49 protein-coding genes, 1 tRNA gene and 2 pseudogenes (1 of these 52 running past the window's edge) are annotated in these 57,671 nt (G+C 39.4%); 19 read left to right on the top strand and 33 right to left on the bottom strand.

From position 1 onward, the window contains the following. The first annotated feature begins 262 nt into the window (after positions 1-262). Positions 263-1,117 carry a crotonase/enoyl-CoA hydratase family protein gene (locus BT797_RS23205; protein ID WP_045109416.1) on the top strand — a complete coding sequence of 285 codons (855 nt, stop codon included), beginning with the start codon at positions 263-265 and terminating at the stop codon, positions 1,115-1,117. A 108-nt stretch (positions 1,118-1,225) separates the two neighbouring features. On the opposite strand, the gene BT797_RS23200 is transcribed toward BT797_RS23205, so the two are convergent. After that, positions 1,226-1,768: a hypothetical protein gene (locus BT797_RS23200; RefSeq protein ID WP_075473675.1), complete on the bottom strand. Its 543-nt coding sequence runs from the start codon at positions 1,766-1,768 to the stop codon at positions 1,226-1,228. A gap of 594 nt (positions 1,769-2,362) precedes the next feature. Between BT797_RS23200 and BT797_RS23195 the strand changes: the two genes are divergently transcribed. Both BT797_RS23195 and BT797_RS23190 read left to right on the top strand, forming a co-directional pair. Further along, positions 2,363-2,710, top strand: a complete 348-nt coding sequence (locus BT797_RS23195) for a 50S ribosome-binding protein YggL (protein WP_075473656.1) — start codon at positions 2,363-2,365, stop codon at positions 2,708-2,710. Between the two features lie 273 nt (positions 2,711-2,983). After that, entirely contained in the window at positions 2,984-3,817 is an 834-nt protein-coding gene (locus BT797_RS23190) for a hypothetical protein (protein WP_075473655.1), read from the top strand. A gap of 109 nt (positions 3,818-3,926) precedes the next feature. Here BT797_RS23190 and BT797_RS23185 read toward each other — a convergent pair whose 3' ends face one another. The 6 genes from BT797_RS23185 to BT797_RS23160 form a co-directional block, all read right to left on the bottom strand. Then, the gene (locus BT797_RS23185) at positions 3,927-4,583 is read right to left on the bottom strand and encodes a hypothetical protein (protein WP_075473654.1); all 657 of its coding nucleotides are present in this window, start codon (positions 4,581-4,583) and stop codon (positions 3,927-3,929) included. Between the two features lie 83 nt (positions 4,584-4,666). Then, positions 4,667-6,043, bottom strand: coding sequence for a hypothetical protein (locus tag BT797_RS23180; protein WP_075473653.1), 1,377 nt, complete (start codon positions 6,041-6,043; stop codon positions 4,667-4,669). Between the two features lie 51 nt (positions 6,044-6,094). Then, positions 6,095-6,814, bottom strand: a complete 720-nt coding sequence (locus tag BT797_RS23175; protein ID WP_075473674.1) for a M48 family metallopeptidase — start codon at positions 6,812-6,814, stop codon at positions 6,095-6,097. Positions 6,815-6,831: 17 nt separating this feature from the next. Next, positions 6,832-10,038 carry a type I restriction endonuclease subunit R gene (locus BT797_RS23170; protein ID WP_075473652.1) on the bottom strand — a complete coding sequence of 1,069 codons (3,207 nt, stop codon included), beginning with the start codon at positions 10,036-10,038 and terminating at the stop codon, positions 6,832-6,834. Beyond that, positions 10,039-10,668 (bottom strand): hypothetical protein, encoded by a 630-nt coding sequence (locus tag BT797_RS23165; protein ID WP_075473651.1) that lies wholly within the window; start codon positions 10,666-10,668, stop codon positions 10,039-10,041. Positions 10,669-10,673: 5 nt separating this feature from the next. After that, positions 10,674-11,498, bottom strand: a complete 825-nt coding sequence (locus tag BT797_RS23160) for a hypothetical protein (RefSeq protein ID WP_075473650.1) — start codon at positions 11,496-11,498, stop codon at positions 10,674-10,676. Between the two features lie 246 nt (positions 11,499-11,744). Here BT797_RS23160 and BT797_RS24030 point away from each other — a divergent pair, with 246 nt between their 5' ends. Beyond that, complete coding sequence (locus tag BT797_RS24030) at positions 11,745-11,909, top strand: hypothetical protein (protein ID WP_170860708.1); 165 nt, start codon at positions 11,745-11,747, stop codon at positions 11,907-11,909. Positions 11,910-12,063: 154 nt separating this feature from the next. On the opposite strand, the gene BT797_RS23155 is transcribed toward BT797_RS24030, so the two are convergent. Further along, the gene (locus tag BT797_RS23155; protein WP_075473649.1) at positions 12,064-13,305 is read right to left on the bottom strand and encodes a hypothetical protein; all 1,242 of its coding nucleotides are present in this window, start codon (positions 13,303-13,305) and stop codon (positions 12,064-12,066) included. Positions 13,306-13,532: 227 nt separating this feature from the next. On the opposite strand from BT797_RS23155, the gene BT797_RS23150 reads away from it, so the two are divergent. Then, positions 13,533-14,327 (top strand): tRNA(His) guanylyltransferase Thg1 family protein, encoded by a 795-nt coding sequence (locus BT797_RS23150; RefSeq protein ID WP_170860709.1) that lies wholly within the window; start codon positions 13,533-13,535, stop codon positions 14,325-14,327. A 34-nt stretch (positions 14,328-14,361) separates the two neighbouring features. Here the strand turns inward: BT797_RS23150 and BT797_RS23145 are convergent, their stop codons facing one another. From BT797_RS23145 to BT797_RS23110, 8 genes are all read right to left on the bottom strand, one after another. After that, a complete protein-coding gene (locus BT797_RS23145; RefSeq protein ID WP_075473647.1) occupies positions 14,362-15,717 on the bottom strand; it encodes a hypothetical protein in 1,356 nt (451 codons plus the stop codon). 77 nt (positions 15,718-15,794) lie between these two features. Then, on the bottom strand, positions 15,795-17,051 hold the full coding sequence (locus BT797_RS23140) for a restriction endonuclease subunit S (RefSeq protein ID WP_075473646.1): 1,257 nt from the start codon (positions 17,049-17,051) through the stop codon (positions 15,795-15,797). Beyond that, on the bottom strand, positions 17,044-18,852 hold the full coding sequence (locus BT797_RS23135) for a type I restriction-modification system subunit M (protein ID WP_244893734.1): 1,809 nt from the start codon (positions 18,850-18,852) through the stop codon (positions 17,044-17,046). The genes BT797_RS23140 and BT797_RS23135 overlap by 8 nt, the downstream gene beginning before the upstream one ends. Before the next feature lie 445 nt (positions 18,853-19,297). After that, on the bottom strand, positions 19,298-19,891 hold the full coding sequence (locus tag BT797_RS23130; RefSeq protein WP_075473644.1) for a YagK/YfjJ domain-containing protein: 594 nt from the start codon (positions 19,889-19,891) through the stop codon (positions 19,298-19,300). A gap of 172 nt (positions 19,892-20,063) precedes the next feature. After that, the gene (locus BT797_RS23125) at positions 20,064-20,297 is read right to left on the bottom strand and encodes a helix-turn-helix transcriptional regulator (RefSeq protein ID WP_075473643.1); all 234 of its coding nucleotides are present in this window, start codon (positions 20,295-20,297) and stop codon (positions 20,064-20,066) included. Positions 20,298-20,386: 89 nt separating this feature from the next. Then, on the bottom strand, positions 20,387-20,593 hold the full coding sequence (locus BT797_RS23120) for a helix-turn-helix transcriptional regulator (protein WP_075473642.1): 207 nt from the start codon (positions 20,591-20,593) through the stop codon (positions 20,387-20,389). Between the two features lie 96 nt (positions 20,594-20,689). Next, a complete protein-coding gene (locus BT797_RS23115; RefSeq protein ID WP_075473641.1) occupies positions 20,690-21,568 on the bottom strand; it encodes a hypothetical protein in 879 nt (292 codons plus the stop codon). A gap of 52 nt (positions 21,569-21,620) precedes the next feature. Continuing rightward, complete coding sequence (locus tag BT797_RS23110) at positions 21,621-22,559, bottom strand: HNH endonuclease (RefSeq protein ID WP_075473640.1); 939 nt, start codon at positions 22,557-22,559, stop codon at positions 21,621-21,623. A gap of 204 nt (positions 22,560-22,763) precedes the next feature. On the opposite strand from BT797_RS23110, the gene BT797_RS23105 reads away from it, so the two are divergent. The 3 genes from BT797_RS23105 to BT797_RS24025 are packed head-to-tail and all read left to right on the top strand — an operon-like array spanning position 22,764 to position 25,248. Continuing rightward, positions 22,764-23,153 (top strand): (deoxy)nucleoside triphosphate pyrophosphohydrolase, encoded by a 390-nt coding sequence (locus tag BT797_RS23105; RefSeq protein WP_075473639.1) that lies wholly within the window; start codon positions 22,764-22,766, stop codon positions 23,151-23,153. A gap of 11 nt (positions 23,154-23,164) precedes the next feature. Next, complete coding sequence (locus tag BT797_RS23100; RefSeq protein WP_075473638.1) at positions 23,165-25,066, top strand: DNA/RNA helicase domain-containing protein; 1,902 nt, start codon at positions 23,165-23,167, stop codon at positions 25,064-25,066. An 8-nt stretch (positions 25,067-25,074) separates the two neighbouring features. After that, positions 25,075-25,248, top strand: coding sequence for a hypothetical protein (locus BT797_RS24025; protein WP_175545666.1), 174 nt, complete (start codon positions 25,075-25,077; stop codon positions 25,246-25,248). Positions 25,249-25,450: 202 nt separating this feature from the next. Here the strand turns inward: BT797_RS24025 and BT797_RS23095 are convergent, their stop codons facing one another. From BT797_RS23095 to BT797_RS23080, 4 genes and pseudogenes are all read right to left on the bottom strand, one after another. Next, the gene (locus tag BT797_RS23095) at positions 25,451-26,704 is read right to left on the bottom strand and encodes a hypothetical protein (protein WP_075473637.1); all 1,254 of its coding nucleotides are present in this window, start codon (positions 26,702-26,704) and stop codon (positions 25,451-25,453) included. A 386-nt stretch (positions 26,705-27,090) separates the two neighbouring features. Then, on the bottom strand, positions 27,091-27,327 hold the full coding sequence (locus BT797_RS23090) for a hypothetical protein (protein ID WP_211705613.1): 237 nt from the start codon (positions 27,325-27,327) through the stop codon (positions 27,091-27,093). A gap of 109 nt (positions 27,328-27,436) precedes the next feature. Then, a pseudogene (locus tag BT797_RS23085) lies at positions 27,437-28,681 on the bottom strand (integrase domain-containing protein). A gap of 210 nt (positions 28,682-28,891) precedes the next feature. Next, positions 28,892-28,979: transfer RNA gene (locus tag BT797_RS23080), tRNA-Ser, on the bottom strand. A gap of 290 nt (positions 28,980-29,269) precedes the next feature. Here BT797_RS23080 and traF point away from each other — a divergent pair. The 5 genes from traF (at position 29,270) to BT797_RS23055 (ending at position 35,542) form a co-directional block, all read left to right on the top strand. Then, positions 29,270-30,433, top strand: coding sequence for a conjugal transfer protein TraF (traF, locus tag BT797_RS23075; RefSeq protein ID WP_075473636.1), 1,164 nt, complete (start codon positions 29,270-29,272; stop codon positions 30,431-30,433). 217 nt (positions 30,434-30,650) lie between these two features. Next, complete coding sequence (locus BT797_RS23070; RefSeq protein ID WP_045109421.1) at positions 30,651-31,472, top strand: crotonase/enoyl-CoA hydratase family protein; 822 nt, start codon at positions 30,651-30,653, stop codon at positions 31,470-31,472. Between the two features lie 17 nt (positions 31,473-31,489). After that, a complete protein-coding gene (locus BT797_RS23065; RefSeq protein ID WP_045109422.1) occupies positions 31,490-33,943 on the top strand; it encodes a bifunctional acetate--CoA ligase family protein/GNAT family N-acetyltransferase in 2,454 nt (817 codons plus the stop codon). Further along, positions 33,936-34,862, top strand: coding sequence for a LysR family transcriptional regulator (locus BT797_RS23060; RefSeq protein ID WP_075473635.1), 927 nt, complete (start codon positions 33,936-33,938; stop codon positions 34,860-34,862). The genes BT797_RS23065 and BT797_RS23060 overlap by 8 nt, the downstream gene beginning before the upstream one ends. Before the next feature lie 68 nt (positions 34,863-34,930). Then, complete coding sequence (locus BT797_RS23055; RefSeq protein ID WP_045109424.1) at positions 34,931-35,542, top strand: LysE family translocator; 612 nt, start codon at positions 34,931-34,933, stop codon at positions 35,540-35,542. Between the two features lie 73 nt (positions 35,543-35,615). Here BT797_RS23055 and BT797_RS23050 read toward each other — a convergent pair whose 3' ends face one another. After that, positions 35,616-38,414, bottom strand: a complete 2,799-nt coding sequence (locus BT797_RS23050) for an insulinase family protein (protein WP_075473634.1) — start codon at positions 38,412-38,414, stop codon at positions 35,616-35,618. Between the two features lie 325 nt (positions 38,415-38,739). Between BT797_RS23050 and sixA the strand changes: the two genes are divergently transcribed. Continuing rightward, positions 38,740-39,207, top strand: a complete 468-nt coding sequence (sixA, locus tag BT797_RS23045; protein WP_045109426.1) for a phosphohistidine phosphatase SixA — start codon at positions 38,740-38,742, stop codon at positions 39,205-39,207. A 160-nt stretch (positions 39,208-39,367) separates the two neighbouring features. Continuing rightward, on the top strand, positions 39,368-39,565 hold the full coding sequence (locus BT797_RS23040) for a DUF1107 family protein (protein ID WP_045109427.1): 198 nt from the start codon (positions 39,368-39,370) through the stop codon (positions 39,563-39,565). An 83-nt stretch (positions 39,566-39,648) separates the two neighbouring features. Here the strand turns inward: BT797_RS23040 and BT797_RS23035 are convergent, their stop codons facing one another. Together BT797_RS23035 and smrB are read right to left on the bottom strand one after the other, a co-directional pair. Next, entirely contained in the window at positions 39,649-39,915 is a 267-nt protein-coding gene (locus tag BT797_RS23035) for a hypothetical protein (RefSeq protein WP_045109428.1), read from the bottom strand. A 55-nt stretch (positions 39,916-39,970) separates the two neighbouring features. Next, positions 39,971-40,597, bottom strand: a complete 627-nt coding sequence (smrB, locus tag BT797_RS23030; RefSeq protein ID WP_139291756.1) for an endonuclease SmrB — start codon at positions 40,595-40,597, stop codon at positions 39,971-39,973. 77 nt (positions 40,598-40,674) lie between these two features. On the opposite strand from smrB, the gene prmB reads away from it, so the two are divergent. The 3 genes from prmB to BT797_RS23015 all read left to right on the top strand — a co-directional run bounded on the left by prmB (position 40,675) and on the right by BT797_RS23015 (position 43,711). Further along, the gene (gene prmB, locus BT797_RS23025) at positions 40,675-41,604 is read left to right on the top strand and encodes a 50S ribosomal protein L3 N(5)-glutamine methyltransferase (RefSeq protein ID WP_075473633.1); all 930 of its coding nucleotides are present in this window, start codon (positions 40,675-40,677) and stop codon (positions 41,602-41,604) included. Between the two features lie 194 nt (positions 41,605-41,798). After that, the gene (gene aroC, locus BT797_RS23020; RefSeq protein ID WP_045109430.1) at positions 41,799-42,887 is read left to right on the top strand and encodes a chorismate synthase; all 1,089 of its coding nucleotides are present in this window, start codon (positions 41,799-41,801) and stop codon (positions 42,885-42,887) included. A gap of 611 nt (positions 42,888-43,498) precedes the next feature. Next, positions 43,499-43,711: a DUF2933 domain-containing protein gene (locus tag BT797_RS23015; RefSeq protein WP_052678410.1), complete on the top strand. Its 213-nt coding sequence runs from the start codon at positions 43,499-43,501 to the stop codon at positions 43,709-43,711. 131 nt (positions 43,712-43,842) lie between these two features. On the opposite strand, the gene BT797_RS23010 is transcribed toward BT797_RS23015, so the two are convergent. Next, complete coding sequence (locus tag BT797_RS23010; RefSeq protein WP_045109432.1) at positions 43,843-45,183, bottom strand: SLC5/6 family protein; 1,341 nt, start codon at positions 45,181-45,183, stop codon at positions 43,843-43,845. A 550-nt stretch (positions 45,184-45,733) separates the two neighbouring features. After that, on the bottom strand, positions 45,734-47,023 hold the full coding sequence (locus BT797_RS23005) for a sphingomyelin phosphodiesterase (RefSeq protein ID WP_045109433.1): 1,290 nt from the start codon (positions 47,021-47,023) through the stop codon (positions 45,734-45,736). 364 nt (positions 47,024-47,387) lie between these two features. Here BT797_RS23005 and BT797_RS23000 point away from each other — a divergent pair, with 364 nt between their 5' ends. Then, entirely contained in the window at positions 47,388-48,755 is a 1,368-nt protein-coding gene (locus BT797_RS23000; RefSeq protein ID WP_075473632.1) for a sodium-dependent transporter, read from the top strand. A gap of 117 nt (positions 48,756-48,872) precedes the next feature. Here the strand turns inward: BT797_RS23000 and ybaK are convergent, their stop codons facing one another. The 8 genes and pseudogenes from ybaK to BT797_RS22960 all read right to left on the bottom strand — a co-directional run. Further along, the gene (gene ybaK / locus BT797_RS22995) at positions 48,873-49,343 is read right to left on the bottom strand and encodes a Cys-tRNA(Pro) deacylase (protein ID WP_045109434.1); all 471 of its coding nucleotides are present in this window, start codon (positions 49,341-49,343) and stop codon (positions 48,873-48,875) included. A gap of 5 nt (positions 49,344-49,348) precedes the next feature. Beyond that, positions 49,349-51,230: pseudogene (locus tag BT797_RS22990) on the bottom strand (monovalent cation:proton antiporter-2 (CPA2) family protein). Positions 51,231-51,372: 142 nt separating this feature from the next. Then, positions 51,373-52,179, bottom strand: coding sequence for a tryptophan synthase subunit alpha (gene trpA, locus BT797_RS22985; RefSeq protein WP_045109436.1), 807 nt, complete (start codon positions 52,177-52,179; stop codon positions 51,373-51,375). Continuing rightward, a complete protein-coding gene (gene trpB / locus BT797_RS22980) occupies positions 52,179-53,369 on the bottom strand; it encodes a tryptophan synthase subunit beta (RefSeq protein WP_045109437.1) in 1,191 nt (396 codons plus the stop codon). The genes trpA and trpB overlap by 1 nt, the downstream gene beginning before the upstream one ends. Before the next feature lie 11 nt (positions 53,370-53,380). Beyond that, positions 53,381-54,769, bottom strand: a complete 1,389-nt coding sequence (gene trpCF, locus BT797_RS22975) for a bifunctional indole-3-glycerol-phosphate synthase TrpC/phosphoribosylanthranilate isomerase TrpF (protein WP_045109438.1) — start codon at positions 54,767-54,769, stop codon at positions 53,381-53,383. A gap of 20 nt (positions 54,770-54,789) precedes the next feature. After that, a complete protein-coding gene (gene trpD, locus BT797_RS22970; RefSeq protein ID WP_082276001.1) occupies positions 54,790-55,860 on the bottom strand; it encodes an anthranilate phosphoribosyltransferase in 1,071 nt (356 codons plus the stop codon). Between the two features lie 3 nt (positions 55,861-55,863). After that, positions 55,864-56,469: an aminodeoxychorismate/anthranilate synthase component II gene (locus tag BT797_RS22965; RefSeq protein WP_045109439.1), complete on the bottom strand. Its 606-nt coding sequence runs from the start codon at positions 56,467-56,469 to the stop codon at positions 55,864-55,866. 10 nt (positions 56,470-56,479) lie between these two features. Next, positions 56,480-57,671, bottom strand: partial view of an anthranilate synthase component 1 gene (locus BT797_RS22960; protein WP_075473631.1) — the 3' portion only. 452 nt of this gene lie beyond the right edge of the window; the window shows 1,192 of its 1,644 coding nt (coding positions 453-1,644); its start codon lies beyond the right edge, outside the window — the gene reads right to left on this strand; its stop codon occupies positions 56,480-56,482.

The raw sequence follows: 57,671 nt of genomic DNA, 5'->3' as shown, positions 1-57,671 counted from the left end.
ATTTAGAGGCGTGGATAACGCGATTTTGATCACGGATTACGATTTAAGTAACCCTAAATGGATATACTTGGTCGCTATGTGCTTTATATCTAATTTATGCTATTTTTTTGCGACAGGGCGCAATGATCTCTCTCTTATGTAGGTAAATCATTGGTGAATTTACGGTGTGTGATATACAGATAATAATATGTAATGTAAAGATAATGCTGGTAGGGGCTCATTTTGCTAGCATAACGTAATCATTATCAAGGAACGGATGAAAATGGAAATAGAATCGAGTTACAACACCTTCACGTTAACAGTCGAGAGCAGCGTTGCGCATTTACAATTTAGTCGACCTGATAAATTGAATTCAATGAATTTGGACTTTTGGCGTGAATTCCCTGCGGCCATCGCAGCGCTTTCTATGACAGACGATTTACGTGTGTTGGTCATTTCAGCGCAAGGCCCACACTTTTGTGCTGGTATGGATTTAGAAGTATTCCAAAGCCCTGACAATTTCCCTATGGGTAAAGAGAAAGCCAGAGTCAGTGAAGCGATGCGTCGTTTTATCATGCAGTTGCAGCAAGTATTTACTGATATTGAACAATTACGTATACCTGTATTAACGGCTATTCAAGGTGGCTGTATTGGTGGTGCTCTGGATCTTATTGCGGCATCAGATATGCGTTATTGCACGCAAGATGCGTTCTTCACGATTAAAGAAGTGGAGTTAGGCATTACCGCTGATCTGGGTACATTACAGCGTTTACCGAGTATATTACCGCAAGGTATCGTGCGTGAACTCGCGTATACAGGGCGTAATTTTAGTGCCGCAGAAGCGGATAAATTTGGTTTGGTTAATCAGGTATTTGAAACGCAAGAAGCCATGTTAGATGGTGTGTTACAGATCGCCAGTCAAATAGCTGCACATTCACCATTGGCAGTAACAGGCAGTAAAGAGATGCTTAATTACAGCCGTGATCACGGTGTTGACGATAGCTTGAAATACATGGCAACTTGGCAAGCTGGTATGTTGTGTTTAGAAGAAACGATGACGATCTTACAGGCTAAAAAACAGCGTAAAGCCCCCGAATTAAAACCATTACGTAAAGTGACTGGGTTGTTTGATAGTTAAGGGGCAGAGACGCCATAAGAATTTAATCGGTGGTATTTAAATAGCCTCAAAAACTATAATCCATAGGTGATTGGTCTAGAGGCTATGTTGTAGGGGTCTGCTTATTCTTTAATTCTCGATGCTTGGAATTATCGCTGTATTTTGTGCTAATGAAAACTCAATCAGTTCCAGCATCTGGTCCTGGATCATCGGCAAACTTCTTGCTTCTACGGCTGCCGCTAAAGGTTCGTTAAGCGCAGTGCTATAACTACGATAGCCTTTTCGAATAGGAATCGACATTGACATTGGAATGCCTTGGGCAACACCACCACCAATTAACTCGATTGCTTGTGCTGTAATTAATACGGTTTTAGGATCGTGAATCGGTTGGAAAATAATACCATTCTCATCTGAACGAACCATTATCCCTGATAGATCCGGTCTCCAACTCTCATCTAGCTGTGGCATGAAACGCCATGCACAATGCCAGTCTTGGCATACAGAAGGTCTTTTGGTGTAGATCTTACAGCCACCTTTTTCCATCAAATTTTTACAGACTTGATCCGCAGGTTTTTTAAAATTGTCATCATCGATCTGAAGGACAACACAGCAGGCTGTACATTCTCCACATTCCCGACTAGGAACTAAATGTGACTCATTATTTTTACTCAATTCTTCCACCTGCATACGACAATTTAAAAATGATTGATATTTCTAGCAGCTCTTATAACTTAACATTCACTGTATTACTACTGTTCTTTGTTATGTATAGCCCGTCAGTCGCTAACATATTGAAATAGGATAGCCTAATATTGAACAGGGGGCAGAATAGGACTGTAAAAGTTTATTGCTTACTGAATTTTAGATACAAAAAAAGATGCGCTAAGCATCTTAATATAAATCTTTTAACAAAGAGAATGGCGGGACGGAGGCAGTCTCCAATCGCTCATAAACTATTGATAGCTAAAGACTGATGCGTTTGTCATTACTATCAATGGTACATCTAGTGGTACAAAGCGAATTTGTCATGAAATAAAAATAATTTTATTTACAACCTTGATAGTCGACTTATCGCTTAGATACAGTTTATTCTACCATATTACTTCAATATGCCATATCCGTTTAAACAATGCAGGTTGTAACGCTTTTTTTAGCATCGTTTCGAACATTATTTGCATATCATAATTATTGTTAGGCTATTCTTGTATGCTTACGAATTATGCCTTAAAGAGCTCATTGAGGTGTTAGTTAAATATACAGGAGTTTATGTTGAAAACATTAGAGATCCATAATAAGAAAAAAAGATTGAGAAAAAAGCTATATCTAGGCGAGTTTGCGATCTACGGATTTGAATTTAATTGTAAGGTAAATACGAATACTGAAGAGGAACTTGATAAGTTTCTTGATGACATCATTGATTTAGTTGAGCGCAGAGCTCTCGTAGTTGCCGGTGGTGGGGAACCTGAAAATTTTGATATGTTTGTCTGCTCTAGTTATCGCTATGGTTCTGTGACGGAAGAAGATCGTAATGCTTTTGCTAAATGGTTATCAAATCACTCTCTGGTGTCTGAAATGACTATTAGTGAGCTTGTTGATGTAAATTACGGTATTTAATTCAACTTGCTACTTTATATTTAACGATTAATAGGGGCGTTTGTAGAGGCTTCTGGGAAATATCTTTTTTGAAATATGTTTTAAAACGCTATAGAATTAACACAGAGCACCTGGCGCTCAGTGTTATAAGTCTCCTGTATAGCAGACACTAGCCGTGACCTGACCCGTTTAAAGGGGGGCGAGCCAGCATTTTATATTTCAGATTATATGACTTTCTTGACAATACGTTTGGAGATATTCAGGTCACTATTTCTAACATAATCGAGAAATATTATGCTCAATCAACAATATTGTAGCCCTCTCCACCAGCCTAATTTACGATTCAAAAACTTCATATTTAGTTTTTTCGGTGTAATTAAAAGAGCGAAACAACCTCCCAGCCATCAAGTACTATGCCGTGCCGTTAGAATTGCTCTGGGAATGGGCCCTGATTCAAATAATTATCCAACAGAGTTTTGCTTTGACACTAGTGCACCTAAAACAGCTGTCTTCATTGAAAAGTTAAAGGCGTCACTTAAAGAGTTAAAAGGGTATAATTATAGCTTTAATTTCTTAGCTTTTTCTTTAGCGAAGGCATTAGGTTACTTAGATTATCCAACCCTATTGTTAACACTGCATTGCTATCAGAATTTTAAAGCTGGAATATGGGTATTTGATGATGACAAAGTAAGTTATCCATCTAACTTCGATCCCCAAACATTCTTAAATAAACGTTCATTTACGTTCTATATGCCAGATAGCCTTAATTATGGATCTTCTAGTCAAGTTTACAGTGTGGGCTACACATATTGTGTATTTAAAGATGAATCAGCTGGTGGTTACTATCCCCTTCATTTTACTTCTAGGTTAATTCGAAAGTCCGCAAAACGCTGCTGGGGAAATACTCCCGTTGAGGCTGTACTTTGGCTTATTGCGAACCGAGTTGTTGAGTATGGATCTAAAGCATGGAATCAATATGTGAGCGCTGCCTGTACTAGGCTTTACATGGAACAGTCTAGAGATAAATATTATAAGGCTGTATTTATGGCTGAAAAGTGGAAGAATTCAGATTCATTATCAGAGCTAAAACGACAAACGCTTAAGACTTATCTCTGTAATGAATCATAGTACTTAGACGGCTACCTGAATTACACTCTGAAAATATCCATTTCGAGTGTAATTTAACTTTATAAGTAGTTCAATTATTTGGCTACTGCTCTCAGTTTATTATCAATCACTACTCCGTCTCAAAAATAACTTTATGCTCTAATGTTTCAATGAGGCTAGCTTCTCTTTCCATATCATGAAGGCTGATAATCCTAGAACGGCTTTTAAGGTAGTTAGATGTCATGTGGTAGCTGTAATTTACTTTATAATAAAAGTCAGGGAAGTTAACGCCGTTTTCTTCTGCTAACTCAATCAATTCATTATGCTTAGTTCTGTATTCAGCTAAATTCTTTACTTTCAGTTGAACCACTATGTTCAAGTCGCCTAGAAACTCTTTAGTGCCGAGGTAACTACCAAAGATAATCACTTTAGATACACAGTGTAAGTAGTCTTCGTTTTTATTTACGCGTTTAACTCGTAGCATGAATTTATTTAATGTATTTTCTACTGATTTTCGTTTATATGGTTTTGATGTTGAGGCCATTGCTAATAATGAACCTTTTTCAGTGACAGAATAACTTGAATCTTTCTCGTCGTTATTTGTCTCCTGTATATAACAACTCTGTACTAAATCACTTAGTACAATGAGCGAATTTTCTGAACTACACTTTAAAAAATCATTTATATTAATAACATAAAATTGTTTTTTTTGGCGTAACAATAACATTAGTTTTTTTGCATCTAAGGCTGGAATACCACATATCATTGATTTAGGATCAATATTCATATTATCTATTCTCTCTCATTATTTTAAACTTCCAGACTATGTCCATTAACCATTCTTTATAGTTAAGTGTTGATAACTATCGATTAAAAATCATATGCCAATGTTTTTCCTTTTAGATTCGATGCCGAGTCACCAGTTGATTGGTGGCTATCATGATCTTCATCATCCCAATAATCTTCGAGTGAACCGTTAACATTTATAATCTCATGTTCTTTAAGCCCGAATTTACCGATTACAGGTGAACATTGAGCTTTAATATTTATATCTAAAGTTCGACCGGGGACATCATGCTCACTATGGTGAGAACCGCTTGCGTTAGCACTTAATTCGATAATAAAATCAGTGTCAAAATCATATGAACTAAGAGATACATCTTCAACACCATCACCATTGCCATAGTTTGTCATTGAATCTGCTATTGGGCCTGATAGGTCGTCTCCATTGAGTAAATCGTAACTATCTTCACTCACTAATTCACAAACTTTTTCTGCAAGTGAATCCCCATTAATAAAGTCGTAAGGAAGTTCGTCGAAAGTCATGCTTATGTGGTCAAAAAGCATATCGCTACTTAAATCTTCATTTTCAGAATTTTCAGTTTCTACAATATCTTCCAGTCTTTTTGAAAGTAATTCATCATCATAGTAAACATAAGCCATACCCTGAAGTCCACTATTAGTAAAGTGGGGATCATTTAGTAACGCATTAAAATCATCATAACCAAAAATAGCGGCGCAGGTTTCAGATAGTCCTTTTAATGATAATGTGATGCCATCTTGGGCGAGGCTCTCACTCAATAGGTTTAAAAATAAATATGAGGAAGGAAAGCGAAGAGAGGCCATAGTCGACCTATTTTCTGCTGATGCCTGCTTGAATTTCCAACTTGATTGTTCTTCTTCTTGTCGTTTTTTATCAGTAACAAGTTTGTGTTCATCGGCAAATGATTTTGCTTTCTCTGCATGTGAGCTTAAAAGGATATTCTTCTGCTTTAGGTGCAGTAGTTTTTCTTGTTCAACATTGATATCAATTTGTACTGAATCTTTTAAAAAATCATTGTCTGGGTTTGCTTTGAGCTTAATTTTATTCAACTCAAGTTGTTTTTTAGCTTTACTTATATCTAAATCAACAACTTGATTGTGCTGCTTTATTTCAATGGGGTTGAGCTTTCCTTTTACCCAATGAGAAAATTTAGGTAATAAGTAAAGATAAACCCATGTCATAATAAAGGGAGCTAATAAAATTCTTGGATTTGAAAATAGTAATAATGGATGACTTAAAATATCAAATTCGATTGAAATTGTTTTTATTTTATCTTCAATCGTAGCTGTACTGAAAAATAAAATAGCTAATTTATTCCAATTACAAAGACACCACGAAAGAACAAGAGCACCTATGATTGGTTCATTGATCCGTGTTTTAGCATTACCTTTAATTGATGCCCAAATATCGTCAAAAATTTTCATTTATATCTCTATTATAATTATGGTTATTTTATTTTTGGTGGTTAATCCTTTTCAAACCACCAGCCCATGCCCATTAACCTTGAGCCATTCTTTACACTCTTGGTAATCAGGCATTACTCGTTCTACTTCTTTCCAGAATTGCGGAGAGTGGTCGTGGTGGAGTAGGTGGCACAATTCATGTATTACGACATAATCAACAATGCGGTTAGGAGCCATGATGATAACCCAGTTGAATTCAATATCACCATAGGGTGTGCAACTTCCCCAGCGGCTTTTAAATTCCTTAATACGTACGACCGAGGTTTCAACACCAACTAGCGGCTCATAACGCTGTACCTTTTCCGTTATCTTTTTCAAAGCATTGCGTTTATACCAGTTAACTAAGAATCGGCGAATATAGTGATGTTGCTGTGTAATGTCAGGGATGGATATCGTAATACGGCCATTGATTAGTTTTGTTGCTCCTAACTCACCTTTAAGCACTTTTAAGCGATAGTTTCGCCCTAGGTAGGGGAAGGCCTCACCTGATACATATTGTTTATTACTGGCAGGTGTTGCTGTGCTATGTAAGGCGATCTTACTCATTATCCATACATGTTTATCTGCAACTAGCTTTTCAATCTTGGCAATGTCGAGCTTTTTAGGGACGACAACCATTACCACACCGTCTTCAACTTTTAACGACGCGGTCTTAGTGCGAGATGTTCTTGTTATCTCCACGAGGTAGCCCTTTCCTTGGATCACCTCGGGTTCATTTTTTTGTATCTTCATCGACTTACTGATTACCACTATTTATTGCCAAATTTGGTTTTAGCTAAGTCCATAAAGCGTTCTTGCAAGATACTGACTAACGCTTTATCACCAAAAGGTTGGTCGAGTACAGCTCGTTTTATTTCTCTCTTCATGCGCTTCACTTCATTCTGTTTATTGAAGAAGTCGATGATCTCTGTTGCTTCATCCAGAATGGTAACCAATGCTTGTATGGTTGCTTTAATCGCATCATGTATTGATTCATCAATCACATCACCGTCACTGGCTTGGGTGACTTCGGTGATCAGGATATTGTAGAAGGCGAATTCAGTTTCAGATAAACCCACGTCTTGTGCTGCTTGCTGGTGGGCATTACCTATATCACCTGTTAACTCTAGTAGTAGGTCGAGTTGCTGTGACCATTCACCTGCGGTTTTCTCGATAATATCGCGTAGACGTAAGCTTAATGAACGGTAGTACTCAGGGTCTTCATCTAAGTTAATGGTAATGTGATGCTTGATAGCACTCTCTATCTCTGAGGCTTTAGATTCATCTGATTTAGTGGGTTTGATGCTTTCTTTGAAGTTGGCAGACAATAAATCTACGGGTGGGATCTTAGGGTCTACGCCTGTACTTAGGATGTGTTCATCCACTAGCTGACGAACCTTTTCACCAATTTCTTTCATGTCTAAACCCGCATCACGATATAAGGTTTTTGCGGCGTTATGGATCTTACCTAATAACTTCATATCTGCGGTGAAAGGCGCTGCGGCGTTGTCGGGTAAGATGACATTTAATTGTTTAGCAAATTTCTTAAAGGCTAAATCAAATTGAGCACGAACAGCCTCGTCTTTTAATATTAATACGTAATCATCAATATCAGTGCTCTTTACATTTTTAAAGAACGACATTGCACGAATATGCGCAACTTGTAACTTAGGTATCTCGTCTTTCAAGCTTTGATATGAACCATCAACATCGTCACTACTGAATAATTCCAGCGCATCGGTAAGGTGAGTCGCTAAACCATGATAATCGACTACATAACCGCATGTTTTGTTTTTATAGGTACGGTTCACACGGGCAATAGCTTGCATCAAGGTATGGTCTTGTAACTTACGGTCGATATACATAACCTGCGCAATCGGAGCATCAAAGCCCGTTAATAGCATGTCTTTAACGATTAAGAACGCGGTATTATCGAATTTCTTGTTTTTCTCTTCAGTGCCTTGCTTGTCGAGTCCAAATGGCTTTTTGAAATTTTTAATAACCTTTTTCTGATGTACTTTATCTGTGTGTTTAGCAATATAAGCTTTATCGTTATGATCGCCTGATATGATCACTTCAGAGGGCGGCGCACCCAGTTCATCTAAGGTTGATTTGAAGATGGTTGCTGCGTGACGACTACCGACAACGATCATAGCTTTGAAACCGTCAGGACGAATACTTTCTTTGTAATGTTTAAGCAGATCGATACATACCCAACGAATACGGGCTGGGGCTTCGCGAACCGCTTTTACTACACCGTACTTCTTTTTAATCTCGCGCTGTTCGTCTTCAGTGTAATCACCAAAGTATTCTTCAAACAGTTTATCCAGTGATTCGCCTGCTACTTCAGACTTAACCTCACGGCCTTCATACAACAAGCTCACTGTTGCCCCGTCTTCTACTGCTTGGTTGATCTTGTATTCGTCGATGTAACCACCAAATGCTTGCCCCATCTTTTGGGTTTTAAGCAGTGGTGTACCTGTAAAGCCAATTTTAGGTGCATTGGGTAAAGCGGCATTAATGGTCATGGCTAAGCCACCGAATTGGGTACGGTGGGCTTCATCGGCGAGTACAATAATTTTGTCACTTGGGTTTAAGTCTGCGAACCCTTCGGTAATCGTTTTTTGTTTTTCTTGCTCTTTTTCTAGATCAGAGAACTTCTGCACCATGGCGGTTACTATATCTGAACTGTCTTTCTTCAGTAATTCTTTCAGTTGTGAAACTGAACCTGCGTTATAAATTGTATCACCTTGAGCATCACGGAAAGTATTAGAAAGCTGCTCGTCTAATTGTGTTCGGTCGGTAATAAACACTAGTTTATATTTATGTAGGTCTGTGTCCCTACGCATTTTTACTGCCAGCATGACCATGGTTAATGATTTACCACTGCCTTGGGTATGCCATACAACCCCTGATTTCTCTTTGCGGTCTTTACCCGTTCTTAGGCGTTCGATAACTTTGTTTACTGCGCGGAATTGCTGATAACGTGCAACCTTTTTAATGATTCGTCCGTCAGTGGTTTCAAAGATGATGAAGTTTTGTAGCAGGTCTAAAAAGTTACCTTTGCTAAACATACCAGCAAGTAAACGTTGTTGTGCTGTTACCTTGGTTAAGTCTTCATAACTTGGAGTCGGGCTATAACCAGCAGAAGGTTCGGCAACTCTATCAAGCTGTGACAACTTTTCATTATTGTCTAAAGCATTTACTGGCATCTCGATATCCACTGTAGCGCGGAAGTCGATGACGTTATTGGTTAATGATTGCTTAGCGAGTACTTGGTCTGTAAATGGGTAAGCGTCTTTCCAGTCGCCATAGTGAGCTGCACTAGAGCTAATAGTACCTACCTTGGCTTGGTCACGGCAGGTCGAGATCATCAGTTGGTTATACCAGAATAGCTTTTCAGCACCTTCATGGTCTTCAGGGTTACGGATATTGGCATAACGACGTAATTGGTCAATACCTTCACTCATTGGTGCCGAGATGTAAGGGGATTTACATTCGATGACTGCAAGCGGAATACCATTCACAAAGCATACAATATCGGGAATGATATTTTGATTACCTTCAACCTTAAATTGGTTGGTACAAATGAATTCGTTGTTTTCTGATTGGTCGAAGTCGATAAGTTTAACGGTTTGCCCTTTTCGACCTTTGCCTAAGTCTTGCTCTACGGATAGGTATTTAACCAACGTTTGATAAAAGGCGTGGTTGTATTCCATCAAGGCGGCAAAGTTAGGGTGGGTAACCTCTCGGGATACTTTGCGAAGATGCTCGTCACTGATCCAAGGGTTAATACGCTTGATTGCCGCTTCTAGGCGTTTAACTAAGATAACATCACGTAGTGAAGCACGTTCAGGTTTACCGTCAGCACAGACATGTTCTGGTGATAGGTGCTTACCGCGAATATATGACCAGCCTAGTTTAACTAGTTGGCTAATAGCAGGGACTTCTACTTTATCGAATTCGTTATTTTTCATTTATCTTTCAGACTCACTTTGCTGAGATAATACTGCTTGTTCGGTTTTGGTAAGATAATGCTCGATTGTCTCTTTTATTGAAGCAACACCACTTTCAGTCATTAGCGATTCAAGTGGTGTTTCAAAGCCGAATTTAACAAATCCATTGTCTAACTCAAGATCAACTGATGTACTGTAATCAGGATAACGTCCAGATTCCCATCGATCATAGAAGCCAGTATCAACGCTTGTTATAGCGCGATAAATCGAAATTCGTAATATGCTCTGGGCTTCATCAACACTTACTTTTAGGTTCAATGGATCTGGTTGCCCTTTACACTGTTCATCATTAATACCAGAGTCATTAATAACAATGAACTCAACAATATAATCACTGATGGTAACTTTAGCTTCGTCATTAATATGTTTAAATACATAACGAGTTGACTCTGCTGGTAATAAGTCCCACTGCCATTTTTTGAATGGGTTTCTACCTGGCTTATTGAAGCGTACTGGTGCCCAAAAATAGAACTCAGTATTAGCATCATGAGCAATCTGCTCGATGGTCGGCAATAAACGCTGGTAATAAGCAGCGAGTAAACGATGTGCAGTACGGACTTGAACAAATAGGTCGTCAGTTTTATTATTCATGTTTATTATGCCTTTAAGCTCGATTGGAATTGTTGCAGATTTAGAGGTTGAAATGAATGATTCAATAATTCATTCATATTCTCAGAATTGGAAAATACCTGCTTTTTAAGATAGGAAGTAATATATGTTTCAGTTAATGATAAAGGGAGGAAACCATTGTATTGAACAAGGTCTGGCCATTTGAATTGTGATGTTTGCAAACCATATAAGCTAAGACCCTCTAATATATCATTCAAAATACGGTCATCTTGCTTAGTTAGCTCAGTATCTGTGATTAACGTTAATATATGCTCTGTTACTGCTGCCCATTCTAATGCCGCTATACCATTTAATTCTACGTACTGTTTCAATAAACCAGCTGCCCATTGTTTTACATCGAATACTGAAATTCGACCAATCGCTAAGAAGTAGAGAGGTTTGCCTTGGTATTCTTCAGATTGCAGAAACGAGGCTATCTCTTTTTGCCATTGATTGAAATATTGATCTCCACCAGCTGGTGGTTTCACTTCAACAATTATATTGCACTCTGAGAAATTCAGAATTAAGTCAGGCTCAACTTGGTTTGAGCCTTTATCATGTTCATGGATAAAGCGAGGCCAGTAGCTAATATCTTCTAATTCCCCAAAGTCAGTTGGAATACTGCCATTATATGCTTTAAACCAATGTTGCAGCATATTCCGTTGTACTTCATCAGAGAGATAATAAAATCGCTCAAAGACTGTCGATGTCAGCAAATCTTCACGGGCCTTGAATAAGCTAGACCAACTAACGGAATCATCTTGATTATGTTCAATACGTCCTGCTTTTCCGTGGAGAATTGCTTTTAGCATTTTATTTTACCTTATCGAATTTGTTGTTTTACATTATGGCTAAAACCAATAGCTATAAATAATACGCTTATATTACCTATATTTACTTATAAATTCTGTTAGTAAACTCAGTGTTAACAAAAATAAATTCAGTGACTTGCAATTTGGACGGTTTACCCCCCATCCCAAGACATTTTTAATCTGTCATTATCTCTCTTGTTGGCGGGAGCTTCTGCCAATATTAAATTAAATTGATGGAGAAATTATATGAGTAAGAACAAAACACCAATGACATCAGATGCAGCTGCTCGAGTTCAAAGTTCAACGGCTAAACAGAATGGTGGTTCAGTTGATAAAGGTAGTTTTGCAGCCCGAGCTACGAGCGCAGGTGCTAAGAACTCAGGTGGTTCATCAAAGCAAGGGCGTAAATAATATGGAGCAACATGATTGGGATAATTATTCGCGCCAAATGGATCCAGAACATGATGCTTATTGGCTGAGCCGTGGTGAAGATGGCTGCCCTGATGAATAGAAATAAAAAATTGGTTAATCATTTTTAATCATAACTAAAACAGCGGCTATATAATCAAGTCGCTGTTTGCTGTTTTAATATTAACAGCTTTTTGTAGTGAGATAAGTACTCAGGATATCTAGCGAGCACGCCTTGGAGTGCTAACAATGTATGTTCACTTTTTAATTCCTCACTTACCAGTGAAACTAATCTATCTATGCCTCTGGAAATACGTGCATAAATTAATATATGCTCAATATTGTAATGACCTAGAGGTTCTACAGCAGATTCAACAAATGCTCTAAATTTTTTATCAGATGGCATGTTTTTATTATTTCGCCAATCTTTTAATTGCTTGTATTGTTTATCCTCTCGTAATACCCCATTTTCTCCTTCTCCAGATTCTTTGATGTCAATATACGCAGCAAGTTCTCTCCACTTTAATTCAAGCCCATTTGCAGATAGGGTATTTTTAAATTGTTTCAACATTGCACCAAAGCAGTAACAAGGTTCTTCAGATACTGCGCATGTAGCTATAACTGATGGCATAAACCCTTCAAAAGTATCCCACTCAATGTTTTCACCATTGTGTTGCTGGTATAGCGCTAGCCCTATTTCATAGTTAGCTATAGCGGATAAATAAAAATCAAAGCGCATTGCTATAACAGCGGGAAAACATTTATTAATCTGTTTTTTAGCTTCACTCTGGTCTGAGCTATATAAATGAAACCACTCACTGTAATCTATAAAATATTGAGTAGGTATTAAGCTAGATTGAGACCATGTCGGTAACTGATGAGCCCAGATATCAATAGGGGTGTCTTTATTAATAATACCTTGTTTTACTTTCTTTTTATAACTAGAGAGCATGAGGTAATCATCATCGGCTCTTTTTTCTAAAAAATCGAATAACTCTCCCAATTCATATTCGTTGTTACTTGCCTTTGTACCATGTAGAACTGAATGCCATATACCTGAGTTAGAGCTGACTCGCGCGGCTTTGAATGATTTTCGAAGTAACGACGGAGAAGCTATTTTTGTAAATGGTATCGGAAGTTGGTTAAGCCAATCGATTAACTTGCTGAATGAAGGTTTACCGATACCTCCATTTAACACTTTGGCGCGAGAACTTGATTTTATTGTTAATTCTTTACCATAAAGAGATTCCATCAACGGTATCATTTTCCTGAAGTTATCAGGAAGACCAAGCAATTGGCTTACATCTTGAGGGGGTGGTAAATAAAAGCTAGGAAATGAAACTTGGCGAGTTGCATATTTACCATCATCACTTGGTTGAGCGGCATTTTTATCTAGCATTAAGGTTAGCTCCAGATTTTACTTGGCAATGATATTACTTATGTTCTCACCATATTTCTGTTAATTGACTAGCTTTAATAAAAAAAATTGCAATTTGGATAGTTTCCCCCCCTTTGTAAGCTCATAATCTTTTGGCATTATCTATATCAAGGAACGAGACAATGGATCCAAATATACGAGAGGAGTTCATTGTTAATCAGAATTATTAGGAAATGGAAAATAAAACAATGCAAGAATTACAACTGGTTAAACAACTTTGTGATTTAAATAGCCAATTTAAAGATATTGAAGCAAAATCGGAGTCTTTTACTTCAACACCAAAGCAGCACTTCTTAGTTGTACGGCTTGATGGTATTGGGCTTAGTAAAAAGTATTTAAAAGATAAAGTTATAAATAAGCAATTTCAGAAAGTAATGATTAAGGCTATTGAGCAGACATATTATGTCTTGCGTCGAAAGTCACCGAGTAATGCCCAGCAGTTATTTCTAGGTGTGGTAATGGCTTCAGATGAAGTCTCATTTATCTTAAATACTTATGACAATTACTTTGACGATAGATTATTTAAAATCGTAACGACTATCGCCTCCACATTTACTAATTTCTTTACTCAGGAGGGGGTTCACAAAAATAGAAACCTTAGTATCACAGGGTCGTTTGACGGGAAGCCACTCATACTGCCAAACCTTGAAGAAGTGAATCAATATATCGCTTATCGTGCGGCAGTATACACTCGCAATTCAATGGCTAAATTGTTACGTCTTAAAGGGGTTGATTGTAATGAGCTTTACAACCCTAAAAACAATAATAATTTGGATTACTATCAAATGAAACTTAGCCAGTTAAATTTAAAGGCTGATGATCTTAGTGAAGGCTGTATTGTATTTGTTCCTAGCCGTGGTGATAATGAAGAGCTAAAAAAATTCAAGAATAAGTCGTTGGATAAACTCATTACCTTGTACTCAACAAGTATTGAAGGGCTAGATAATTGGTTACATGAAAAGAATACTTTAACTGCAAGTTGAGTTGCAGTTAAAGGTATACTCATTTTGTACTTGTTTAGATTTTTTCTATCTGCGTCTTTCTTGCAACATGCTGGTTTAGATAGTGTAAGTAATAGTCTTCATAGTAATGACTGAGTACATCTTTCCATATTGCATTGACTTGGCTCTCTGAGCCGATACCTTTGCCCCACTCTTTGACTAAGTTAGTTAATGCCTTATCCAGCCCTATGGTAATGCGACAAAGAATAAATAAGCGGTCACATTCAGGCTCAGCCCCTATTGATGCTGCAATATTGGTGATGAATTGCTCTAATAATTTATTGGAAGGTAGGTTCTTTCCTTTGCGCCAATCTTTAAGGCGGGAGTATTGCTTATCTATGTGAGTCACTCCAGACTTGCATGTAGGGTCAGTATTTTCAATCGGTATGCAACTGGCTATGTCTCTCCAGCTAATGCTTGATTTTGTTTCAGACCACCAATCCTTGAGTGTTTGTAAGGTCCAGTCAAAACAAGTGCGACTTTCATTGCTGGTGGCGTATTTTTTTATGGCGTGGCAAGCTAAAGGCGCTACGGTTTGTGGTTGTTGGTCATCAGGACACGAGGCTAGAACATAGCCAACTTCATAATGGGCGATAGCTGACAGGATAAAATCATACTTAACTCGCAGTAAGTCGATATAGAAAGCATGCTTTTCAGTTTCAACTAATTCACTAGGAGTAAAGCGACCGCTTACAACATTATTAACAGTATCTAATTCTTTAGATGTAAGTACTGTGTGTTCATCGAAAAAAGGTTTTATAAATTGTGGCCACCAAATGGCTACATCCGCATGTTTTAATGTATCGAAGTCATCCCTATTACGTATTGATTGTTGCAATGCTAATTCGGTGTCGCAACGGTATTCGATAAATTCTATAAGAGGCACGAACTCTGGCATGAGGGATGCGAAATCCACCCCTTTAATTGAACTTGTAGTACCTAACCAAAATAGCTTCCAGTCAGAGGCATTTGAAGGCACTGTATCGATGCTGTGAAGCAAGGAAGGCGTATCTGAAAATGATTTTGTGAAATAGGGCGTAAAATTGTCAAAAGCCCAATTTAAATATTTTCTATATATATTTTTTCCAACCCCTTTGCCTTGCAAGTCATACATACTAGAACGGGATATCTGAAGCGGCTTTATCCCTTCTATTTCACATTTTTCAATTATAGACACCAAATCCAGCTTAATGCCTAAAAAGTCGAATGCGGTTTTGATAGAGGGAAGGTAATAGGCTTTATGATCACCGGAATTAATTGATATTTTTTCACCGACGTTCATCTCATCAAATTCGGTATCAATTTTATCTTTGATGGATTTAATGGCTTCATCGGGAGTGAATGATTTTTTAATAAATGATAAGTCTAACAATGTATTGTCCATAATATGATTGTTGTCTGTGTGTTTAATTCGGAGCGCACTGCGCCCCGAATTACTGCTGGTGGATATTAGCTATCAATCTTAACCCGTACTTTGCCTGTTAGCAGGTCTTGCATAAGGGATTTTTTGGTATCACGAAGTGAAGAATATTTTTTCCGTAATACAAAAATTTTGTTATCAACACTTTTTAATGCACTGGAAATAATCTTTTGTTCTTCAATTGGAGGCACTGGTATTTGTAATTTTTTAAAATAAGGTAAACCAATGGTTTTGATTGTACTTCCCATTGCGATAGCTTCAAATTTTGGTTTCCACAGTTGAAGCAAGTAATAAAGAAAATAATTATCTAAATTATCACTACACACCCAGGCCATGAGATGCTGACTTACAGCCATTGGGCTTGTTATTATTGCACTTTTACCAATACCTGCATCTCTAACCATCACCACAGTACCTTTAGGGTGCAATGTCGCGGATGAATTTTCAATTCCTAGTTGGCTTATTTTTTTCGATGTATCATGAATGTATAAATTGTCTAGTTTTGACGAATCGGTAAGGGATACCCATTTTATACCTTCGTTCCAGTACTCTGATTTTTGTTTGTCAGGAGTATGACCACTCCCTCTCTTAGCCATGTTATCAAGCAAGGTACAATCCCACTCCTTCGGAATCCTACCCACTGGCGAATTTTTGAATTCGGTATGCGGTTTTCCATCCACACCAACACCGCGCGTTAATAGCTCTTGCATCATGCCTGTTTTAAGGTCTTTGAGCTTGTCTATTTGCGCTTGTGTTCTTTCAATCACATCATCAACTGAGGTGAGAATCGCTGCGATTTTTTGTTGTTCAGGGAGTGGCGGGGTTGGAAGTTCTAACTGTTTAATATCTTTTAGAACAACACGTCGTATTGCAGAGCCTGATGTAGCATTCTCCAATTGCTTATAAAATAAAGATGATTGTAAGTATTGAGTGCAATAGTCAGGGTTAAGCAAGTGCTGCTTTAATCTGATGATAGCTATCGATGAAAGTAAAACTATTGGTTGTTTTTGTTTATAAACAAAGGTTTTACCTATTGTCCCATCTTTTGAAAACAATACATCACCGTATTCTGGTAAACAGTTACCTTTAACTAGATCATCAAATTTATCTGGAGAAATTAATCGACATGATGATATGTCAATATGGCGTTCTCTCATATTTTGAACTGTTGCGATTGGCTTTCCTAACTCAAAGGTTTGAGGTGAAAAGTGTGAGCCATCTGTAATCAATGAAGCATTACTCTCAAGAGTTGTTATGCTCCAATTATTAGGAATTAAGCTACTCATAACCCAACTCCTTCAAGTAACCTTGCATCACTAGCTCTGCATCAGCTACTTGTGTATCCAGTGTATGTAATGACACTTGGTATTTATCCCACCAGCGTTCTAGTTGTGCAATGACCACTGAACTAACATCAGCATCGGCAGCCGTTACCACATCTCGTATCTGTTCTTTACTGGTAATGCTTGTTTTGAATTCAAAGTAGTCATCATCTTTACGGTCACTTTTTATATCAAATACGACACTCACATCAAAGCCGTCTAATATCGCTTCTTGGATGTAGTCATCTTCAACTTCACGAACAGGTACACCGCCATGCAAAATTGCGCGTACATCAAAGATTTCTGCTGGTGGTGAAGTATCAGCATAACGACGAATATTCAGGTTGAAGTCATTCTCGGCAATCTCTGCATAAGGCACAACCTTAGAATAACGCTTGATCTCAGTGTAATTCACGAAGGTATCAACAATCTGAGCTATGTCTTGTTCACGCAGTTTGTTTTGGTTCTTGCCTTCTTGATATTCTAATTCACCATTGATAAATAATACTTTGCCTTTACGCTCGGCAGCTTTGTTCTTATTGATGATAAGCAAGCAAGCTGGAATACCCGTACCATAGAACAAACCAGACGGTAAACCGACAACGGCTTCTAGCAAATCATCATCGAGAATACCTTTACGAATAAGTTTTTCACTTGAACCTCGGAATAGCACACCATGCGGCATAACCACACCCGCCATACCTTCGGCGTTGATACTGGCAATCATGTGCTGAACAAAAGCTAAATCACCCGCATCTTTTGGTGGCGTACCGTAAGGGAAACGACCAAAACCGTCATTGTCACACTCGTCTTTACCCCATTTCTTTAATGAGAAAGGCGGGTTAGCAATAACACGGTCAAAACTCATTAACTCTCCGCCCTTGGTATGCTGCGGATCACGTAGCGTATCACCTTTACGAATATCAGCACTTTGCACACCGTGTAAGAACATATTCATCTTACAGATAGCCCACGTGTTTAGATTCATCTCTTGACCGTACAGCGACAAGTTCGATGAGTTCTCGCCATTAGCTGCAAGGTGGTTACGGGTTTGTACCAACATACCGCCAGAGCCAGTGGTTGGATCATAGATACGCATACCTGCATGGGGTTTTAAGAGTGCTACTAGCAATGAAACAACTTCAGACGGTGTATAGAATTCACCGCCTTTTTTACCTGCACTGTCGGCAAACATCTTAATCAGATATTCGTAAGCCGTACCAAGTAGGTCGGGACGTTCAAAGTCTTCATTACGCAGACGGTGCTGGCTAAAGTGTGATAACAAGTCCTGTAGTTTTTTATCTGATAACTTGTTCTTGATGTTGAAGTCGATAGTAACCAACACGCCTTCAAGGGCTTTGTTGTGTTCTTCAATTGATTCCATTGCTTTATTAAGCGCTTCACCAATATTGTGCTTCAAGTCTTTTAGGGCTGGCCAACGGGCATTGTCAGGCATGAAGAAAGTATCATCGTACTCATCTTCATCTTCCGCTAGTTCTTCAGCTTGGGCTTGGGTCTTACCTTTGCCTAGGTAGTATTGCATAACCTTTTCACGTTCTTCTTCGAAAGCATCAGACAAACGCTTTAGGAACATCATGCCAAAGATGTAATCTTTAAATTCAGAGGCATCCATGTTGCCACGCAGAATATCTGCTGTTTCCCATAAAAAGCTTTCTAGCTGTTGAAGCGTTAGTTTGTTGGTCATTTGAATGCCTAAAATTGCAATGAAAGGTAAGATGGGTAGCCTAACTGTCTTGAGAAACATAGCGACTCATCTTTAATTGTTTGTAGTTTACTGATTGGTGTACTGAGATACAACGAAACGAACTCGTATTTGAAATTAAAATCAGCGATATACTTTGGTCTATTTTATCGCATATTGTAAACGCGCGCGCGTCATCTTAGCTATGGGGACATTATGGACTGAATAATTCCAGTTTAATTTGTCTCTCTATCCGCTGGATATTTATAATCAACTGAATTTTGTACTGTTTATTTTTTAGTTATGTTTGAGCTGATAGCTATATAGCTGCAAATGACAGTTCAGTGTTATTTTGGCATTGATCGTGAAAATTGGCATTGAAGCTGTTTTTTATTTCTGACTCAATGTCTTATCGTTAATAGTTGTGCCAAGCGGAAAATGTCATACGATCAAAAAAAGTATTCATTTCAAAGCAATGGTCAATAAGGCCCACTAATCACGCGACGAGTTATGTTGTTTTCGATTTCAATCGACTTACGCCAAAGCTGTTTGTGTTTTTACTAAAATGTTTGGTTTCATTTTTTGCCATGTAGCTCATCCTCATTCTGGCAGCACGTAGTTCATTACGGTTATTCTTATATTGCTCGATACGGTATAAGCGGTTCCTAATACGGAATGCAAAGTTGGTATCTGTTGGTCCCTCCCATGCTTCGTCACATAACTGACTCACTGTATAAGCGTTATTACATTTATGACCATTAATCATGATTACTAAATGGTAATGCTGTGCTTCAGCTTTATTCTGCTCTCTTACCCATAAGTAACCTATCTTGCTGTTATATTTCTTTATCAGTTTCTTTTTTAACTGCACTAAGAATTGAGTGATAGTCGCGTTATCTTCAGTGAATCTATCCGGATGTAGCTGCAATAAGATCACACTGACTTTTGAGTATTCGGTCATCATAATATCGAGTTGTTTAAATCCTTGTTCGAGGATCTCTTTTCTAATACCGGTCCTCTTGTGAAAGATGAGTTGCTGTTCATTTTTATATTGATAATAAGCAAGAAACTTCTTTGACTGATGAAGAGAAATCTGGCACATACATTATAAATAACCTGCGATTATGTATTCTGTTCTTTAACCCGAAGCTATAGAGGCTAAGGGACAAGTAATAAAAATAACTGAACATAAAGATGGGTTGTTGTTCCAATAGCGCTCAATTGTGTTCAACTATAAGTATGAAAAAGGGCTGTTGAGCCCTTCGTCATATTTATTAGTAGTACTGATTTTGTTCAGCTTTCCATTGGTCAATTGAGCCACTTAGCCAACCTCTAACATACCCTTTTGGACTACGTAGGGGTGGTGGTAACAGTTTGCTTTGGATCATTCGATATATTGTTGATGGACTAACTCCTAGCATGTCTGCTAGTTGTTTTTTAGTAATTATCTTGATGTCACTGTTTTGTGTCATTGCTCGGCAGTAATCAAAGTATTGACGTTTAGCCATAAATCCCCGCTGAAATTACTAATAAAAGACAACCTTCTAGCGGTATACATTGAATAAACGGCATAAAGTTATATAACATCAGATTGAGATTATGCATGGCTGCCACTCGCATTTTTACTTGCTGTTATTTTGTCTTCGAGCCATTGGTTAATATCAGCTTCAAGCCAGCCAATAGCACGAGCACCTAATGAGATACTTTTCGGAAATTCACCTTGTGACATACGCAGATAAATACTGCTACGGGATAGGCCTGTTTGACTCTTAACGTGGGGTAATCTAACTATTTTATTAGACATAAAAAACCTCTTAGTTGTTTGTTGGAAAACTAAGAGATTATTGATTTTGAAGGTTTGGAATCCCAATTGGGGAAAAAAAATACCAATTGGAATTTATTATCTTTGCTTTAATTCAACCGTATCTCGTATTTGAGGCAAAAGGTTACGAATTGTTTCCTCAGAAACTGGGGTATTGTTTGATTCCGTTGCTCTTCGTATCTTACCTGCGATACCTCGTTCGTTAAGATTTAGTTTATTTTTATGTAATAATGAAGCAATTATAAGCTGATATGTAATGTGTTCTTTTGACGTTAATGTTTTTGGTTCTTGTTGTGCTTTTAATGGTTCATCATGTAACGATTGAACAAACCGTGTTAGTTCTTCAGTTCTTATTACTAATTGATGGCCATATTCTTTAAGGCTTAAACAATTATGGAAATGTTCATCCTTAGCTTCATTCATTCTAATTTGTTTTTCATATTCATCTATATCAGCTGGTAGCTCCAATCCTTTGAGTAAGCAGTAGCTATCATGATTTTTTAAAACAACGCCTTTAATCGCAGAGATGAATCCACCAGCATTTTCACCTATAGATTCTTGATGAAGGTTTTGGATATCAACGTATTCACTCCCCAACATTGATAGATCCCAAAGGCTATTTGAATAAGACAGTCTAGTATCAAATAAAAGCCAACTGTTATGTGTCATCAGATGACCGTTTGATTTATTCATTAAATATGGTTTATCTAACTTTTGTTCTAGGGAGAAAGATTGATCAATTTCAATTAAAGGCGTTGTTTTATCCGTATTATCAAAAAAGATACGCCCGAATGCGGCAGTAACCATACTGTGGAATGTAACTGATATTCTTAAGTTGTCATCAAGTGCTAAACGGTAGATATCAGCCATTGATACCTTTTCTTCAAGCATATTCGTTAGATATGTTTTCGCTTCATCTAACGACAAATATTCTTTTAATTTAAATAGCTTACTCATTTTTATTGTTTTTCTCCTTTCACATTTAGTATCAACGGCGGATTTAAATACCCTAGTTAGGTCGCGACTGTTTAAATACTTCCTCTCTATGGTAGGCAAGATATTTTTTTTGGTTATCTGTAAATGAGTTAACATTTAATGGATATGAAACAGCCCATGACTTGAGTACTTCGATAATTGAATGTTCCGCGATTATAAGTTCACCATTATCTTCAAAAGAGATCCAACCTCGATCAAAAAGGCGGTCTATATGTGGCGATAGTAAAAAACCATTATTACCATCTAACTTTTCAAAATTAGATGATACGCGCCAAGGTTTACTGTGGCTCGCAACTAAAAATTGTTTATTGGCTAAGCCTGTGACACGGCAACATGACTCTATTTTCTCTAAGTTGCGACGATACTTACCTTGCCCACGTCGCGCTTTTACGAGTTGCTCTTTTTCTGTTTCTGTAAGAGAAGTATCTTGCTCTAACTGTTGAAGTACTACATTTTCTTTCTTGTCCAGTTCTTCATCAAAACCAATAGTGAGATGAGGCTTTATTTCTTGTCCAGCTAAAGTAAATAAAACGCTTGCCAATTCCGCAGTAATACTGGCTAAGTAACAGCCTTGGTTACCATTACCGTTTTGTTGAATCGGAGAGTATTTCTCTGGAAGTAAATGCTTAATTTGAGCAATATTGTCTTTGACTCGATATGGCTTATCAAGCATTGTCCATTTGATTTTAACCAACCAGCCATCGTCATCCCAATATTCACCTTTATGACCAAACTCACTCGGTTTTGGTACAGAGCAGCAAGCCTCTATGACTTGACCAATCCCCTTAATTTCCGCATATGCAAATGAGAAAACTGTATCGCCAACCGAGGTCCGAGGCATATTGTCATAGCTATGATTTTTTGCTCCGTTAGTGTTCTTTTTCGGCGACCAGATATAACCACCACTGATTTCCTCAGTATGTGTTTGTTTATGATTAACCCACCAGTACATTGCGAGCCTCCTCGAATAGGATTTATATGGACTAATCCTCACACATCAAAGTTATATATACAATTGATATCAGCACTATGAGTTTGCCAGCTTTGATACCAGCCTGCACAAATTGTCATTAAAATATGCATGTCATTGATTCACCAAACGATGTAGCATTGTTAACCAAACGAATTAAGGCCCTTTTGGGAGCATTGAAGTAATATGAAAAAACACATCGAAGTTGTAGCTGCGATTATTCAACGTAACGGGAAATATCTTGCGGTTCAGCGCGGGCCTGCAAAGCTTGATTACATCAGCGATAAATGGGAGTTCCCTGGTGGTAAAGTGGAAGAGGGTGAATTACTAGAAACTGCAATTGAACGAGAACTGCAAGAAGAGCTTAAAGTCGCTGTAAGTGGACTTAAATTACTGACTACCGTTAATCATGAGTACCCAGACTTTCATATCACTATGCATTGCTTTCTTTGTCACTTAGAAACAAAGGATATCACTCTTACTGAACATATTGATTCTCGTTGGCTCAGTGGTAGTGAACTTTGGGATGTTGATTGGGCTGCCGCAGATATTCCAGCTGTAAAGGCGTTAACTTAAAAGGGGGTCAAATGGATTTGAGTAAAACTGGTTGGGCTGGAACATGGACTGACTTTTTAGATATATCTAAAGACTGTTTTGTTAATGCGCTAGAAAGCTTCTACGCCGAACTTCCTTGGACAAAAGAGCTATCACCAAGCCAAGGTCATGCCTGGACCATTGAGTACGATGTAATGCAGGCAACGTTAGCTAAGGTCATTGTAAATACAGGAATCAACCCAAGTTTATGCTGGGTCGCTTTCGAACAAGAATTAGTCGGTGAAGGGGGAAAGCGGGCGGCAGATGTGAATATTGTATTGCCTACCGGGGACCTTTTCGTCGTTGAGTTCAAACATAAAGTGGTAGCTAGTCAACAAGAAGTAACGCGTGCACTGTTTGATTTACAAACCATGATCAACTTTCATAGCGAGTCCCATCAATTAACGGGACACTGCTATCTTGCGCTAACCAAGATTGATGCAAATATCTTTGAGCATGATTCTGTAATTTGCGATATTGCGAGCAATTGTATCCTCCCTAAATTAGTCGATGGTTTAGGTACTGCTTTGCAGTCGGAGCATCATTTCGATGTGAGTAAATGGCAGCACGGTACCTTTAATCGCCAGCCTAGTATTATTCATGGCACCGTTCGCGTGTTTTACGACAATGACATCCCTAACCTGAAAACAGAAGCTGGCGAAAATATTGAGCAGGCTAGAGAGAACCTAGTTAAGCTATACCAACACGCAAAGGAAAATCAGTTGCGCTATGTTGTTGTCATTAATGGACGACCAGGTGCCGGTAAAACACTGTTAGGCATTAGTGCCGTTGCTGACTTAGTGACAACGTACGGATCTAAAAACTGTAAACCCTTATTTTTATCAGGCAATAAACCTCTGGTACAAGTACTCCAACACACCTTAGATTACTATGGTGCACTTTCTGGAAAGGAATTACAGATAGATGGTCGCAGTATTATTCAGCACTTAATTGACTTTAAAAGAGATATTAAGAAAAAAGATATTAAGAAAAAGAGTCGAGAAGAAAATTTTGTTGTTTTTGATGAGGCTCAGCGGGCTTGGGGAAAAGTGAGCGGGGGAGGCGAGGACTCTGAATTAGATGTTTTTTGCCGTTGGTTAGCTCATAAAGAATTTGGCGTTTTAGTGCTGCTGGTGGGTGATGGGCAAGCTATACATAAAAATGAAATGTCTCTTGAAAACATGATGATATCTTTAGGCGATGCTATTCGACCTTTTAGGGATAAGCTCACCCCGATTATGCCTGCAATACATGCTCACTTTGTTAAAGATATAAATCCAAATAAAAGAGACATGTTCTATCTAAAAACACCAATTAGGCAAAACTACACTGATGAGCTTGATCATTGGATTGAAGCTGTACTCAATAATAACGACCAAAAAGCCTATGAAATAGCAAAACGAATACACAGCCACTATCCGCTTTATATAACCACCAGCAAAGGAGCTGCTGATGAATATGTTCGAACGCTGCAATTAGCGTTGCATGAAGATAACAAAAAAGTCGATGCGTTTAGAGTAGGTTGGTTGAAATCGAGCAAATCTAATAAAAATGATAGTGAGCTCACCGAGCTGAAAGATAACTTTGGTGCTTGGTACGTAGATGCACCCAATTCCCCGCTATCTTGTTGTCAGCTGCAAACTGCATGTACTGAGTTTTCTTGCCAGGGTTTGGAGCTATCCATTGCTCTTTTGGAGTGGGGGCCGGATCTGCAGTTTCGAAACGGAGCATTAAATTTATCGGAAAACAGATACTATCGTAGAGATATTGATGATTATACTTATGGCAGCTATCGAGTCTTGTTAAGCCGTGGACGTACAGGACTGGTGGTGAAATGCGGTGACCAAGAGACTTATCAGTACTTACTTCGTTGTGGGATGGCTGAGTTACGCTAGTGTTTTGAGTGAACGTTAGAGATTCGGTATTGCAGCTAACTCATCTGGGGATAGAAATAAAGCGTCAAGTGGTGCAATGGTCTTCCCGTCTTGCAATATCTATCATGCTATTTGTATCGAGGCGTATTGCCGATAAAGACATCATCGACACAGGCTATTATACAGTTATCTCTAAATACTAAGACGGGAAAACTGAAGCAACGAAAAGCAGAACCTTACCGACATTACAATTTCGCTAGTCTTAGGTTTAGCCCCAAGACGAAGTTCCCACCAAGAGCAAACACGTTATTTACTATATAAAGAAAGGCTCGGATTTGTTCAACATCCGAATAAGGTGTCGGTTGCGCGACACCTATTCTTATATGTTATGTGTAAAATTGGCAACTAAACAGAAACATTAGCAATATCACTTAAGTCTGCTTCTAATTGACTGACTAAATTTGAGAGGTCTTCCCGAGCACTTTCTCGTTTATCAGCTCGATTGTTAGAACTTGATTCAGTAAAAAATTTGTCATAGATTTCATCTTTTTCTGCATCTATTTGAGCCAAGGCTTCTAGTATATCGCCATCAAAAAATGGCATAGGTTCATAAATCCCTTCAATGTATGCTAAGCATTTTAAAGGGTACAAATCTAAAATTTCGATTAATCGCTTGTCGCATGTTAAGAACGAAGGAAAAAAATACCTTGCACGTTCATCTGGTTTTAATGTTGCTACGCGCTCCATCTGTCGAACATGGTATAGGTCCCAAGCCATTCCCTTAATTATTTTAAAAAGATCTTTTTTATTCTTCTGTATTTTACTGAAGAAACCCAACTTTTGCCCTTTATCAAAGAATGTACATGCTATAAATACTTCCCTGAATCCAATAGCTGAGATCTTAACGTGACAGAAGTCCAGGAACTCTTTAACTTTCATAAATCTGTCTTTTTTCGGGTTATGAAGCTGAATAATTATCATTTTAAGCAAATGCGCATATTGATAGTTAAAGTTGATATCCAACTCTTTCATAAAAATAGCATCATTCAAAGTTGCATACATTCGTGACATCTGCTGCTGTGTTTTCATTATTAACTCAGAGTCAGATATGCAAGCCTTAACTATCGATTCATGCTTGATAGCCTCAGTATCCAAATTTCTCAACAGTTCATAAGCTTTTAGTTTATTGAAAATCTTATCCGCTGCTTTTTCATCACCCAAGTTGTAGTAGTTTTCGTGAATGTATGGCATAGGGTCAACAAACACGTTATTTTGTGAAATAAATTGAAATATATCTCTAAAATCATGGGGTAATTTATTAACGTTTCCGCTTATGTATGGTTCAAGATAACTGAGGGCCTGAGTATCAAGTGAAATTGAATAATCTATTTGAAATTCTGCAGTCCCTAATGACATATCTCTCAAAGTTTCGTTATCTAAAACTAACACTTTTTCTGTGCTGAATAAGCTGCGAATAGCTGAACCATCCTTGAAGTCCTGCCCCACAGAAAGACCCGGTGAAGGGCCACTATCTGAAGCGAAGATGAATTTACATCCATCCAATAACTCTTTAGTTAAACTGAAAATTGCAATTGATTCACCAAGAGAATCCGCTGTAGCAATCTCTTGAATTAAAGCTCTCTGTTCATCACTAACCACAAAATTTCTCCATATATACGTGTGCTATGCAGTATTTACACATAAAATTTTACTATACAGAACCCTGTATAAGACGAATAGTTATGCTCTATGTTTTATTGATTAACGTGTTATGTTAGTTCTTCCAAGCGATCCTGTACTTCACTTCGCGCATGCTCACATGATGGTTTGAAATGAGGGGGAATTTAGCGTCAAGTAACATTGAAATCGTATCTCAATGAGAGCACATAAAGCTATCAATAGTTGTAAATACACGTGCTTTCTGTGATTTGTAGCTATCCATACGTAATGATAGGTCAAGCTCTGGTAATGTATGAAGGTGTGAATTTATAGCAACCAATGAAGCAAATAATCCCTAGTAATAGATTAAAAAATAAAACTATATCCTACCAATTAGCAACGTAAACACAAAATTGGTCACCACTTAACCTACCTGTCGAATGGCTATGAAGTCGGGTAATTAGTCCATATTTTTTCTTATGTAAATTATTCTCTATCTCTCTACCTGACATACCACAGTAAAATAACTCATCACCATTCCAGATAGCATAAATACCAGCTGAGACCTTCGGTATTTCTTTGTTTGGCCAATCAGAAAACTTAAATCGTTCAGAAAATTGCATAAATGTCTCAGTAAGTAGTAGATATCGTGACTCCCACTCAATATTAGCGGGAGTTGTTATAGGTACTTATAGTTGGCAAGAAGAACAGGCTGCTATTAATGATAAAGTCCTAAACTGCTTTACGAAAATGAACTTCAGCGGTAACACTTAAGCTTCCCTTCGCACTGTTCTCAATATGATCTGACCACCAGCACATTAACTCAATGCGATGTTTTAAATACTCAGCGCGGTTATAGGCTTTACGTACGGCATTTTTATCAACATGAGCAAGTGCAGCTTCAATCACATCAGGGTTGAATTCCTGTTCATTAAGCGTTGTACTGGCTAATGCCCTGAAACCATGCGCTACTAAACGGTTTTGATAACCAATACGGCGTAATACTTTGTTTACCGTTTCCGTATTAATATGCTTTTTAGGCGCATTGTGTGAGGGAAATAGGTAAGGGCAGTGAGGGCGCTTAAAGTTTTCTAACAGCGTTAATATGTCTAACATCTGGTTAGTTAGCGGTATGGTATGTTCGCGTTTCATTTTCATTCGTGAAGCAGGTATAACCCAAAGTTTGTTTTCTATATCTATCTCTGACCATTCAGCCTTTGCTGCTTCATTTGAACGAGTCATTGTATGTAATTGCCATTCGATTAATGCGCGCGTGATCATCTGCAAATTAGCACGGTTTAGCGTCAGCATTAGTTCGGGTAGTTCTTCTGGCTTGATCGTCGGCATGTGTTCACGTTTAGGTTTTTCAAACGCTGATTTTATACCACTTAATGGATTCGCATGGACTAAGCCTGTATTGACGGCAAAGGTCATTATTTCATTTAATCGTTGCGCTAAACGTCTAACCGTTTCTAAATTACCAGCTTCGGCTACTTTTTTTAATACTGCTATAACCACGGGCGCAGTTAAGCTTGCTACGGGATATTTACCTAATGTAGGGAATAGGTGTAATTCAAGCGAACGCCATATATCTTTTGCATAGTCGGTCGTGATTGCTGTTTCTTTTATACCAAACCAATTTTCTGCGACTACTTGTAAGCTATTGTTGTGCTTTTCCTGTTCTTTTAAATGCTCTTGGTCTTTGTAACCTTTAGGGTCAATATCTTGCGCTAACAGTTCACGGTATGTTTTACGCTTATCTCTGGCTTGTGCTAATGATACTTCAGGATAGATACCTAGCCCTAGATTGGTTCTTTTTTTAGTAAAGGGTTTCGAGTATTTAAATACCCATGTTTTAGAGCCTGAGGGTTTAACTTTAAGCTGTAGCCCATCGCCATCGGCAAGGATGAATTCTTTCTAGCAAGCCTTGGCCTGCTTGACTTGAGTATTAGTGAGCGGAGTAACTTTTTTAGCCATGATGTACCACCTTGAAAAACGAAGTTCTAAAAAGTCAATGTGCCACCAGCTAGATAGAAGTACATAAGAAAAGGATGCTGGTACAAAGGATGGTACTAAAACTTTAAGATTCTGTAAAACAACTTAGGAAGCTAAAGAACGCTAAACCTTTTGTAGACAGTAGCTTGCAGGGGTGTTTTGAACGATTTGATACTTTGAAAAACAAGAGAATGGCGGTGACGGAGAGATTCGAACTCTCGAAAGGTTACCCTTTACACGCTTTCCAGGCGTGCTCCTTCAGCCACTCGGACACGTCACCTAATCAGATTGTTATATAGTATATAACGATGCGTACTTTAGGTAATCCGCTTGTAAAGGTCAATGAAAAATTCTTATTGGAGGTTTGATTGCTGCATTACTGAGCATCAGTATTCATAATTACGCATTGTGAGCACGATCAAAAAATAATCCATAAGTCGTGTATTTCTCCATTTTTTCGTGCGACTACACGAAATTAACTAAAGTTGTTAGCAGGAATGACGATATAAACCTTATAATTTTGGTGATGGAACATATCGCTATTCAAATATCATAAGGATTCATGGTCTGATGAAAATTCAATTTTCAAAATCATTGCTGTTGCCTTTTATACTTGGCATCGCAGTCACAAGTTGTCAGCTATCTGCGACGGAGTTTGATGCTCGCTCATATGCTATGGGTGGCGTTGGTGTCACTACTGCAGACTACGTTACAGCTTCGTTTCATAACCCTGCAATGGCGGCGAAACATGATGTGCGTGATGACTTTGGTTTGTTAGCACCTGTGATTGGCCTTCAAGTCGATGATCCAGATGATTTATATCATGATGCTTCAAATATTTATGATGTTGTTTCTAAGGCTAACCTCCCTGGTGATGCCGCAGCAGTTGAGGCCGCGTTAGCGAAAATTGTGGGAGATAAAGCCTATTCTGAAGCTGGTTTTGGTTTAGTTGCGTCTGTGCCTACTCGTTATTACTCCACAAATGTGTTTCTTAAAGGCTATGCCGATTCTTTCATTTTCTCAGATGTAATTGCGGATGATATTAACAATGGCGTTATCGATTCTAAAATGAGTGTGTATGCCATCTCTGTGGTTGAACTTGGTATGACCTTTGCGCATAAATTCGATACTCGTTATGGTGGTATACATATTGGCATGTCACCGAAATACAATGTCATTTCTACTTATAACTACTCACAAACCGTTGATGAATTTGATCCAGACAAATACAAAGATGGTGCGAGCAGTGACAAGAAAGGCTTCAACCTTGATTTAGGGATGGAAGTTGGTTTGCAGTATGGACTAAGCGCGGGTGCTGCGATTAAAAACTTGATATCACAAAAGGTCGATTTAAAAACGATGAATGGTTCAAGTGCTAGTTATAATTTAAACCCAGTTGTTACTACAGGCTTAAGTTGGAGTAATGACTATGCAACGTTAGCTATTGATGTTGACCTTAATGCGACGCAACGCTACGAAAATATAAAAAGCCTATCGGGTGTTAGCGATGGTTTTGATGATACCCAAATGCTAAGAATTGGTGGTGAAATTGGCCTGCCGTCGGCAATGCAATTGCGTGCTGGTTATGTGAAGGATTTGCAAGGTAATAAAAAACAAGTATTTACTGCCGGTATCGGTTTTTCACCCTTTAATATTTTCCATCTTGATGTCGGCGCAAGCTATGCTGGTTCAAACAAATTCGGTATTGTTGTACAAACGATGGTGTGGTTCTAAGGTGTAATTTCAGAAACTCTTTAAAAAGTAATAGTACCATTTTAAGTAAAACTTGTAATAGTCTCTATATTTGAATCTAAGTATTGTATTTCAAGATAATTTGGGTGTTTACTCTAAGCATATAAAAGCTTGAGATATGTCATAAACTAAAGTGACTCTTTATTTTACTATCTTGTTATACGATTTATTATTGAATCTAATACAAGGAGTGTTAAAAGTGCCAAATAATCAAGCCGCCATACAAGCACCACGCGTAACTGTAGATATTAACGATGATGTCGCCATTGTTACGTTAAATCGAGGCCGAAAGTACAATGCATTAGACATGGATATGTTTTATGCATTAGATAACACAGCAACAGAACTTGCTAATAATAAAGCCATCCGAGCAGTCATTGTACGTGGCGATGGTAAGGTGTTCTGTGCTGGTCTTGATGTTAAAAGTATTATCAAAAATCCCCTCAATCCCGGCAAACTATTAAAACGCGAAGAAGGCGAACTCGCCAATCTGGCGCAAAAGGTCGGTTATCTTTGGCGTCAAATCCCTGTTCCTGTTATTGCTGTCACGCATGGCGTGTGCTTTGGTGGTGGGTTGCAAATTGCGCTAGGGGCTGACTTCCGTTATAGCACGGCCGATTGTGAATTTTCAGTGATGGAAATTAAATGGGGACTCATTCCTGATATGAGCGGCATGGTCACCATGCGTGAACTCACCCGTATTGATATAGCGAAAGAGCTCACTATGACAGGACGTAAATTTAGCGGTATCGAAGCGGAAAAATATGGCTTGGTGACGCATGTCTGTGATGATCCAATGGCGGCGGCGATGACCTTTATTGATAGCCTTAAAACGCGCTCTCCAGATGCGATTGTAGCGGCTAAATCATTACTTAATGATTCGTGGGTAGCATCAGAACAAGCGGTATTAGTACTGGAAACTCAAACCCAAAGAAAAGTCATGGGAAAGTGGAATCAAATTGTCGCTGTTACTCGTAATTTTATCAAAAAATCATTACCCTATAGAAAACGTAGTATTTAACAGGCGGTCTTATAACTATGTCCCAATTGAATATCAAAGCATTATTAGAACCTTCATCTATTGCCGTTATTGGTGCTAAAAATAGCCCCGAAAGTATTGGTTATTGGGTTGTTAAAAATCTTATTGCCAGCCAGTATGACGGTCCAATTATGCCGGTATCATTAAAATCGAATAATGTGTGTGGGATTTTAGCTTATGAGAAACCAAGTGAGCTACCCATAGCACCTGATCTTGGTGCTATTTGTACACCGATTCGTTTTGTTGCAAAAATAGTTAAAGAGCTCGGTGAAGTCGGCTGTAAAGCGGTTATCTTATTTAGTGATGAGCCTTATGAAGGTAACGCTGAGATTTGGGAAAAGATTGGCTTAATCGCGGCCAAATATAATATTCGCGTATTGGGTCCAAGTAGTTTAGGGGTATTAAATCCGCGTCTTAAACTAAATGTCAGCTTAGCTCATGTCGCACCACCTGCGGGTGATGTGGCGGTTATTTCACAATCTGCGGCGTTTGCTACATCTATGATCGACTGGGCTGAAACACGCGGAGTGGGCTTCTCTTGTTTCATTTCGATTGGTACCCGCATTGATGTTAATTTTGCTGATTTAATCGATTATCTAAGCCGCGACCGTTTTACTAAATCAATCGCTTTGTATGTTGATAATATTATTGATACACGCCGTTTTATGTCAGCAGCAAGAGCCGCTGCATTTAAAAAACCAATTGTGGTGGTACGTTCAAGTTCAAACGTGAGCGGACCAACGGCATTATTACAAGACCGACGTAATAAGATCTCTTATAACACGGCTTATACCGCCGCATTCCAACGCTCTGGTATGCTAAGGGTTAATGATACCTTTGAACTACTGTCGGCAATCAAAACCATTGCTACGATCAAGCGCTCTGTGCGTGGAGATAAAATGTTGATCATCTCGAATGGTGGTTCTCCGGCGTATATGGCGATTGACGTATTGATTAAATCGGGTTGTAAACTGGCTGAATTAAGTTATGAAACCGAGCAGAAACTATTAAAAGCATTGCCTAATAAAATTAGCTCTATGAACCCGATTAACATATTAGGCGGTGTTGATGCTGAGGCGTACAGTAAAGTAATTGATATTGTATTAGAAGATGCACAATATGATGCTTTACTGATTATCCATGCACCGCAGGTGACGGAATCATGCCATGTCACTGCTGAAAAACTGATCCCACAACTGGTTAAAAATAACAAAAAAGGCCCGATTATATTCACTTCGTGGATGGGCGAAACCAGTGGTCGTATAGCCCGGCAGACCTTGATTAAAGCGGGCATTCCGTCGTACGGTACCCCTGAAGTGGCGGTTAATGCTTTCAATTATATTGTTAAATTTAGGCGTCACCAAAAGCAACTTATCCAAACCCCTGAAACATTAGCTGATTTGAATCCTGGTTTGATTGCTGACGCTAAGATGATGGTCGAAAAAGTGATGCGCAAAGGCGTCAAAGAGGTCAACGAAAAAGGCGTTAATTTGTTACTCGCTGCTTACGGTATTATGTCGGACACGACGTTAACCAAAGATGAGGTGAATAAATTCCGCATCGAAGTGGTCGATGATGCGGCGTTTGGTCCGATTATCTGCTTAGGTGAAGCTGGTGGTGATTGGGACATAGATCAAGATGCGGGTGTTGCGTTACCGCCGTTGAATATGGCGTTATCCCGTTATCTTGTGGTAGGTTCTATCAAGCAGGGCATTATTCGTGAGCGTAGCTTATCTGTGCGTTTAAACATGGAAGGTTTGTGTGAAATATTAACCCGAATTTCACAGATGATTATTGATTTCCCGATGATCAAATCTATTTCGATAGATCCATTAGAATTGGGCCGTAGTGGTTATAACATCAAAGTTGATAAGGTTAATATTGGTTTACGTGGTCGACGTTCACTGCAAAAGTTAGCTATTTTACCGTACCCGAAAGAGCTGGAAAGTATCTACACCATGAAAAATGGGAAAGCGGTGTTATTAAGACCGATCCGTCACGAAGATGAGCCACAACATCAGGCATTTGATTTATCGCTAACGGCTGATGATCGTTATCTACGTTATTTTGGTTCGCGTTCTAAATTCAGTCATTTCGAAATGGCGATGTTAACGCAAATTGATTATGAACGTGAGATGGCATTTATTGCCAGTGCTAAGAATCCAATGGGTCAGCCTGAAACTTTAGGGGTGGTGCAAGCTATCTTTGATTGGGATAGTGGCGAAGCTGAATTTGCCATTTCGGTACGCTCAGATTTGAAAGGACAGGGCTTAGGTAAAGCACTTATGCTGAAAATTATTGCGTTTTGTCGCCAATTAGGTTTAAAAAATATGGTTGGTTTCACCATGCCAACCAATTCGGGCATGATTAAACTAGCGAAATATTGTGGCTTTAAGGTGACAATGGATTATCGTGAAGGTAACGCAGATTTAAAATTAAAACTAAATGATTAATTTACAACGTATCAACCTCAATTTATTAGTCAGCTTGCAGTACTTGTTACAAGAACAGCAAGTCACTGCCGCTGCACAACGTCAATACATTACTCAATCGGCAATGAGTAAAAACCTGGCAAAATTACGTGAGATATTTGCCGATCCGTTATTAATCAAACTGGATAATAAAAGTCAGTTAACCGAAAAAGCCAAGCAATTAAAACCAGTATTGGCGCAGATCTTAAATAATATTGATGGCTTGTTGGTGACTGGAGGGTTTGATCCGCTGCAATCTCAGCGTGAGTTTACCATCGCGTCAACCGATTACGTGACCGACTATATTCTACCTGCCGCTCTTGCACATTTATATCAACAGGCTCCGAACATTAAACTTAATCTCACCTATTGGGATAAGTTTACGTTAGCGGCGATGGAGCGTGGCGAGATTGATTTAGGGGCAACCATTATTCGACCCGAGCATAAACATCTTTCTTATTTACCGTTAGAAAAAGATAATTACGTGTGTATTATGCGCCAAGGACATCCATTAGAAAATGAAGTGTTAACATTAGCGAATTATACCCAATATCCACATGGCATTATTACCTCGGGCTCAGACAAAGCGGGTGATATTGATGTCGCCTTATCTGCTCAAGGGCTGTTTAGAGATGTGGCATTGCGTATTCCTTCTTATTCTTCCGCCTTTAGTATTATCGCTAAAACTGACCATTTATTGACCATACCTAACTCCATTGCAGATAAATTAATCATTGGTGAGCAATTTACGCGAAAAGAATTACCGATCAAATTACCTATTTTACAGGCTGCAATCATCTGGCATCCTCGTTTTGACCATGATTTGGCACATAAATGGCTGCGTGACGAACTACATGCGCAATTAAGCTGCAATATTCCAAATGGGACTGCGGTAGAGTAGAAGAAGTCATTATATTCATTTAGATTAACGTTCTATGATTACCCTAACGCAATGGAGTGGTAATCATTATGTACGAAATTATAGTGTCTTTATTAGTAGTTAATTTTTTTGGCATGCTCAGCCCAGGCCCTGACATGATGTTAGTGCTAAAATACGGTAGCCTAAACGCTAAACGTGCCGCGTGGTATTGTGTTGGTGGTATTATTTCGGGTTTGGCTGTACACATGATGTTAGGTTTGTTTGGTATTTCATTACTGATTTCGAGTCACCCAATGCTGTTCAATGTTGTGCGCTGGTTAGGTGCTGCTTATCTTATTTATATTGGTATTAAATCACTGCGTGCAGGTAAAAGTGAAATTGCAGTGGATGCCGGTACATTGAATTATCGTCCAACGAAAGCGTATTTAGACGGTTTATTGTGTAATTTATTAAATCCGAAGATCTTGATGTTTATGGTAGCAGCATTCAGTCAGGTTATTGCACCTGAAACACCAACATCAGACAAGTTATTAATCAGCTTATCTATCTTTTTAGAAACGGCAGTACTGTGGTCGTGTTTTATCATATTGCTGAACCGTGGCACACTTAAACAAATGCTCAATCGTTATCAAGATAAGATCAATAAAGCCACGGGTGGCCTTTTGATTACCTTGGGTGGTTTCATTGGTTTAAGTAGCTAACAAAAAATTGCTTTTAAAAAAGGCGCTGTGGGTTAATACCGACAGCGCCTTTTTGCATTAATGGCTATATAAGCTAGAGTTCAAACACATTACTTTGTTGCTGGAAGGCTTCTACATCTGCAATATAGGTGCCTTCAAGTTTTTTTACATTAGCCTCTTCGTATTCATCATCATGTTTATTTACTTGGCTGATCGTAGACATGATCAAGCGGTCAGAAGTGCGAGATTTTAATTCCACCATAAATCGAATAAGGTCGATGCGTTCTATTTTTTCTAATTCTTCTGCGATCCTCTCGGATTTATTAAAGGCTTTATCTTTAATACCAATGGCGTGCCACAGACGTTTACTTTTGCTGTTTATGTTGGCATCAGGCTCATGTAATTTAGAGATTAGGCCTTGTTTACTTGATTGCCATTGCTGCTCGGTAAATGAGATCATCCCGAACGGGAAGAAATCAATAAAGTCATTGATCGCATCCAACAGTTTCACTGGTTGAGTATGTGGTGATTGTACATAGAACATCAAACCGGCATGACGATTAAGCGGGATATTACCTGTACCTACGACATAACCCAATTGTTGTTGAGTGCGTAACTCATAGAAGAATTTAGACGACATCACATGATTAGCTAAACTGTAATAAGCGAGCTCTTTTGGTGATATCTTTGATGCTTGGTAATAAACAATCAGCGCTGCATCATTATGTTCAGCAGCAACTTCATGCACCAACGAACCTGTATCGCGAATGTCCACTAATTTACGTATTGTCTCTTTACCGGGTGAGCTAAATGGATGCAATTTATTTTTCACGTACTTGCCTATCTCTAACGCTTGAGATTGATGCCAGTCACCGTGCACTAACACTTCAACACTGATGTTCTGATATACTTTTTCCAAATACTCAGGCAGCTGTTCCTGCTTAATACTCATCAGCGCCTTAGCTAATCGTTCGTTTGATGGATTGTTTGGCTGCAGTACAGAAGTCAGTTCTGAAAATAAGCGATTGATTGGTTTCGCTTGTTTCTGATTTTCCCACGAGATAAGCAGTTGATTACGAATACTTGAGAAGGTTTCACTATCAACCATTTGTAAGTGACGATGGCCGATGATCAGTTTTAATAATTCGAACTGTTTTTGGGCAAATCCGGCAAGGTGTAAGGTAAAACCACCTTGGTGCGCATAAATGTGGTAATTAATCCCTGCAATTTCGGCTTGATAAGTCAGGCTGTTTAATTGTTCCATCAATAGCTCAACCGCTAGTCGGGTCATCGCAATATTATGGGTATTGGCAATGGCATATTCACTGTCTATCGAAATGAAGATATTACCCTTAGGTAAATGGAACTCATGTTCTTGCATAAACCAAGTTTTAAAACCTTCACTCTGATCAATTAGCCTTGGTTGCTCAGTCAAGTTGGCTTCATCAAGCGCAAGGGCTTCTAAAGACGAGCTCATGAAGCGGTTTTTTATCGGCAGTGCTAGGCTTTCATCAATCTCTACATTCGCCCAGCGTTGTTGCTGGTTAGGTGTAAAATCATCGACACGATAAGGGGTATCATACCAAGCGGCTGTTTTATTGGTGTCCAAGTTTGGTGCCGATACCATTAACCGCATATTCGTAGCATTAAACTGCTGTAAAAAGAAACGACAAGCCTCGATATCAAAGCCCGTCATCATGTAATCACCATAAATGACATGTTCAGGTGGATAAATATGTAAGTTTTGCGATAGGTGAGAGACATTCTTTATTGCCGGTATTTTTTCTTGGTAGCGAAATGCTTGCTCTAAAAAATTTTTCTTCTCGTCATAACGCCACGCCTGTAAACCTTGTTCTGCGATGAGCTTGATATATTGCAAACAGAATTCGACAATCTCGGTAATGTGCTTAAAGCCATTGCTCGTTAAGCCCACAATAATATTGTAATCTTTAAAATTAGCGCCACTTTGACCACTACCTGCTGATAATGCGGTTACCCAACCTTTGCGTTTTAACAGCGACAGTAAACTCCCTTCAGTTTCATCACCGATTAGCTGGCTGATATAACTTAATGGCTTGATTTGGTAGTAGGGCAGAATATCGCTAAGTGGAAAGCAGATGTATAATTTTTTATGACCACTGATCGATTCAACCCAAATGGCTTGTTGTAATTGCGCGTCGGTATATAAAGGGATCGCTAAAGGGACTGCGTTAATGCCTCGGTTAGGAACCGCTGAAAACATCTCGTTAAGCATGTGTTCTTGTTTATCAAGTGAAAGATTAGATTGGATCACTAACTTCATTAAAGAGGCACAGTAATGTTGTTCGTAAAATCGTAGTAGTTCGTCACGCAGGGTGTAGGTTTTTGTGTCTGCGAGCGTAGTGAGGTTACCTACTGAAAATTTACTAAATGGATGGGGTGGATTTACTGTTTCTTTATGAACTTGATAAAAACGGCGAACATCATCTTTTAGCTTTAGCTTAAATTCTGAATCAACAGCATGGCGTTCTCGGTCTAATAAGTCGGCATTGAAACTTGGTGCGATAAAAAATTGGGCGAAATGATCGAGTGCGTTATGGAAATAACTGTTGTTAATATCAAAGTAATAGTTGGTATATTCAGTGCCTGTCCAAGCGTTATTTCTGCCACCATGCATGGAAATGAATGATTGGTATTCACCGGGTTTAGGGTATTTATCTGTACCGAGAAAAAGCATGTGTTCGAGTAAATGTGCAAGTCCCTCATGTTGTTGTGGATCATCAAAGTGACCCACTGCTACGGACATTGAGGCGGCGGACTTTTTACATTGATCATCTTGGATCAATAATACAGCTAAACCATTGGGGAGCGTGATGTGACGATATTGTTTGTAATCATTTGGGCTAGTTATCAAGGCGAATGCTCCATGTAATGGCTGCATAGAAAATAAATTAGATCGGCTTCAAAGAATGGCGATTCTAAAATGCAGTAATGAATGCTGGGGTATAATCTTATTAACGATATATAAATCGTGCGAAGACGATACTATTTGCTAATAATATAAGTTCAGTATGGCGTTAAAACAGCGGTAAGTAATTATTTTTTGAAAAGAATGTTTAAAAACATAATCTAAACGTGGTTTTTAATATTTTTGTCATCAACGCGCGTTACAATGCAATCGTTTTTTGGTGCTGTGTTAATATCTATAAGATATTCAATAGATAATGTAGCGTGGTGGTATGAAGATTTATATTATGCGACACGGTCAAGCAGGCTTGTATGCTAACAGCGATGCGGAACGTGAATTAACCGGTACTGGGCGACAACAGTCTGTTGATATGGCCAGTTGGTTAAGTGCGATTGAACCAACTTTAGATTGTGTATTACACAGTCCTTATGTACGAGCTGCACAAACTTGGCAAGTTATCGGGAACTTATTTACCGTAAACAGTGTCGAAGTCTGTGATGATATAACCCCTTACGGGGATGCTGAATTTATCGCGGATTATGTTCGCGCACTGGTTGAGCAACATAATTACCAAACAATCTTACTGGTTTCACATTTACCTGTAGTGAGCTATCTCACTTCAGCATTAACAACCGGTAAGTATATGCCAGCTTTCGCAACATCTGCGATTGCTTGCTTAGAATTAGATGAAAAAAGTTGTAATTTAAAGTGGTTAGAAACACCCGCGAGTATAAAGTAATACACTGGTTTATTAATGCGTTTTATAATTAGTGCTTACACTTTATACAAGGGTTAATACAGTGCTAAATATCTTTGCATTACCCTATTGTTAGTATATTATGCCGCCATCTGTTTGAGTTCTTGGATGGTACTTATATAAGCGTATAAAGGAGTACTAAATGCGTAGTTTTAAACAGTTTAATTCATTGCGTATCGCAAGATATGTAAAGAGTTTTTTTCGTGGAACCCTCTATGTCACTGGTTTGGGATTATTAGAGTTCCAGCAAGGTTTGTTAATCATACCGAATAACGCTGGTAACAATGTTAAAATGCGTATCTCGGAAGTGAATCGTGAAATTAAACGATTTGCAGTTTAGCAAAACGAGTTTGAGAGGTTAGTGTTATACACTAACCTTTTTTTGTGCCTGCTGTTTGGGACTCGTTGATAAAAAACTTGGTACTAACGTATAAACATATAAATATTGAATGCCACGGTAATGAACAGAAAAAGTATCATGATGATGATGACATTGTAACGTTTCATAAAACTAAGTTTGGGGTGTTTCGCTTTGAATTCGGCTGCTGATTTCGCCTTTTTTCTTATCTTTACCGCATTGATTTCGTGCAATTTGTCCTTTGCCTGCATTGCTTCTTCAAGTTGTGCCAGACGCTCATTGTTTTCTTCTTCGAGCGCTGCAAACCACAGGTCTTGTTTATCCGTTACCATGACTCAATTACCTTAAAACTATCATCAATAAATACTGTTATCAGGTGACTGACAACTAAAACAAGTCTTCTTTACTTGTCAGCTCAATCAAGATAGATAAGGCTGCACTGCCTCCCCAGGTTTTGGTTGCTTGATGAAATGCTTCAACATCAGGGTGCTGTGCTAACCACATTGGCAATTGACGCTTAAGGATGTTTTTGCCATGACCGTGCATGACATTACAACAGCGGATATGCTGCTTACGACACTCTGCAATTAATGCAGATATTTCTACCTTTGCTGTCTCTTGGCTTAAACCATGCAAGTCTAACAGTAATTCAGGTTCGTAATCACCACGACGTAGTTTCTTCAATTCATAAGGGGAAACACCTTCACGTATATAACGTGTAGGGCCTTCGTCGGCAATATGTGGTTCAAATTGATCGGAGAAAAAATGTTCACGTTGCGCTGATTCTTGACGTATTGAATCATTTGCTTGAATTTTTGGTTTATTAGCCCTGATTTTTGTTTTGCGTATGGTATCCTGTGCCAAAGGTTTTATACCTTTCATACTATCAGAGAAAAGAGCGTGTTCATCTGGTTTCAGCGCTGCTTGCGATACTTTCACTTGTGCAGCCTGTGCCTGTTCTTTTGCTACATCTATTTGCAGCAGCATCTTTTTTTTCATTTGTTTATTAAACATAATGTAAGTTACCTAAATTCAACTGCTAAGCTCAGTTGATTAAACATTTTGTTATTTTACCAAAATTGGAGTCAATTGTGGACAGGATTTTTATTGACGAAGCAGTCAAAGAGTTAATTACAATACAAGACCTTATTCGTTGGGCTGTTAGCCGTTTTAACGATGCGGGTATTTTTTATGGTCACGGTACTGATAATGCGTGGGATGAAGCTGTACAGTTAATCTTACCTACTTTACACCTGCCATTAGATATTGACCCTCAAATTCGTCATGCCAAACTGCTTACTTCTGAACGACTAAAATTGGTAGAACTGATCGTTCGTCGCGTAAATGAGCGTATTCCAGCTGCATACTTGACTAACAAAGCTTGGTTTGCAGGTTTAGAGTTCTTTGTTGATGAACGTGTATTAGTGCCACGCTCTCCGTTTGCAGAACTGATCATGAACGGTTTCCAGCCATGGTTAACACACGAACCAATGCGTGTACTTGATATGTGTACTGGCAGTGGTTGTATTGCCATTGCATTGTCACATGCATTCCCAGATTCAGACATTGATGCAGTTGATATTGAACATGGCGCGATTGAAGTTGCTGAGATCAACATCCAAGATCACGGTGTAGAGCATCAAGTAACGCCAATCCAATCTGATTTATTTTCGAACCTAACTGGTTTACGTTACGACATGATCGTATCGAATCCTCCTTATGTTGATCAAGAAGACATTGATAACTTACCAGACGAGTTCAAACACGAACCTGAAATCGGTCTACAGTCTGGTTTTGATGGACTAGAGCTAACGCTTAAAATGCTAGCACAAGCACCTGATATGCTAAACGACGGCGGTTTACTGTTTGTTGAGATTGGTAACAGCATGGTTCACATGCAAGAGAAATTCCCAGAAGTACCATTTACCTGGTTAGAAATGCAAAACGGCGGTCACGGTATCTTTGTGATCAGCAAAGAGCAGATCGAAGATTCAATGGCAGAATTTGCTCCGTTTAAATAAATAGTCGCACCGTTTAAATAATGCGGTAACGAACTATTATTGGGTCTTTAACCCATGATAAACCTGTGATCATCTTATGATGGTTGCAGGTTTTTTTTTATTGCCTTCTTTTTTAGCTATTTGCTATTGTCGCTAAGCCGTGGGTCTTGTATTCTCAAAGGTATTAGTCGGCATTATATAAAGGAAACGCTGTTATGGCAGGGAATAGTATTGGGCAATTATTTAAGATCTCCACATTCGGAGAAAGCCATGGACCAGCACTTGGGTGTATTATTGATGGCTGCCCTCCAGGACTCGAAATCTCACTAGAAGATCTGCAGTTTGATCTCGACCGTCGTAAGCCTGGCACATCTCGCTATACCACTCAACGACGTGAAGCTGACGAAGTTCAGATCCTTTCAGGTATTTTTGAAGGTAAAACCACGGGTTCTTCAATTGGTCTGATGATCAAGAATACCGATCAACGCTCGCAAGATTATTCAAATATTAAAGATACCTTCCGTCCAGGTCATGCTGATTATACTTATCATCAGAAATTTGGTCATCGCGATTACCGTGGTGGTGGTCGTTCATCGGCGCGTGAAACGGCAATGCGTGTCGCGGCAGGTGCAATTGCGAAGAAATACTTGAAAGAACAACATGGTATTGTTATTCGCGGTTATTTATCGCAACTGGGCCCAATCAAAGCAGAAGCACTGCAATGGGATCAAGTTGAACAAAACCCATTCTTCTTTCCTGATCCAAGCAAATTAGAAGCGCTTGATGAATACATGCGTGGATTGAAAAAATCAGGTAACTCAGTGGGTGCCAAAGTAACAGTGGTTGCTGAAGGTGTTCCCGTTGGTTTAGGTGAGCCGGTATTCGATCGTTTAGACGCTGACATCGCCCATTCATTAATGAGCATTAATGCTGTGAAAGGTGTTGAGATTGGTGATGGTTTTGGCGTTGTAGAACAGCTTGGTAGTGAGCACCGTGATGAAATGACACCAGAAGATGGTTTCCTTTCTAATCATGCTGGTGGCGTACTGGGTGGTATCTCAAGTGGCCAAGATATCATTGCTCATATTGCGATGAAACCAACATCAAGTATTACCATTCCTGGTAAATCAATTGATAAGTTTGGTAACGCAATTGAAGTTGTCACTAAAGGTCGCCACGATCCATGCGTGGGTATTCGTGCAGTGCCAATTGCTGAAGCACAACTTGCTATCACGTTAATGGACCACTTGCTAAGACACCGAGCGCAAAATCTACATGTAGAAACACAAACACCAAATATGTAGTTTTGATTCGTCCAATAATTGAAGAGTACCCATCAGCTTAGGTTGATGGGTATTTTTTTTGGTTGTAAAATGATTATTTATTGATATCTTGACCTCCAATACCCCAACCCATTGCCCAAGGTTCGATAATAAACCCTGTAAATAAAAAGCTAAATATAACGTTTATGTCAGTAACGAAATAAATTACAACCCCGCTTAATACTGTCGCTATAAATAGCGATATTCCTATGCCTCAAGAGTATTTTATTGGGACTAAATATTTAAGAATTAGGTATTCAGCTATTGCAAAAAATATAACACTAATTGTAAAGTTATCCATAATAAGCCTATGTTGGTGATAATTTGTCGCTGTAGCTTACCTTGTGTTTGCTTCTTTTCAAATCGATATCCAAGCTGTTATTAAGTGGTCGTTCCTTACTTTATTCATTAGCACCATCCTTTAAGGTGTTTAAATTAATTTTATTTTTATGTTAAATTTTTATTGACCTTACCGTTAAGGTAAACCTTAGTCTTTGTATCAAGGTTAAATCTGGCACAGCGTAAATAACAGCACGTACGGCCGTAATGAAATTTGCAGTTAGGTAAAAGTGAATCAATATAAAAGGTGGATAATGAATAAACTGTGCAAACTGATGTTAGTTCTGTGTTTAGGTCTACCATTAGCCTATTTTATTTTAGTCGGCGATATGTCGTTTTTAGCGATAAGTAGTAGTTTACTTACACCGTTGGTTTTATGTGTGGTGATGATGTTTTTTATGATGAAAATGATGGATTGTAGCAGTAAGAAAGAAAACGATTCAGATACCGGCAATAAAATGGAATAAATTGAACATGATAAGAATTAATAACTTTATAAAATTCAGACACAAAAAAACCGGCGAGATGACTCACCGGTTTCGTTTTTATTAACTTAATTTCTGTTAATGGCAGTACTTAAGTTACAGTCAACAACGGTTTATAGTGCGCCGTAGATAACTGAAGTGATAGCGAGTAGACCACAGATAGTAACAAAGATGTTTGCTGCTTTATCGCTAGCATATTTTTGCATCGCAGGTACTTTCTTGATAGCAATCATAGGCATTAAGAACAAGATAGCTGCAATCATTGGTGCGCCGATTGTTTCAATAAGACCCAGTACACTTGGGTTGATAATCGCTACAGCCCATGTAGTTAGTACGATGAATGCGATAGAGAATGTACCGATTTTCTTCTCTGATGCTTTCGGCATAACTTGTTTAACTAGACCGTTTAGACCTTCCTGAGCACCTAGGTAATGACCGAAGTAGCTAGAAGTAATCGCTGCGAATGCTACGAAAGGACCAAAGTATTGAATTAATACTGAGTCATGTACGTTTGCAAGGTAAGACAGGATTGAGATGTTTTGTGCTTTAGCTTCTGCTAGTTGCTCTGGTGATAGTGATAACACACAAGAGAATACGAATAGCATAACGAAACCAAGTAGCATTTGACCTGCACGTTTACAGATAAGGTCTGATTTTTCTACTGCGTTTTCACCGTAAGATTCACGTTGTGCTTTAGCAAACTGGCTGATTACTGGAGAGTGGTTGAATGAGAACACAATCAGTGGAATCGATAACCAGATAACTGGTAGGAATGATGATGCTTCAGGTACCACTGTTAACATCGTTGTATTCCAGCTCGGGATTAAGAATAGTGATAAACCGAACAGGATGAATACGAGTGGGTAAACTAATGCTGACGTTGCTTTAAGCATTAATTCTTTACCGAATAGGATCAGTGCAGTCATTGCTAAAATTAGACCACCAGATAGTAACCAACGTGGAATACCGCTTACTTTATCCATAAGTTGAACACCTGCTTCGTTAAGCATAGGTGCGCCATCAGCCGCTAGGAGTGGGATTTCAGTGAAGATATCAAGTTGGTTAACAATGAAACTTTCAAATGTATTTGTAATACCTACACCGTAAATTAATACGATAGGGTAGATAGCAAAGAAATAAGCAAATGTAATTAGTTTTGCTGCACCTTTACCAAAATGCTCTTCAACAACATCTGTAATGTCTGAATTTGGATTTTTTGATGATAGAACGAAGCGAGCAAGTGATCTATGCGCGAACCATGTCATTGGACCTGCAATCAATGCTAGAACTACTAACGGCCAGAAACCACCTAAACCTGCTTTAATAGGTAAGAATAAAACACCAGCACCTACTGCTGTGCCAAATAAACTTAATACCCATTCTGTGTCTGCTTTGTTCCATTTAGCAGTGTTCGTAGTGCTGTCCGCGATTGTTGTAGTAGCTTGCTCTGACATTTATCTATTACCTGTAATATTGCGCTGTGTCTCGATTGGTGCATAGGATAATGATCTGAATTTTATTTAAAGTGATGCAGATCGCTTTTTTGCTTTGAATATAAAAAATAACCTGTATTTATCAAAATAATTTGATGTTTTACGTGTTTTTTATTAACAACCCTCGTATTTGTGTGTTTATTGAGCGGGTTATTGTGTTTGTGCTTATCCGTGTTCGTTTTACGCCTGAATCTAGTTGTTTATGTCGCTTTGTTACATGCGTTTGGTTTTATAATTCGCACTGTCATCCTCCTTTAAATATATTGGTAGCTATTAGTGGGTAGTTATTTTGTTTTTAACAATTAATTAGCAATTATTTTGTATACGTAGATCACGCTTATATTAAAAGGCTCAAATTTATTTTAGTGTTACTTTTGAGTGTTTCAGGTTTAAAATCGTGTGACTGCCTAGTTTTGAGTATTCACCTAGTAGTGATGAGGAGTTTTAAGCGGTTATTTCAACATCTAAAGTAAATAGATGCTGAAATATTAATGAGTAGTGTTCTGTACTGCTATTTTTCTGTTGGGTAGATAAAATATCCGCGAGCGGCGTAATGATCAGATAAATCCCAAATTCCCCACAGTGATTCGGTTAATACGCGAGGCGCGAATATTTCTTGGCTTGCTGTCATTGGCTGTAAATTGTCATTTCCTGTTAGTGTGTAATCAAGATATTCTAAATAAGGTTTCTCTGCCCAATAGTTAGTATTGGAATCAAAAGACAGGTTGTGGCCTTTGTTTTCAGGTTCGCTGGCATTAAGAATATATTCCATTTGGTCGCGATCGCCGGGCAAGCCGATTTTGTTGACGTTGAAATCTCCTGCTAAAATGACGGCCTCGTTTGCTGGGATATTTTGCTCTCGAATAAATTCACCCATTTCTTCTAGCTGGGCTAAACGTGCTGATCGGTTACTATCATCATCAGATGATTGGGTGTGGGTCGCAAACACATGGTAAATGTAACCTTGCTTGTTAATGCGAGCATAAATAACACCACGGGTAGCGGCACACTGAATACCATTACAATTGGTATACTTTAGGCTTTTTTCTTCTTCTACAGGCCAAGGCGTTAAAATACGCGTACCTGACTGCATGATTTTTCCTAATTTGAATATTTCGCTGCTGGTAAAACTATATTCTTTACTGAGCTGTTTAAGTAATTTTTTTGTTCGAATTGGATCAAAGACCTCTGTGAGTACCAAGGCATCATAACCTGACATAATTTCTGGCATCTCAGTTAGACGATCACTCACCTTTTTAGAACCGAATATAGTCGTAGCCCAGATGTTATAGCTTAATAAGCTAAATTCATTACCAGGTCCAATAGCAGGTTTCTGATCATGCAGTTGTAAAACATAATTGACTTTGCCACCTTTATTTAGCTTTTCACTATTAAAGGCGATAGTATTTTTTCTATCGGCAAGTTGGATTTCAAAACGCTGAATTGCGCTGTTCGTTTGTGGTTCGATAGTCAATTCATGACTGTCGATACCAAAGGCAAGTTCACCGTTTGTCACTCTCTGGGTTAAGCTAAAGTTGTAATCTCCATTGCTGAGTAAAATGGCGATGTCATCGTCAGTGCTGAACCGTGTAATATTAGCGAGATCCACGGTGCTCAATGGCATCACTTCTGCTGTTAACAATTCAATATTATTACCTTTTTCAATATACGCATACAGGGTATGCGGTGTGCTATTGGTAAATTGAACAATGGTATGGCGTTCAGTGGGTACTTGGCTCATCGCCATTAAGACCGGGGTGATCATGTATAGCCCAAGTAAGACTGCTATTTTCCTTAACATAAATATCCTTGATTGTTTTTATATTGTATGAAATTTAATACTACCCAGAGATGAGTATAAATGATTATTGTGCATATTAAGTACGCATAGTAAGCAATTTTGATGACACTTTGATTAGAGTACTATTTTTTTATGTTTTAAGTTGATTGGTATCACTTGCTATTTCAAAGATGAATTTATAATGTTTACGCAATTAAAAATTAATATTTATTGTTTTGTTGGTTAAGTATTGCTTTAAACATTTAGTTGCAGGTGTTAAATGCTGGTTTTTTCAGTGTTTTGTAGATTTAAAATGTTTCCTTTTATTGTTGTTTTAGTTATAAATTCTATTACTGATTGAATTTAGCAAACTTGGTACGGATAAATGGCTGCAATACAGAATAATGACGGAGAATCTCGAGGACACTTTGGTTCTCGTTTTGGTTTTATAATGGCAGCGGCAGGTTCTGCTGTTGGTATTGGTAATATTTGGGGGGTTCCTACGCAAGCGGCCAGTAATGGCGGTGGTGCGTTTTTAATGGTGTACCTGTTTCTGATCTTTGTACTTGGTTACCCTATGTTAGTTGCTGAACTAATGGTTGGTCGCCACGGTCAAACGAATCCAGCAGATGCGATGGCTAAACTAGGCCGATCTTCTGTAACAACAATGATTGGTCGTTTGATTGGTCTCGCGTCAATTATCTGTGCGGTGATGATATTCAGTTTCTATGCCGTTCTTTCTGGCTGGTTTGTCAGTAACACACTGGCACCTATTGCGGCTATGGTTGGTGCTGAGGAGGCAAGCCGTTGGTTAATCGATTTCTCATTATCTCGTAATATCGTATTTACCTTAGTATTTACATTGATGTCTATTTATGTAATTCAAAAAGGCGTACAAGATGGCATTGAAAAATGGTCAAAGCGTTTAATGCCATTATTATTTTCTATCTTGCTTGCAAGCGTGATTTATATCTTGTTCCAACCCGGTGCGAGTGAAGGTATTGCAGCGTTATTTACGATTGATTTTGAAAAAGTAATGCACTCGGATGTGATCATTGGTGCGCTTGGTCAGACATTCTTCTCGTTATCTATTGGTACGGGGGTGATGATGATTTACGGTTCATACCTTAAACCAAAAGAGAACATCGGTAAGTTAGCAGTACAGGTCACCTTTATGGATACAGGCGTAGCCTTCTTAGCGGCGATGTTAATCCTACCTGCTATGTATGTAGCTAAGCATAATGGTGTCGTTATCTTTGATGCTGACGGAAACTTACTAAGTTCAGATACACTCGTATTTACAGTACTTCCAGCATTGTTTGCTACGATGGGCGTGGTCGAGCATATTGTGGCGATCATCTTCTTTGCGTTGATGTCAGTTGCCGCATTAACATCGGCAATTTCGGTAGTCGAAGTGCCTACCAGTTATATCGTGGATAAAACAACAATGCCACGTAAGAAAGTAACTTGGATTGTTGGTGTGGGTCTGACAACATTAGCGATGGTTGTTGTGACTAACTTCGATTTAATGTTTGGCTTCGTGATCACCTTATCAACGGAAATAACACAACCGCTCATTTGTTTAGGTCTGGCTATCTTTACGGGCTGGGTATGGAGTCGTAATAGCTTGTTAAATGAAATTAAAGGTCAAGATGACGCAGACGTAAATGGTATTTTTTGGAAAGTATGGCCATTGTATGTGAAGTTTGTTTGTCCTGTGTTAATCATCCTATTAATCAGTACAGCGCTTTAATTTCATAAGTAATAGATAAATAAACTTGTTTAGGTCAAGGTATAGAGTATAAATAAGGTCAAAAGAAACAAGCCCTGTAGAGCGAACTACTGGGCTTTTGTTTTCTATTGTTACTAATTATTCATTACTAATAGCAGCAAAATCAGCATTGGTTAGCTGCTTTAGGTCTAATGGGCTTAGTTCGATCTCTAAACCGCGACGACCAGCACTGACGTAGATAGTCTCATGTGTTTGTGCTGAGCTATCAATCACTGTGAGTAAGCGTTTTTTTTGTCCCAAGGGACTAACCCCACCAAGTACGTAACCCGTCGAGCGCATTACATCATTCTTATCTGCCATTATTGCCTTTTTAGCTTTTGCAGCTTTAGCAATGGCTTTTAGATTTAGCATTGCCGTGACTGGAACGACTGCAACGACGAGTTTCTTATCTCCGACATCCACCACTAGTGTTTTGAATATGCGTTCGGCGGCGACGGACATTTTCTCCGCCGCTTCTAAACCATAAGACTCTGCATTCGAATCGTGTTTATATTCATGGGTTTTATGGGCTACTTTTGCTTTTTTAGCTAATTTAACTGCTGGTGTCATACTATCTATTCTACCTTATCTATTTCGTTATTTAGCGCTGTTGCAGACTTGTCTCTATTTTTCATCACGTCTGCTAAGCTATCTTCGAGTTGTAAATACAGGTCACGATAAGCGGTATTAAACTTGTCGTCTTCACTGTTATTCAACCAAGTTTGATACAAGGTTGCCTTACTTTGTTTTTCTATTTCTTTAAAGGTGATCTTCACGTCTTTTGCTTGTTGCTCACTGAAACCCAAGTTAGTCAGCGCGTGTGATCCAAGTATCAAGGCTGAATGATAGGTCTCACTGACCACATGATCTGCCCCTGCATGACGCAGGGAATAACCATGGCCACGGTCATAAGCACGCGCTAATATTTTGACTTGTGGATAATGTTGTTTGATGTAACGTACGAGATCAACAGCTCTGACTTTATCATCAATCGCGACGATGAATAAACTGGCGTTTGCGATACCTGCTGTTTCTAGCAAACTGGGTTGGGTTGCGTCACCAAAATAACTTTTCATGTTAAATGAGCGCACTCTTTGGATCATACTGACATCATGATCCAGTACCACTGTTTTAACTCCATTTGCAACTAACAGACGATTGACAATTTGGCCGAAACGACCGATACCGGCCACGATCACATCACCCTGTTCATTAATATCATCGCTGGCTTGTTGATTGGTTTTATCAACGTAGCGTGGCTGGATCACACGGTCATAAAAGATAAATAACGCGGGTGTTAAGAACATAGACAGAGCGACAGATAGCGATAAAGTCTGTGCTAGGCCAATCGGTAGTACATGGTTGTTCACGGTAAAGCCGATTAATACAAAGCCAAATTCACCCGCTTGCGCCAAGCTGAGGGCTAATAACCAACGGTCGCTGCCTTTGATCTTAAAGACCAACGTTAAGATAAGCAGCACTAAACCTTTGACCAGCATTAACGCGAGTGTAATGGATAAAATAGTACTGGTTTCGTTAAACAAGATATTAAAATCAATACCAGCACCAACGGTCATAAAGAATAACCCGAGCAACAGGCCTTTAAATGGTTCGATGGTAGCTTCTAGCTGGTGTCTAAATTCACTGGTTGCTAATACTACACCGGCTAAGAATGCGCCCAGAGCTGGGGACAGACCCACTAAGTTCATGATGGCAGCAATACCAATGACCAGCATTAATGAGGTAGCGGTAAAGATCTCAGGTACTTTAGAACTTGCCACAAATTTAAATAATGGACGACTTAAGTAATGCCCTCCGATAACCACGCCTGTAATAGCGACTATGATTACGAGGGCATAATAAACACCGGATATATCGGCGACTAAGGATAACTCTTCATGTTGCGCACTGCCTGCTTGTACGGCATGTTGTGCCTGTTCAACCAATTCTGGAATGGCTAATAATGGGATTAACGCCAGCATCGGGATCACGGCGATATCTTGAAACAGTAATACCGAGAATGCGGATCGTGCTCCTTCGGTTTTGGTCAGGCCTTTTTCGTTAAAGGTTTGCAATACGATCGCGGTTGAGGACAGTGAGAATACTAAACCAATAGTGAGGGCCAGCCCCCAGTCTAAATTAAGCGCAAGGCAGATTCCCATTACTGTAGCTGTCGTTAAACCAACTTGTAAACCACCTAAACCAATAAGACGATGACGCATATCCCAGAGCATACGGGGTTCTAATTCTAGTCCCACCAGAAATAGCATCATAACCACACCAAACTCAGCGAAATGCTGAATAGTAGCCGCTTCACTACCAACTAGCCCTGTCACTGGGCCTATAATCACACCGGCAATTAAATAACCGAGTACCGAGCCCAAGACGTTTGGCAATAGGAACTGCGATAACGGCAGCAAATAGATAGATGAATGCTTGAATAAAATAACCTGTCATGCAGCGTCCTTGTTCCTTAAGAAGTAATAGGATGAGACTAAAAAGCCCTTAGAGCAATTTTATATAACCATCGTATTGCGATAGCATAATAATAGGCACTAAGGGCTTAATTGGTAAAGCATTATGTTTTGTTTATATTAGACTATTTAACTGTTGCCGCTTTCATTGGCGTTACGAACTTAGCGAGTTCTTGCAGCATTTTCGTATTGTCATTAAGGTTTTTCTCAATGATGTTTACAATAGCTGATCCCGAAATAGCACCCGCAGCACCCGCTGCAACAGCTTGTTTAACTTGTTCTGGTGATGAGATACCAAAACCAAGTAGGCAAGGTGCTGCATCAAATGATTTTAGCTTTTCTAATAACGGACCAACTGGCATTTCTGCTTTGGTCTCTGCACCTGTTACTCCAGCGCGGCTAAGTAGATAGGTGTAACCTGATCCTTGCTCCGCTACTTGTTTCAGCGTTGCTTCATCGGCATTTGGCGGTGCGATGTAGATACTTTCGATGCCAACTTTATCGCCTGCTTCTTTAAATTGCTGGCCGTATTGTACTGGTACATCGGCAATCAATAATGAGTCAACGCCAGCTGCTGCCGCTTTTTGCATAAACTTATCGGTGCCGTTACCGTAAACAAGGTTAGCATACAGCAATAAACCAATAGGCATTTTCGGGTGTTTAGCACGGATCTCGGTGAGCATTTCAAAACAGATATCTGGGTTGATACCTGCGTTTAATGCACGAGATGTGGCTTTTTGAATTGTCGGGCCATCAGCCACCGGATCTGAGAATGGAATACCCAGCTCTAATGCGTCAGCACCGGCTGCAATTAGTGTTTCTATAATCGCCATTGATTGTGCGCGGTTTGGATCGCCAATCGTTACAAATGGAACGAAAGCGCCTTCATTTTTTTCTGCGAGTGCTGCAAAAGTTTGTTGATAGCGTCCCATTATAATGCTCCTTTACCTTCAAGAATATCAGCGACGGTAAAGATATCTTTATCACCACGACCTGATAAGTTAACCACTAAGATTTGTTCTTTATCCATATCCTGTTCCATCATCTGTAGTGCATACGCTAATGCGTGAGATGATTCTAGCGCAGGGATAATGCCTTCTTGCGATGATAATAACTGGAATGACGCTAATGCTTCTTCATCGGTTACTGAAGGATATTCAGCACGACCAGAGGTATATAAATGTGCGTGTTGTGGACCCACTGATGGAAAATCTAATCCAGCAGATACCGAGTATGATTCTTGGATCTGACCATAGTTATCTTGCATCAATAGTGAATGCATACCAAAGAAAATACCGTTGGTACCTTCGGCAATTGGCGCACCGTGTTCACCTGTCGAAATCCCTTTACCCGCAGGTTCAACACCGTAAAGTTTGACACTTTCTTCTTCGATAAAATCATTGAACATACCAATCGCGTTAGAACCACCACCCACACAAGCAATAACAGCGTCGGGTAAGCGACCTTCTGCTTTTAAGATTTGTTGTTTGGCTTCTTCACCGATCATTTTTTGGAATTCACGCACAATCGTTGGGAATGGGTGAGGACCTGCTGCTGTACCGAGTAGGTAATGAGCATTTTCGTAGTTAGCAGACCAGTCGCGTAATGCTTCGTTACAGGCATCTTTTAATGTGCCTGCGCCAGAGTCAACACCAATAACTTCAGCGCCCATTAACTTCATGCGGAATACGTTTGGCTTTTGGCGTTCCATGTCTTTCACACCCATATAGATACGACATTTTAGACCCAGCAACGCACAGGCTAGTGCTGATGCTGTACCGTGTTGACCTGCACCTGTTTCAGCGATAATTTCAGTTTTACCCATGCGTTTAGCCAGTAGTGCTTGACCCAATACTTGGTTAGTTTTGTGCGCGCCGCCGTGTAATAGATCTTCACGTTTTAGGTAAATCTTAGTTTTTGAACCTTTAGTAATGTTACGGCATAGCGTTAACGGTGTTGGACGCCCTGCATATTCATTTAACAGTTGTTGAAACTCTGCTTCGAAGGCAGGATCATTTTGTGAATCGATAAATGCATCTTCTAATTCATCTAATGCAGGTATTAAAATTTGCGATACGTATTGGCCGCCAAATTCGCCAAAAAAGGCATTAAGTTTTGCCATGATAACTTCCTTTAGTAATTTCTAAGCGCGTTAAATGCCGCGATAATTTTGTCTGTATCTTTAATACCGGGTGCTGATTCTAATCCTGAGTTTAGATCTAGCCCTAAACAACCGAGTTTTGCTGCGTCTTGCACGTTGCCAGGGGTTAATCCGCCTGCCAGCATGATTTGGCTGCAATCTTCAGATGTTAATAACGACCAATCAAATGGCTGTCCTGTGCCACCTGATTGTCCCGCTACCTTACTATCAACTAAATGACGATCAACCTTGGTCAGACTCAAATCGGGGGCTTGTTCGCTAACCCCGTGTGCTTTCCAAATTTGTATGTCGTTATTGAGTAAGGTTTTTAATATTGCAATGTAGCTTGCATCTTCGCTACCGTGTAATTGTACAGCGGTCAAATCGAGATGATTCGCAAGCTGGGCAACGACGGTTACTTGTTCATTCACAAATACCCCCACGTAAGCCAGTGGTGCAGCGGCTATAACCGCTTGCGCTGTTACTACGTTAACACAACGCGGCGATTTTGGCGCAAAGATAAGTCCGCCATAGATAGCCCCTTGTTCATGTACGACTTTTGCATCTTCTGGGCGGGTAAGACCACAAACTTTATTGTCACCTAAAATCAATCGTCGGCAAGCTAGATCGACGTTGTCTTGCGACATTAATGAACTGCCGACGAGGAAGCCGTTCGCGTAGTTTGCTAAATCGCGTACTTGTTGGTTATTGTAGATGCCCGATTCTGAAATGATAATACGATCATTTGGGATCTTCGGAGCAATCTCTTTGGTACGGTTTAAGTCAATTGATAAGTCGCGTAGATCACGGTTATTAATACCGATCACTTTTGCATCTAGTGCTATCGCACGGACTAATTCTTCTTCATTACTGACTTCGGTGAGTACGCCCATGTTTAAGCTGTGGGCGACTTTAGCTAAGGCAATATATTCAGCGTCATCGAGTACCGATAACATTAACAGCGTTGCATCGGCTTGGTGTAAACGGGCTAAGTAAATCTGATATTCGTCAATGATAAAGTCTTTACAGATCACCGGCTGTGTCACGACATTACGTACTTTAGTGATGTAGTCGAAGTCACCTTGGAAGTATTTCTCATCCGTTAATACAGAGACTGCAGACGCATAGTTTTTATAGACGCCAGCAATTAAATCTAAATCAAACTCAGGGCGAATTAGCCCTTTTGATGGTGATGCTTTTTTACATTCCAGAATAAACTTGGTTGGTTTACCCGATAACGCGGCATAAAAGTCACGATCTGTCGGTGCTAAATCAGCAATAAAACTCGCTAATGGTTGGCTGGCTTTACGCGCTGCAACCCAAGTCACTTTATCGTCAACAATATTACCGAGAATGGTTTGCTGTAATTCTTGCGTTAACATTTATGCTTCCTTCCTTATGACTAAACTTGCTGACTTTTTACTGCTAGCTGGTGGATCAAGGCTAATGCGCGGCCATCATCAATTGCTGCCATTGCTAATTCAGTACCGTGTTTGAAATCTGTGGCTATTTCAGCAACCACTAATAATGCCGATACGTTGATTGCCACTGCGGCTTTTTGTGCGTCAGTACCGTTACCAGATAAGAGGCGTTCGATAATGACTTTATTTTCAGCCGCATCACCGCCGCGTAATTCGGCTACGTCATAACGTTCAACACCAAAGTCGGCAGGGCTTATTGTGAACTCGGTGATCATGCCATTATTTAACTCGGCAACTTTAGTTTCACCGTGTAGAGCGATTTCATCTAAACCACTGCCATGAACGACTAACGCACGCTGCACACCGAGTTTATCCATGGTTTCGGCGATTGGGCGAATTAAACATTCATCATACACACCCATTAACTGTACTTGTGGGCGAGTCGGATTCAGCAGTGGGCCTAGCACATTAAAGATGGTGCGGGTTTTTAGGGCTTGGCGTACAGGTATCGCATGGCGAATACCAGCGTGGTATTGAGGTGCGAATAAAAAGCAAATACCCAATTCATCAAGGCAGGCTTTTGCTTGTTCTGGGGTTTGAGTTAAATTAATCCCAAAAGCTTCTAGTAGATCTGACGAGCCCGATTTACTTGATACGCTGCGGTTACCATGTTTAGTCATTTTTAATCCGCAAGCAGCAGCGACAAACGCAGCGGTTGTTGAGATATTAATGGTATTCATGTTATCACCACCGGTACCACAACAATCGGCATGTCGGCTTTCAACTGCAGGGAAAGGTAGCGCGGCTGCTAATAATGCTTGTGCTGCACCCGCAATCTCATCTGGCTGTTCACCGCGTATTTTTAATGCCGTTAGCACTGATGAAAGTACGATAGGGTCCATCTCACCGAGTACAACCGCAGTAAACAAGGTTTCTGATTCTTCAAGAGTCAGTACTTGATTTGCGTATAACTTTTCTAGAATAGCGGTGATTGTTGCTGGTTCTATATTTTTCGATGCTATGTTTTCTGATACGATGTTTGATTCTGCCATGACCTACTCCTTAGGGCTTGATACTGATGCTGCTGCCCATGCTAGGGTGTTTTTTAACAGCTCGGCGCCTTCACTGGTTAATATTGATTCTGGGTGAAATTGAAAACCAATGACTTTATCTTCTGGTTGAATGATTGCCATTGGCATACCGTTAAATTCTGCATTAACGGTTAAGCTGCTCGGTACTTCAGTTGCGACTAATGAATGATAGCGTGCAACAGGTAAGGGCTGACTCAAACCGGCAAACATTAACTGACCATCATGGTTAATAGATGAGGCTTTACCATGCATGATCTCTTCTGCACGGCCAACGATACCACCATACTGTTGTACCAGTGCTTGGTGTCCTAAGCAGATGCCAATCATTGGATATTGACCGCGACACAAGCGAATCAGTTCCAACAAGCAACCGGCTTCTGATGGATTACCAGGACCCGGCGAAAGCACCACAACGGGGTTGTTTTCACATTGGTCTATTTGCTGTTTAATCGCTTCGGCACTGATGCTGTTACGGTAAATTTTAACCTCATGCCCTAGGCTGCGGAATTGATCCACTAGGTTGTAAGTAAAAGAGTCAAAGTTGTCTAATAAAAATAAAGTGTTGCTCATGTTGCCTCCGTTACTTAGCGCTGTTGGTTGTTGAGTTTGATGCTGCCGTACTTTTTATCTTCATAATAGCTGCTAATGATGAACCTTGTGCGAGAGCAACAGCGTTTAATACTGCGGCTGCTTTACTGCGGGTTTCGTCGGCTTCTGCCTGTGGGTTTGAATCGTAAACCACGCCTGCACCGGCTTGTACATACGCGGTTTCATCTTTAACAAACGCAGAGCGAATTACAATACAGGTATCCATGGTGCCATCACCAGTCAGATAACCAACCGCACCGCCATAGCTACCACGGCGTTGTTGTTCTACTTGACGTACTAGTTCAGCGGCGCGGATCTTCGGTGCGCCGACTAAGGTTCCCATGTTCATACACGCTTGGTATGCATGCAGGGCATCAAGGTCATTGCGCAGTTTCCCTTTTACGCGAGACACTAAGTGCATCACGTAGCTGTAACGATCAACGTTTAATAAGTTCGCCACATAACGTGTACCAGGCTGACTAATACGGGCTACGTCATTACGTGCTAAATCAACCAGCATGATGTGTTCGGCTGTTTCTTTCTTGTCTTGGCGTAATTCTAATTCGATACGGCCATCTAAGTCGGGGCAAATAGAACCATCAGCACGGAAACCACGACGGCGAGTACCGGCAATCGGATAAATTTCTACATCATTAGTTTGCGCATCATATTTTAATGCACTTTCTGGTGATGCACCAAATAACACAAAGTCAGAATCATTTAGGTAGAACATGTACGGACTTGCGTTCGTTTGTTTTAGTTTGGCATAAGCGGCTAATGAATCTGGACAAGGTAAGCTAAAGCAACGTGACGGTACAACTTGGAAAATGTCACCTTTACGGATGTAGTCTTTTAAATCTTCAACTGTCGCGCAGAATTCACTGTCACTAATATCAACCTTGAGTGTTAGTGCTGCTGCTTTAGACTCTGGTATTGCCGCTAAGACTGTCGCACATTCTGTTTGGATTCGGGCTAATTTTGCTTCTGTTTCGTTAAGTGCTGTGGAAAAGTGATCACCACCAAAGACGCTACCAATTAATTTTGATTGTTGGGTTTGGCGATCAATCACAATTAAGGTTTCGGCAATATAGAATACAAAATCAGGACAGATATTGGCGCCACCAGGCACTTTTGGTAATTCTTCAACACTGGCAATCATGTCATAGGCAAAGCAGCCACCGAGG

This window comes from Moritella viscosa (assembly GCF_900120065.1).
Lineage (GTDB): Bacteria > Pseudomonadota > Gammaproteobacteria > Enterobacterales > Moritellaceae > Moritella > Moritella viscosa.
Note: the sequence above shows the minus strand (reverse complement) of the source record. Positions and strands in the feature narration are given on the sequence as shown.

Bases quoted from the DNA above. Each gene is read 5' to 3' on its own strand.
- BT797_RS23205 (WP_045109416.1), top strand. From the start codon at position 263: ATGGAAATAGAATCGAGTTACAACACCTTCACGTTAACAGTCGAGAGC.
- BT797_RS23195 (WP_075473656.1), top strand. From the start codon at position 2,363: ATGTTGAAAACATTAGAGATCCATAATAAGAAAAAAAGATTGAGAAAA.
- BT797_RS23190 (WP_075473655.1), top strand. From the start codon at position 2,984: ATGCTCAATCAACAATATTGTAGCCCTCTCCACCAGCCTAATTTACGA.
- BT797_RS23185 (WP_075473654.1), bottom strand. From the start codon at position 4,583: ATGAATATTGATCCTAAATCAATGATATGTGGTATTCCAGCCTTAGAT.
- BT797_RS23180 (WP_075473653.1), bottom strand. From the start codon at position 6,043: ATGAAAATTTTTGACGATATTTGGGCATCAATTAAAGGTAATGCTAAA.
- BT797_RS23175 (WP_075473674.1), bottom strand. From the start codon at position 6,814: ATGAAGATACAAAAAAATGAACCCGAGGTGATCCAAGGAAAGGGCTAC.
- BT797_RS23170 (WP_075473652.1), bottom strand. From the start codon at position 10,038: ATGAAAAATAACGAATTCGATAAAGTAGAAGTCCCTGCTATTAGCCAA.
- BT797_RS23165 (WP_075473651.1), bottom strand. From the start codon at position 10,668: ATGAATAATAAAACTGACGACCTATTTGTTCAAGTCCGTACTGCACAT.
- BT797_RS23160 (WP_075473650.1), bottom strand. From the start codon at position 11,498: ATGCTAAAAGCAATTCTCCACGGAAAAGCAGGACGTATTGAACATAAT.
- BT797_RS24030 (WP_170860708.1), top strand. From the start codon at position 11,745: ATGAGTAAGAACAAAACACCAATGACATCAGATGCAGCTGCTCGAGTT.
- BT797_RS23155 (WP_075473649.1), bottom strand. From the start codon at position 13,305: ATGCTAGATAAAAATGCCGCTCAACCAAGTGATGATGGTAAATATGCA.
- BT797_RS23150 (WP_170860709.1), top strand. From the start codon at position 13,533: ATGCAAGAATTACAACTGGTTAAACAACTTTGTGATTTAAATAGCCAA.
- BT797_RS23140 (WP_075473646.1), bottom strand. From the start codon at position 17,051: ATGAGTAGCTTAATTCCTAATAATTGGAGCATAACAACTCTTGAGAGT.
- BT797_RS23135 (WP_244893734.1), bottom strand. From the start codon at position 18,852: ATGTTTCTCAAGACAGTTAGGCTACCCATCTTACCTTTCATTGCAATT.
- BT797_RS23130 (WP_075473644.1), bottom strand. From the start codon at position 19,891: ATGTGCCAGATTTCTCTTCATCAGTCAAAGAAGTTTCTTGCTTATTAT.
- BT797_RS23125 (WP_075473643.1), bottom strand. From the start codon at position 20,297: ATGGCTAAACGTCAATACTTTGATTACTGCCGAGCAATGACACAAAAC.
- BT797_RS23120 (WP_075473642.1), bottom strand. From the start codon at position 20,593: ATGTCTAATAAAATAGTTAGATTACCCCACGTTAAGAGTCAAACAGGC.
- BT797_RS23115 (WP_075473641.1), bottom strand. From the start codon at position 21,568: ATGAGTAAGCTATTTAAATTAAAAGAATATTTGTCGTTAGATGAAGCG.
- BT797_RS23110 (WP_075473640.1), bottom strand. From the start codon at position 22,559: ATGTACTGGTGGGTTAATCATAAACAAACACATACTGAGGAAATCAGT.
- BT797_RS23105 (WP_075473639.1), top strand. From the start codon at position 22,764: ATGAAAAAACACATCGAAGTTGTAGCTGCGATTATTCAACGTAACGGG.
- BT797_RS23100 (WP_075473638.1), top strand. From the start codon at position 23,165: ATGGATTTGAGTAAAACTGGTTGGGCTGGAACATGGACTGACTTTTTA.
- BT797_RS23090 (WP_211705613.1), bottom strand. From the start codon at position 27,327: ATGCAATTTTCTGAACGATTTAAGTTTTCTGATTGGCCAAACAAAGAA.
- traF (WP_075473636.1), top strand. From the start codon at position 29,270: ATGAAAATTCAATTTTCAAAATCATTGCTGTTGCCTTTTATACTTGGC.
- BT797_RS23065 (WP_045109422.1), top strand. From the start codon at position 31,490: ATGTCCCAATTGAATATCAAAGCATTATTAGAACCTTCATCTATTGCC.
- BT797_RS23060 (WP_075473635.1), top strand. From the start codon at position 33,936: ATGATTAATTTACAACGTATCAACCTCAATTTATTAGTCAGCTTGCAG.
- BT797_RS23055 (WP_045109424.1), top strand. From the start codon at position 34,931: ATGTACGAAATTATAGTGTCTTTATTAGTAGTTAATTTTTTTGGCATG.
- sixA (WP_045109426.1), top strand. From the start codon at position 38,740: ATGAAGATTTATATTATGCGACACGGTCAAGCAGGCTTGTATGCTAAC.
- BT797_RS23040 (WP_045109427.1), top strand. From the start codon at position 39,368: ATGCGTAGTTTTAAACAGTTTAATTCATTGCGTATCGCAAGATATGTA.
- BT797_RS23035 (WP_045109428.1), bottom strand. From the start codon at position 39,915: ATGGTAACGGATAAACAAGACCTGTGGTTTGCAGCGCTCGAAGAAGAA.
- smrB (WP_139291756.1), bottom strand. From the start codon at position 40,597: ATGTTTAATAAACAAATGAAAAAAAAGATGCTGCTGCAAATAGATGTA.
- aroC (WP_045109430.1), top strand. From the start codon at position 41,799: ATGGCAGGGAATAGTATTGGGCAATTATTTAAGATCTCCACATTCGGA.
- BT797_RS23015 (WP_052678410.1), top strand. From the start codon at position 43,499: ATGAATAAACTGTGCAAACTGATGTTAGTTCTGTGTTTAGGTCTACCA.
- BT797_RS23010 (WP_045109432.1), bottom strand. From the start codon at position 45,183: ATGTCAGAGCAAGCTACTACAACAATCGCGGACAGCACTACGAACACT.
- BT797_RS23005 (WP_045109433.1), bottom strand. From the start codon at position 47,023: ATGTTAAGGAAAATAGCAGTCTTACTTGGGCTATACATGATCACCCCG.
- BT797_RS23000 (WP_075473632.1), top strand. From the start codon at position 47,388: ATGGCTGCAATACAGAATAATGACGGAGAATCTCGAGGACACTTTGGT.
- ybaK (WP_045109434.1), bottom strand. From the start codon at position 49,343: ATGACACCAGCAGTTAAATTAGCTAAAAAAGCAAAAGTAGCCCATAAA.
- trpA (WP_045109436.1), bottom strand. From the start codon at position 52,179: ATGGGACGCTATCAACAAACTTTTGCAGCACTCGCAGAAAAAAATGAA.
- trpB (WP_045109437.1), bottom strand. From the start codon at position 53,369: ATGGCAAAACTTAATGCCTTTTTTGGCGAATTTGGCGGCCAATACGTA.
- trpCF (WP_045109438.1), bottom strand. From the start codon at position 54,769: ATGTTAACGCAAGAATTACAGCAAACCATTCTCGGTAATATTGTTGAC.
- trpD (WP_082276001.1), bottom strand. From the start codon at position 55,860: ATGGCAGAATCAAACATCGTATCAGAAAACATAGCATCGAAAAATATA.
- BT797_RS22965 (WP_045109439.1), bottom strand. From the start codon at position 56,469: ATGAGCAACACTTTATTTTTATTAGACAACTTTGACTCTTTTACTTAC.